The organism is Pantoea sp. USHLN298, assembly GCF_037149395.1.
GTDB lineage: Bacteria > Pseudomonadota > Gammaproteobacteria > Enterobacterales > Enterobacteriaceae > Pantoea > Pantoea astica.
In genome coordinates, this window is record NZ_JBBCRO010000002.1 from 459950 (window position 1) to 515115 (window position 55166).

Below are 55166 nucleotides of genomic sequence, written 5' to 3' on the forward strand. Positions count from 1 at the left end.
GCCTGAAGTCACGCGATCCGCGCCGGCATCCGGCCATTCTGTTCAACTACATGTCGCATGAGCAGGACTGGCACGAGTTCCGTGATGCGATTCGTATCACCCGTGAGATCATTAACCAGCCGGCGCTGGATAAATACCGCGGCCGTGAAATCAGTCCGGGGCTGGAGTGCCAGACTGACGAGCAGCTGGATGAGTTCGTGCGTAACCACGGCGAAACCGCTTATCACCCGTGCGGCACCTGTAAGATGGGTTACGACGAGATGTCCGTGGTCGATGGGGAAGGCAAAGTGCATGGCCTCGAAGGCTTACGCGTGGTCGATGCGTCGATCATGCCGTTGATCATCACCGGTAACCTCAACGCCACCACTATTATGATTGGCGAGAAGATTGCCGATATCATCCGTGGTCGCGATCCGCTGCCGCGTAGCACAGCCCGCTATTACGTTGCCGGCGATGCCCCGGTGCGTAAGGTACCGCAGCGTGCTGAGTAATCAGTGACGTTGTCACGCAATTCCGGCCGGGCACCTTGTTGCCCGGCTGTTTTTTACCTTCACCTCTGATTAACACATTCCTCCTGATCGCGATCACTTTTCATTGTGATAAACCTAAATCAACCCAAAACGAAGCATATCCTGCTATTGATTACCCATCAGGCAAAATGCTATAAATCTGGCGTGTTTATAACCGGAGGCCTGCTTCGTCCACTGATGAGAAGCAACAAAGTGGATGCGTCGTGAATATTATGAGCAGAATGTTCATTTCAATCCCTGTCACTTTTACCCCTTTCCTCTCTGGCTGGAACGCCGCCGATCGGCACTGGCGCAGCGCCCTGTAGTCCCCTTTCCACTTCGACTGAATTCTGCGTCTGCTGACACCGTTGTGATGGCAGGAATAGTTATCGTTGCTGGAGAAAAACCATGCGTGCATGGATCATATTATCACTCGCTATTGCTACTGAAATTATCGGCACCCTGTTTATGAAATGGTCCAGCCTGAGCGGCAGCCAGTCGGGCTACCTGATGATGCTGGGGATGATTGCCTGCTCCTATATCTTGCTGAGCTTCGCCATTAAACGCATTGCGTTAGGCGTGGCTTATGCGCTGTGGGAAGGGATTGGCATTATGCTGATTACCCTGTTCAGCGTGCAGCTGTTTGGCGAAACCCTGACCCTACTGAAACTCGGTGGCCTGGTGACGCTGGTGGCTGGCATTGTGCTGATCAAAACCGGCACCCTGGCCACGCCGGAGGTGAGTCATGGTCATCGCTGATCTGGTTCATCCCGCCTGGCTGGCGCTGGCGATCGTGCTGGAAATTGCCGCTAATATCTTTCTTAAATACTCCAATGGCTTTAAGAAACCGCTGATTGGTGCGCTCTCACTGGCGTCGGTTCTGCTGGCCTTTAGTGCGCTGGCACAAGCCGTCAAAGGCATCGAATTGTCGGTGGCCTATGCGGTCTGGGGTGGTTTTGGGATTATCGCCACTGTCGCGGCCGGTTGGGTCTTATTTGGCCAGCGTCTCAACAGAAAAGGCTGGGCCGGGTTAACCCTGCTGCTGGCCGGTATGATCCTGTTAAAGCTGGCCTGATGCCGCCTGACGAATGATTTGCGCGGGTTGACGCCAGGCCGTTAACCTGCCGCATTTTCTTGCCTGTTCCTCCTGAGGTGTACTGCTAAAACGCGCTCAGAATTTTCCCACTTTGTTGTCGCCCCGTTTACTTAATCACAGCCTTGAGGCTAAGTGAGCGCCCAAAGACGGATAAAACGGAAACCGAGGAATTTTTCATGTCTGCAACACGAGGATGGTCAACGGAGCTGGAGGGGTTACGCGGTATCGCCTCTCTTTGGGTACTGGTCGGCCATATCAGTCTGCTGGTGCATTGTCATATCACGCTGATTTCGTCACCGGGGATTGGGGTCGATCTGTTTATTTTGCTTTCCGGTTATCTGATGGCGAAAAACTACGTTGAGCGCCAGCAAAAAGAGCCGTGGCAGCAAGCTGAAACCATTAAAAAATTCTGGATCCGTCGTTTTTTCCGTATCGCCCCGCTCTATTACCTGTTGCTAATTATCGCCCTGATTTACGGTCCGTGGTTCGGTGAGATGCGCGATACCATTGCCCATTTCTACTCAGGCACCGCGACCGAGTCATCCCGTTATACCGATCAGTCACTGACCAATATTCTCACTCATTTCAGCTTCCTGTTTGGCCTGTTGCCTGAATATGGCTTCAATACCGTGCTGCCGGACTGGAGCATTGGTCTGGAGATGCAGTTCTATCTGCTGTTCCCGTTCATCATGCTGGTGACGCTGCGATTCGGCTATGCGGCTTCACTGATTGGTATTATGGCGCTGTGCTGCGCCGGACGTTATCTGCTGGCGGATTACTACGAAGCCTTTGAGATGCCGTCGATGATCCTGATTAAGCTCAACATGTTCCTGTCGGGAATGCTGCTGGCCGAAGCGATTCGCCGTAAATCCCTGCTTTACGTGGCCTATGCGCTACTGGGCCCGGTCGCCAGCGTGGCGATTGGTCTGGAAGCGATTAAGCTGCAGGTGATTATGGAAGCGCTGATGATTGTCGGGATGACCGCGATTCTGTGGCAGTACCGCGAAAACAGCGTGATGGCACGACTGATTATGCTGCCGCGTAAGCTGCTCAATAACCGCCTGAGCACCTGGCTGGGCGACGTGTCGTTTTCGGTTTACCTGCTGCATCTGCTGATTGTGATTCCACTGATCGCTCTGCTGCTTAACCATACCGACATCGAATTTAAAAGCGATCTGGTGCGCTTTCTGATCGTCTGCGTGACCGCTATTCCGGTCACCTATGCGCTGGCGTCGCTGCTGTATAAATATGTCGAGAAGCCAGGTATCCAGATCGGCAAACGGGTGCTGAAACCTAAACTGGCCAACCAGCCTGGCTGATCTCAGCGTTGTGCCCCTCTCTGCATTAAGCCCCGTCAGCGGGGCTTTTTTAATGGTCAGCAAAAGCCTTTGCCACACCCACTGCGCCCTCACAGCCTTGCGCTACACTTTTCCGGTACCCATGAGATCAACAGAGGAGAGACAATGAGCGTTCAGCATCTGCTACTTTCCAGCGACGGTGGTCATCTGATTATCGAAGCTGATGAACTCGAAACGGAGCTGGTGATCCCGCCGCATCTGCGAACCGCAACCGGCGATGAGGCTGATGGTGATACCGGTCATCGGGTAACCGTGACGCGGCACTACTGTAAAGGCCGCTACTACGCTGTCGCACTTGATCGCCACGCGGCCAGCAATGAGATCGATGACGTGATTGACCTGCTCCATCCCGCCCCGATTGAGTAGCCAGCATCGCTGGTCACGTGGTAAATGATTTAAAACAGAGAAGGAAGCTGATTATGCAGAATAAGAAGTGGTTCGTTTCTTATGTGATAAAGCCGAAAGGCGAAGATCACGTTACCGCCCATGCTTTCATCGAAGGCCATGATGTCGAAGAGGCGCTGGAAGCCTATATGTTTGAGATTAAGAAGAACATGTCGCTGCAAACCGCAGAGATTACCCTGCTCTCGGTCAGCCTGGTGTAAGGCAGCCTGACGCATTAACCTCGCTACGGCGGGGTTTTTTCTTATCGTTCAGCAGATGCACCGACCTGCACTTCTGCTTTACTGGCAGAATCAGCCCACAGTTGAAGCCTACCTGGTACTCTCTTCCTTTGCTGGCATCCAGTTGTGGCGGTGCTGGGGCGTAAAAAAGCCCGCCTAGCGCGGGCTACAGATTCGAACGTTCCGCTATCAGGCTGACTGACCGGTAAAATCGATCACCATCCTGCCGCGAATGGTTCCCTGAAGCATCTCATCGAAGATGGTATTGATTTCGCCGATTTTCCGTTTGGTGACTTTAGGCACCACCTTCCCTTCTGCAGCAAACTGGAAAGCCTCAGCCAGATCGTTACGGGTTCCGACCAGCGAGCCCACTACCTGAATGCCGTCCAGCACCAGTCGCGGAATATTCAGGCTCATCTCTTCAGGCGGCAGCCCGACCGCGACAACCCGACCACCGGCACGGACCGCGTCAACAGCCGAGTTAAACGCCGCTTTAGCAACGGCGGTCACCACTGCCGCATGTGCGCCACCGGTTTTTTCCTGAATAACTGCAGCCGCATCCTGCGTAGCGGAGTTGACTACCAGATCGGCACCCATCTGTTTCGCCAGTTCAAGCTGACCTTCGCTGATATCCACGGCGATAACCTTGGCGTTGAAGACATTCTTCGCGTATTGCAGTGCGAGGTTGCCCAGCCCGCCGAGCCCGTAAATAGCAATCCATTGACCGGGTTTCACTTCTGACACCTTCACCGCTTTATAGGTGGTGACGCCAGCGCAGGTCACGCTGCTGGCCGCATAAGGGTCGAGCCCTTCCGGTACTTTGACCGAATAATCCGCTACCACGATACACTCTTCAGCCATGCCGCCATCAACGGTATAACCGGCATTGACCACGTCGCGGCAGAGCGTTTCGTTACCCGAGTTACAATATTCGCAGTGTCCGCAGCCCTTAAAGAACCACGCCACGCTGGCGCGATCGCCAGGCTTGAGCGAGGTAACATCGGGCGCCACTTCCTCCACGATACCGATACCTTCATGCCCCAGCGTTACGCCCGTTTTGTCGCCAAAGTCACCGTTCTTCACATGCAGATCGGTATGGCAAACTCCGCAGCACTCCATCCGCAGCCGTGCTTCGCCATTCTTCAGCGGGCGCAGAGTTTTTTCTACAACATCAACCTGGTGCTCACTGTTAGCAATTGCAGCTTTCATAAACATACCTCCCTTTGATTGAGCTGTAAGGATAAGCCAAACGCGAGTGATAACAAGTTTATTGGCGGGCTGAGGATGGCGATGTAATGGTTTTGTACTGACTATCCGGCTGAGTCTGTTTGTGGCCAGTCATGACGTTGCAGATGACGCCAACCCGATCAATCAGAATGATACGCAGGTCGGGCCATGTATGTGCCTTGTTGAGCGCGGCTTGCTTAGTGAGTATCAGCTGATCGAAGAGGTTATAAAGTACGGTGAAGAAACCGTTGGCATCACAGATGATTAAGTTATGAGTGTTGGCGATCCAATGCCGATCGTCACCTATTCAACAGGTGACAAACTGCTCTGAGTAGCGTTTGGCTGCATGCCGGACTCTGGTCTGTCCGCCTAATTTGATGCCGGGTTGGTATTGCTCTCGTTCCAGAAGAAAATGCAGTCAGGTGACATTTTAATAGGCTCTCCGATCACGATAACGCCTGGTACTAACAGGCCTGACCATTCAACGCCGCCAATAAATACTCCCCTCTCAATTTTTGCCAAATGGCAAAATCGACCAATGGTATATCTAGTGAGCAGATAACCGCGACCAGCTTAATGGCTCAGCATTATGAATAGTGAGACAAAAAGTAGTAAAAAGTCCACCAGGGTGGACTTTAAATTCAGCCCATCAGGATTTTATAATACATCGTATTAAAAAATCAGCGACCTTATTACTTATCGTCACAGCCCCGATAAGGCTAGTGAGGTATAATGCATATCTGGAAATATCTCTCGGTATGTCAAAATACGTCGAATCCCACAGGCAAACACCATGCAGAAAAGACACATTAAAAACGATGCACAGGGCCATTACCGCAAAATCTATAAGCCAGGTGATTTTTTTTGCATGCTTTTCTAATTGCATACGCCACCTATTCCACCAGAGCAGTTTCCGGCCCCTGATTGAGATGCCCCTCCCCCAGTACCATTGTTTGAGCTACCAATACATGCGCTATACCCGTTTGACAGGTCACCGATGAATGCTCCCCCTGGCTCCCCTTTTATACCGCCCAACGCGCCTGAGCCAATTGATATCACACAGTCATCGGTACCTGCATAAATGTCATCATTTCCATTACTGCCAGCGGTGCGATTGCCACCACTCTGTTGGCTTTGTCGGGCGCCGGCACCAGCATAGGCAGGACCACAGGCCCCCCTTGCACCAGCAACAAAGGTTGACTGCATAATGTTTAAAATTTCCATATTTTAAATCTCCCAAAGAAGTATCAAGCTTAAAGGAAGCAGCGCTGCAGGTTGTTTATACCATTTAAGCAAACCGACCTCAAAATCAAACCCTGCTTTAATAAAATCCAATAAAGCCTCTGATAGCAAAGGAAATTAAATAATTTACAGGAAAAAATAAACTTCAAATGGTGACAAAAAGACCATCTTTATCCTATTACTTCTAAAATAATGAGACCTGACGCACACCTGATGATTAGGCATTTAATTAACCGCTTTATGTAACAAATTTTTCAACGCGATATTTGGCAACAACTTTTTAATTGTTACTTAGGATAGATAGGGCACTCAATCATCAAAATGGGATAACACCAATTAAGGCCTGTCGACGTAACCTGGCTTTTCAAATTACTTATCAGATTGATCTCTGCTGAACAGGGGATTCGCCCTAGCAACAGGATGATAAAATTTCTTGTATCTGCCTTCATTTAACCGTGATGGAAACCACAACCTGCTGGCTACGGTATCCTGAAGTACGGCTATCTAGTGAGCAAAAAACTCGCTAATGGTTGGAATTCCGAGGATCAAGCTAACTTTCGGGGAGACCGTTCTGAACAAAGTTAAGGCGGCTTTTGCGTGCGCGTTGATCTTTTTTTTAAATTCGCCTTAAACTGAGTTAAGTTATCAGGGAGGATAGGTGTGACGAACCCTTTCTGACTATAAATTCCTGTCTGCATCACAACTCCACGCAAATAACCCTGACCTCCTGAGATAAGCAATTAATTGTATTAATAATGGATTACCATGACACCTGTGAATTGATCAATTCAATAATCTGTAAAGGATTTTAACCCGATTGTATGTCAGACCCGATAAAGCTCATTCTGATAAAATCATAATACCTGGCATTGATCCTGCCGTCTCGTAAGCATCTGCATGATCAGCCCTGATGATTTTTTTACTCCGAAAGTCTGGCTGAAGGGTTCGTTAAAACGCGGAACAATGCCGATATCGGGCTAATCATTAATCCCCTCATCTTTTCTGGAATCAGTTAACTGCCGGTGCGACCGTTGAAAGTGAATGTGACAAATTATTCGCTAAACACAGCAGGACATCAGCCAGAAATGATGACTGAAAAGTATCTCCATTCCGGAGAGGAAAATCTGCGATGGTCTGAAAGGACAATATCGGATAGGGAATCTTGTGGATCTGATTTTTATCTTGATATTTAAACAAAAAAAGACCGAATACTATATTATCACTTAATTTTCAACAACTTGAAATTAAAAGTGGCGATGTAATGGCGGCAAAGATTAAGAGTGAATGAGATTACTACTTTTTTTACCGCCGACAGCCCTCATTTGACTAGTAGTGTGGATTTGTTTCACACATAAATGAATAATTTTGAGTTAAAAGCTTTGCATAATGTTGGGCAAGAAATTCTGGGTCAGTGTTATCGTTCTCATCGAATCCCATAGTCGAGTATGTTGTTATTCCAATAGAAGCACATAGTGCTATAAAAATTGCGATGGCGTTGCTGACATCATGTTCAGTACCATTATCGTCAATGTCCGAAAATTTAAGAGGTGACCATTTTTGAAAGTCTGATAGTGGATATATAAAATCCGGATCTCTGAAAATTAATGGTACGACACCACTATTAAGTTCTTCATAAAACTTAGGAAAATTAAGCACAGCTAACGTTTTCTTAACGCCACAGACTCTAGCATTAATAAAAAGTTTATTCTTAGTACGAGTAAGCTGCCCTAAATGGAAAACCTTGGTAAGAATTTGAGAAATCATCCCAACGCAGTATGACATGTCAACAATAAAGAACTCGTTTGCTCCAGCATTACTTATAAGATACTTTTCTAATCTTATATAATCATTTAATTTCTCCGAAGCAATATTAAGTTCTTCATCATGCCACCTCATCGTTGCAAGAGGGATACTTATATGATGTAGTCTTCTTTTCACATCGTAATCCCATAAAACCCCCAATTCAATCGAGGTTGTATTCATACGTTGAGCAATAAAAGAGCTATCTAATGGATATGCACTATTAAATATGCTTGAAGATCCACGATGGAATTCTTCTAAAGCAAGTTTTTTAAATTGTCTGAAATTAACCACATCGTAGTCATTAGGGTTGCTCTCATCCTCACAAATAAAAATTTCAACACGAGGAACATTTTTTGGCAGAGCGTCTTGAAGCAATTCTATTCTCTTTTTTATCTTGTATCTGTGGCTCTCCCCCTCGCGCCACATCCTTTCTAATAATCCCAGATCATTAAGATGAATAGGACTTGATGAGTCGCCGGTCCGACTGTAAATCACGCCACTACTATGTAGATATGGGCCTGAGCTCCCCTTTGGAATTTTTACCCATACTAAAAATTCATCATTAGTGTCTGGAATTGCGATTATCTTAGCTTCATAAAAAGGGCTGGGGGTGATATGTGCTTGAACAGATTGCCTTATGTTTAATATTAACGATTCAGCTTTGGCCAAAGCCATTCCATTAAAGGATTTTGCTTTTCGTGTTTTCTGATCTTCAATTACTCCAAATATTAATATTCCTCCATATGCATTAGCAAAAGAACTAATGCTTTTTGCTACTTTTGAATTTTCTGGAGCTATTGATTTAAACTCAACAAACCAACCTTCTTCAAGCTCATATAATTCTTTTAAATCCTCGCTAGTTATGTAATCAAGTGTTCTCTCAAATAATGGGGCATTTTCGTATAAATTATTCATATTATTTCCTTTATAAAGAATCTTTACCAAAATAAATCTGATTTACTAAACACTTAGTTTTTTCATATGCTCAACAGGGCTGCGGGAAAAATCACCACAGCCACAATTAGGATATTTATTTTAATTGAAGACGCACTTGCGGCCAGAAGGTGATCCAACAACTCGTGACATGCGCTCACAGATGATCACAACTTGTTTTCCCTTCTTGAGACCCATTGCCGTAGCCTTCTCTGAATCCTTCATATCCATACGAGCTGGCATGAATTGGTTATCAGTTTTAAGACTGATAACAATCGAATCAGTGAAGTCTTTGTCGATTGATTGAACAATACCAGTAACCGCAATGAGCTTGCCCTTGAGCTGCTCATCAACAGCTACTTCATTTTCATCATAATCATTAAACAACTTTCGTGCTGTAGTTTGATAAACGGGTTTTTGCGGTGGAGTTGCTTCCGCTGGAGAGGCGTTAGCAGCTGATGTAGATTGACTAGTTTGTGTAGAACTTGTTGAAGTATTGCCATCTTCCTTTTTACCCGCGAAGTATCCAATCACCATCAACCCAACAAAAATATAAAATATCCACTTTAAGAATTTTTTCATCTTTATATCCTTATATCTAAATATTATTTTCTAACGTTTTTACCACTACTCCAATTGGAGTTACTTCATCAACATTGCATTCAAAGCTCGACGTCTTGCCAACAATGTTAATCTTGTTCCCCGGAACTCTGGTAACATCATAAACATCAAAGTTACCATCAATATTAATAACCCATCTTCCATTGCTAATATTTTTCTGGCTTAAGTCAATTATCCAAGATTTCGATGCTGACTCGATTAGAAATGGTTCTAGTATCTCTTTAGACAGAAATGAATTATCGAAATAATAGAATCCATTATCTGCGAGTTTACCTGCAGTCAATTTACCTTTTGCAATTTTTATAACTTGGGAAAAGTCAGACGCAGGATCAATGCTATTGAGCGATGGTTTATCTTTGCCCGTCGCCAGCCATTCTAACGACACTCCAGTATCAAGAGCACAAGTTACAACTACATCGCCAGGGAAATAATTACGACGTACCCACGTACTTACTGTGCCGGATGAAATGTTCAAATGCTCGCAGAGTTGTTTTTGCATTGTGAAGCCATATGCATCGAGGATGCGTCTCAGCACTGGCTTACCACCACTTGCCATAATCTCTTGGTAAAGAGCACTACCAGAGATTCTTTCACCCAAAATACTCGAACTTGCATTTGCAAGTTTACCAGAGACTAACCACTGCAAATCAACACCTGTGTCTAATGCACATTTGATGATTGCATTACCTGGCACGCTGTCTCGTTGTGTCCAACCACTGATGTTGTTTGCTGGAATATCCAGTGCTGCTGCTAAGTCTTTCTGAGTGTTGACGCCGTAAGATGACATCAATCTTTCGAGAATCTGAGCACTTCCGCCCTTCTCTTCAATCATAAAAAAACACCGATTAGTGATAAATAATCATTTACCAAATCGTTTTTACGATCTAAAGTGCATTCACACCACATGAAACACCGTAGAACAAAACGATTACGAGGAGATATTGCGTTATGCATACTGAAAATGCAAATAGTCAGAACGCATTTGACTTAGTGCAATCTCAAGATTTTATTGCCAATGTCGCTGCGATTTTAATGCCAGCGATCAGCGAAGCGGTAAACGATGCCGTAAACAAAGCCGTCACGCTCGCCACATCCCCAACAATGTCCAAGCAGGACTTTGCTACAGCCAACCGCATTAGCCTGTCTGTGCTGGAGAAATGGATTGCCAACGGGGTTGTGCTGCTCGCCCCTACCCCATCTTTCACCTATACGCAGAACCGCACCAATCGTAAGACAGGCGAAGTGGTAGAAACCACCATGACTAAACATGGCAATCCGCTTATCAATGTTGCTGCATGGCGTGAAAAGAATCGCCAGCAGGCAATCAAATGCCGCTACATCAAACCATAACTTGATTTTGCAAGTTAAGAAGGATCTGAGCATGTTTGATTTCAAGGTTTCTACCCATACCCATTACGACGATGCCTGTCGCAAATTCGCATTAGCTCACAACATGGAAGAAGTCGCTAAGCAGTCCGGCATGCGTGCGCAGACGTTGCGTAATAAGCTGAATCCAGACCAGCCACATCAGCTTACCGTCTTAGAGGTTTTAGCCCTTACCGATGTCACTGAGGATGCAACTTTGGTTGATGGCCTGCTGGCGCAAATCCAGTGCCTCCCCTGTGTGCCGGTAAACGAAGTCGCTGATGAGAATTTTCCCCTGTATGTCATGAAAGCTACTGCAGAAGTGGGCCAATTAGCAGCAGGCGCAACCTCTAAAGACCCTATGACAGCCAACTGTAAACGCGGCCTGCTGCAAAATGTTAATAGCGGTATTCGCTGCTTAACGCTGGCGGCAATGGCGGTACAGGCGCGTATTCAGGCTAACCCAGCATTGTCCTCAACTGTCGATGCTATCAGCGGCATCGGTGCATCATTTGGTATGAGTTGAGGGGGAATCATGATCTCATTGGCAGCAAAACTTACACGCCAAAGCCCATCCATGTCATACGGACATGGCTGGATAATGGGAGAAAACGGTAAGCGCTGGAATCCGGTAGCGCCGTCATCTTCAGAAGTAAAAGCACAGGCATTACCTAAGAGAGGCAAATCATGGCTATCGAAGGCGATTCCATGCTGGTCGAACTGACAGCCGGTCAACGCGTTGCCGCACTGAATCATGTTGCTCTGCTTCGGGCTCAACTGATGGGAGGAAATTGTGAAAAAGATTTAGCCCGTTTTATTGCTGACATGCGCAACGTGACCGACAGCAATTATCAGGATAACAAACGTGTGTTAAGCGCCATTTTTTTCCTGGCGCACATAGGTAAAGACCGGCACTCAGCCGATTTTACTGATCTCACTACTGATGAAAGAAACGCACTGATTCGCGCAATGAACCACCTGAAAGCCGTTGTGAGTTTGTTCCCCAAACGAATGACTATTTCGAACTAAATAACCCAAAGCAATTAATTGGCGTAAACCCGCCTGGATTCGCTTTGCCTGAATAAAGGAAATCACATGCTGAATAAATCATCTGGCACCAGTAAATCTGCTTCATATATTGAACTCGATATGATGCTGAATGATGCGCGTCGCGAGGAACGCCGCGGTCGTGCTGACCTCATGATATCCCGCCTTAACATCCTGGCCTCGAAAATTCGACGGGAAGAATTAACCTGGGTCGAAGCAGCCGAGCTGCTTAATCAGGAAGCGGAAAAAATCCAGGCACAGATTGAGGAGGCGCACTAATGGCTGACTCAATGGACATCGTACAGCAGCGCACTGACGAAATGCTGGCTCGCAACATTGCGTTAATCACTAATCGCCATGTCGGTGTATCTGCATTTTTCTGTGAAGACTGCAACGCTCCTATCCCAGAAAAACGTCGCCGCGCCATTTATGGAGTTACACGCTGCGTTAACTGCCAGGACATCGAAGAAAGATTCGGCAATTCACGCAAAGGCGGTGCGGCATGAGCAATTCTAAATCTCACGTTCAGCATAAATCGGATGCAGCCCATTACGGCATCCCGGTGTCATTTCGCTATCAACCGTTGCGATCCATGCAGGACTCACAGATCCGGCAACAAGTGAGCAAAGAAATTTCCCGAAGTGATCAGGGACTAAGAACAAGTCTGTCGGCATTGGCAGAAATCGCGGGTCGCCCGCGCAGAAAAACTCAACAGTCTTGCGAGTCGCTTGAAGCGAAATATGAATATCTGACTGTAGAGATTCCCAATCGTCCCACTCATCGAATTCGTGTCTACGGTTGCTCATTAGCTGTTGGCGCACGTTATTCAATGCGCGCTGAACTGAGCCTTTCCATTCTCCGTGAGGTAGCCACTCTGCTCCAAAACTCCATACGAAAAGACGAACAAGATCGTCTCGACTGGATTTTGAGCCAAGCCAGCGCTCTGGTCGGTAGTTTTGTGTCTGACTCAAAAACGCGTCGCAAGCAGCATACATGTCGTGCGCTGATAAAAGTCTTACAGCGCGTAGAGGCGCTCTCACGCCATCCAGAAAATGAATATTCTCGGCGTAATAAGGGCGTTGAATAGATGATTCCGGTTCCATTGGATGCCTCCCTTTTCAATATTAGCGACGAAACTAATACCATTTCTGATATGCCGCAAGCATACGCTTACCCGTGGAATGCTCCACGGGAAGCTATTGCCAGCCCATACCCTACCTATGAGGAAACGCACAGCCGCAGTCAGATGATTGCGGCTTTAGTGCGTGCGCAGGAACTACTCGAAAAGCAGCCGACTCTGATACAGCTCGACGTAAAACTCCGTGTCAGTGATCTGGAAAAAACGCAGGGAACAGCTCGCGCCAATGCGTACTTAACAAAAACATTTGTTGAGCGCACATTGCCACGCGCTGAAACCGTTAATACTCAATATCGCCTAGGTGATATGAGTCACGGCACGTTTAACATGCTGGCCAGAAACGTCACGAATGCGGCTGGCTCGGCCAGTGCAGGCGGTCAGCTGTGGGAGCTGATGCGCCGCTTCAACCGACTGCCTGACATGGCGCGCGCCGACGTTGATCTACTGGCCGGAGATGTGGCTAATTTCATTCTCGCCGAGCTGGTACAGGCACATGCGCAGGCCAGCGATGAGTCAGATTACAAATACACGCACCGCGTTTACATGACCGCCGCCACCATCACCCGTGAGCTGAGTCAGATGCCGCCATTATGGGATAAAGTCACGTCACGACTGTTCGACCCGGAGGAAGTTACCCCGGCGATCATGCGTATGCAGACGGAAAAATGGTGGAAAGGCCGACTTCGTCGCGTGGCTGCATCATGGCGTGAACATCTTCAAATTGCCCTGGCTAACGTCAGCAAGAAGCATACCCCCTACGCCAGCAGCATGACCGTTTCAGAGTGGCGCGAGCAGAAGCGACGCACCCGTGAATTTCTGAAGGGAATGGAGCTGGAAGACGAGGAAGGCAACCGCATCAGCCTGATCGAGAAATACGACGGCAGTGTGGCCAACCCGGCGATCCGCCGCTGCGAGCTGATGACCCGCATTAGGGGCTTCGAAAACATCTGCAATGAAATGGGCTTTATAGGCGAGTTCTACACGCTGACAGCCCCGTCACGCTATCACGCCACAATCAAAACCGGGCATCGTAACCGCAAATGGAACGGTGCCAGCCCGGCCGACACGCAGCGTTATCTCTGCAGTGTCTGGCAGAAAATCCGCGCCAAGCTGCACCGCGAAGAAATTCGCATCTTCGGGATCCGCGTTGCTGAGCCTCATCATGATGCAACACCGCACTGGCACATGCTCATGTTTATGCGCCCGGAACAGGCTGAACGTGTGCGCGAGATTATGCGCGACTACGCCTGGCAGGAAGACTGCAGCGAGCTGACAACCGACAAGGCCCGTAAGGCCCGCTTTCACGCCGAGGCTATCGACCCGGAGAAAGGCAGCGCGACGGGTTACGTTGCTAAATACATTTCAAAGAATATCGATGGCTATGCGCTGGACGGCGAGACGGACGACGAAAGCGGCAAAGACCTTAAGGAAACCGCCTCGGCCGTTTCCGCATGGGCGGCACGCTGGCATATCCGGCAATTCCAGTTTGTGGGCGGCGCGCCGGTCACGGTTTACCGCGAACTGCGCCGCATGGCTGACAGCGAAACCGCGCACGGCCTGAGCGTTGAGTTTGCCGCCGCGCATGACGCAGCTGATGCAGGAGACTGGGCCGGATACGTTAACGCGCAAGGAGGCCCGTTCGTGCGCCGCGACGAGCTGGCTGTGCGCACCTGGTATCAGGCAAGCGAAGACTTTAATGAATACGGTGAGGAAACCGTGCGCATCAAGGGCGTTTACGCAACTGAAGTTGGCGACGATACGCCAATTTTAACCCGTCTGATGCAATGGAAGATTGTCCCGAAACGTGCCGTTGATTTGGGTTTTGAATTTCAGGACGCGCCCGCGTCCTCTCGGAGTTCTGTCAATAACTGTACGGAGCCAAAAAGTTCTGAAGCTCCTATCGATTTCACAACCCCCCCTACTCGCGCCGAGCGCAGGAAGATTCTTAAACGATTAAGAGAAAAGTCACTGCTGCAACATTTGGAGCCGGACAAATATCATCCTGAACTGAGTAATGGCACAGAACGGGAGGCTTTGAAAAAGAGTTTCTTTGAGATCTCAAGGTTAACACTGTCCGACGGTGAAGCTGTGCGCATGATGAAAGGCCACATCATCAAGGTTGGCGAGCTTTCTTACTGGAGCGGGACAAGTGGTTACCTCTTTCATAGCCGCCGCAAAAATCCCAATCCATTAAAGCGCTTTAATGCACTCGCGAGAAAAAGAGGCATACATCTGCCTGATTAATAAAACGGCAGTCGGACTAATCTGAGCCGTACGATTCTTTACGATTTGAAGTCACCATGATACTGTTTATACATACAGTATATGTTGACTAGAAGGAGTTAATTATTTGATGAACATAGATAATATAAGTGAAACGGTTGCACGCATTCAGTTCATTGCCGACGTATCACTGATCGCACACTGCAAAGAAGATGAATTAAAAATGGCACTGTCGATGATCAGCGATATGGCTGGTACAATCGATACATCTGTTTTCGAAGCCGCAATATACTGCCAGGCAGAATGATTAAGACCTTCTTCCCTCCCCTTCACTAGCCACCATTTAGGTGGCTTTTTGCTGCTGCATAAAAGTGCATATGCTTGCATGAATTCGCATGATCCAAATTGGATCGCTAAGCATGTGTGAGGCCAGCACTGGCGCGTTTAGCAGAGGTACATGCACTTGCATGAAAAGCGATGCATAAAGCGGGCAGGCGTGGCGGGGATAGCATTGCGCGCGAAGGGTGCAAACATGTATGCGGAGGCTGCGTCTGCTGCATGAAAGCTGGCGCACGTCATCGCAGCGGATGTGAGTGTGCGAAACGGGTAAACCCATCAAAAATCATCTGAGTACGTTCCGGGGGCTATTCGATTGTAGTATTTTTTCCAATACAAATAGGTGCTAAATTACTTAAACACGACATGATCTATAGCTACATCATATACCTGCGAGGTTGTTAAAATGTTCACTTATTTTTTTTGGGGTAAGGTTCTGCCGGAGCGTGCACGACTCGATTTAAATCTTAATAAGACGTTCAAGGCGCTGGATATAGAACTCGAAGGCGAAGTTATTATTAGCATTATTCTCAATCAAGTCTTAGTTACAGTAAAGGTTATAAAAGAAGAAAATATCTTCCTTCTTAAAAGAATTGTTAATTCCCTGTTGGATGCTGAAATGTCCAAACTGGCTTTTATTCGAGGATTCAGTTACTCAGCAATTATTGACAGGTGTCTAAAAGAAGATGGTGCGGAGGATTGGGTGTATGGGATTGATTACCCCTTAGAAAAAGGTGTACACACCGTAGGGGCTATTAATGAAATGCTTAATTGGATGCAGCCTCTTTCGGTTGGTGTCGAAGGGATTTTGATAGAGCGATGCCTCAACGATTTCAAATCTGCGTTGACACATCTTGATGACGCACCTTTTTATTGCTATAGAGCGATTGAAACTCTAAGAAATCATTGCGCTGACATCAATGGAATCAGTAAGAGTTCTGAAAGTCGAGCTGCGCAATGGCAAACCATCAGAGACGCGATAGGTATAACAAAAGAAGAAATTGGGTATTTTACACAGTGGGCTACTCAACTAAGGCATGGGCATATGGCTTACATGTCTGGTGAAGATGAATCTAACGTGCTGAACAAAACACATAGCATCCTTCATTCCTACTTTAAATATCTTCGTGAGAAAAAGGGGCACTAGCCCCATGCTTGTTAAGTTTCTAATGAGTACTTTTTGAAATTAATCACATCGTCATTTAGCCAATAATTAATTTCCCTCATACGCTCTTGAAGCGGCGTCAGTTCATTACGCACAAACACCTGCGCCGCCTTCACCGCATCACCGAATCCGCCAGAGTTATCCGGGATAATCCCCATCATCTGCGGTGGTACCCGGTGTGCGCTCAGCAGGTCGTCACGGCTGGCCTTTTTGATGTTAAAGAAATCGTCTTTTGTCGCCACCTCGCTGAGCGGCAGGATCTTGATGCCGTCGGCTTTGCCGTTCGGGGCGTACATGAACAGGTTACGGAAGTTGCCGATCCCTTTGGTGTCGCGCATCGCCTGGCGCATGCGGTCAACGTCGCTGCTGCTCTGCGCCGCGTCGGTCATGTAAAGAATGTACCCAGCGTGCGCACCGTTCTGGTAGTACTTGCGGCGGAACAGCGTCGCCGCCTCATTCAGCCAGGCAGAGTTAAGCGCGCTCAGATATTCCGGCAGGCCGTAAAGCTCCTGATTAATATCCGGCTCCATCAGGTGAAACACGCTGCCCTTTTTAAACTGGTGCGGCTCTTTCCAGTCATGCACGAACCAGTAAACGTCATCCTCAACACCCCGGCGCGTAAATTTGGCCGGTGAAGCCTCCAGGCGCAGCGGCTTACCCAGCGCGTTGTCGCGTCGTTCCGGGTAGGCGTTGCCAAAAACGAGGTAGTCCAGGGCAAGTTTGCTGAACTCCTGCTGGCTTAACATCGGGTGCGGAATAAAGGTGGATGCCAGAATGTTGCGTTTCACGTAAATCGGCGAGCTGTGGTGAACGGCCGAGCGCAGGCTTTTTGCCAGCCCGTGCAGGCTCACCGGCGGCTCATACCAGCGCCCGTTACCCACGCACTCCGCGTAATCCAGAATGTCGCGCTTATCCATCACCGGCGTCGGGTCACCGAAAGAAAATACCTCAGTCTGCTGCGGCGCTGCCGCCTGCGCGTCCTGCCCGGTTCTGGCGGTGAATGCCTTGCGGCCCTTGCGTTTGCTCATCAGTAAAATTCCAGAATTGAAGGGTTAGCGCCGCCGCTGGCAGCGGTCAGCGGTTCGTTGAGAAGTGCGTGCATGATCGCCCAGGCGACGTCGGCATGGCTGGCATCCTCGCTGCGGCTGGCCTCGTAGGTCGAGCGGTTGCCGCTGGCGGTCATGGTTTTGCGGATCGCCATAAAGGACTGCGTGATATCCGTCGCACCGGCGTCGTACTCAAGACGCCCGCTGCCGATGGTGTCCTTTGCTTTCAGGACCATTGCGGTTTTCACCTCGGGCGAATACTTGATTTCACGCGCCGCCGGGTAGAACTGGCGTACCAGCTGAAAGACGCCCTGGCCGATGCCGGTGGCATCCACGCCGATATAGTCCACGGTATATTTCCGCGTCAGGTCCTCAATGGATTTGGCCTGTGCGGCAAAGTCCATGCCCCGCCACTGATGGCGCTCCAGTACGCGAAACTTGCCGCCCGCGGCCATCGGCGGAGCGATCACCGCGCAGCCTGCGCTGTCACCGGTGTGCGACGGGTCATAGCCGATCCAGACCGGCCGGTAAGCAAACGGGCGCAGCGCATACGGGTTGAAGTCGTCCCACTCTTCCAGACTGTCAACCATGCAGCCCTGCAGCTCGGCGAACGGAAACACGCTGGCCTCGTCATCGACAAACTCACACATCAGCAGGTTCTGGTATTCGGACGGGCTGTATTCGAGCTGCAGCTGATCGATATCGAACAGGTTACAGCCGCCGGTCAGCGCATCCTCAACCGTGACAATCTGGCGCCACTGGCCGTCACCGCACAGCGCACCTTTTGCGAGGTGAGAATGTGACAGGTCAATCTCGATCCGGTCATCCCGGCTGCGCCGTCCCTTATTGAACAGCTCGCCGGACCAGAACGGATACGCGCTGTGCGACAGGCTCGACGGCGTGGAAAAGTACGTCGTACGCCACTTCTTATGCAGCGACATGCCGCTGGCCACCTTTCGCAGCTCCTGAAATTTCGGTATCCAGAAATATTCATCCAGGTAAAGGTTACCGGTGTAGCTCTGCGCGGTGCGCACGTTGGTGCCGAGAAAAATCAGGCGGGCGCCGTTCGGCAGCACAATCGGATCGCCTTTCAGGTCAACGTCAGCCTGGCGGGCAAAGTCGATGATGTAATTTTTAAATACGTGCGCCTGCGCCTTGCTGGCGCTTAAGAAAATCTGGTTGCGCCCGGTGGTCAGCGCATCGATCAGCGCCTCGCGGGCAAAATAGAACGTGGCGCCAATCTGGCGCGACTTCAGGATGTTGCGGATGCGGTGAGTCAGCCCGGCCCTGTGCCAGTTGAGCTGGTACTCAAAGCAGTTATCCATAAACACTCCGGTCAGCTTCGCAATCTGCTCCTCACTGAACTCGTTTTTAATGACCGGCTGGCGCTCACCCTTGTTGCGGTTGCGCACGTTGGGGTTTAAATCAGCCTCATTGCCGGTGCCGCGATAACGTTCGACGCGGGCGAGGCGCTCAATCTGGCGGCCGAGCGCGTCTATCTCTTTGTAATCACCATTCCCTTTTACCTCTTTCATAATCAGCTGAATCAACCGCGCTTCCATGCTGGCCTCAACGCGACTGATGGGCGCGATATCGTCCCACGCGTCACGCAGTTTCCAGCTCTGCACGGTCGGCGTTTTCTGGCCCAGCGTTTCCGCAATCTGGCGCACGGAGTATCCCTGCCAGTAAAGCAGTGCGGCCTGGCGGCGGGGATCGCTGATGGTTGTCGTCGGTGTCATGTTCATGCCGTCAAGGCTACCGGTGCCGGAAATGGCCCGCCTGCTGTCCGTGTTTGCTCATCGCTCAGCAGGCTGGCATTCATTGAGGGTTTGCGCCACGGCGGGGAAACTGGCCCCGACCTGAACCAACCCACTGACCGGAGCCTGATCAATGGCAACTAAAGCAAAGCGTTTTCGCATCGCAGTTGAAGGCGCGACAACCGACGGCCGCGTGATTTCCCGCGACTGGATTTCGCAGATGGCGAAAAACTATGACCCGGCCATGTACGGCGCCCGCGTCAACATGGAGCACATCAAGGGCTATACCCCTGACAGCCCGTTTCGCCGCTACGGTGACGTCACCGCGCTGACGGCTGAGGAAATCACCGACGGCCCGCTTAAGGGCAAGCTGGCGCTGTACGGCGAAATCGACCCGACGCCGGAGCTGGTCGAGCTGACCAAGGCGCGCCAGAAAATCTACACCTCTGTTGAAATCAACACGAAGTTTGCCGACACCGGCGAAGCCTACCTGATTGGCATCGCCGTTACCGACGACCCGGCAAGCCTCGGTACGGAGATCCTGAGCTTCAGCGCCACCGCCAAAGCCAACCCGCTGGCGTCCCGCAAACAGGATAAAGACAACCTGTTTACCGCTGCCGAAGAAACCCTGATCGAGTTTTACGACGAAGCCGACGCAGGCCCATCGCTGCTGGCCCGCGTGAAAGAGCTGTTTACCCGTAAAGAGAAAACCGACGACGAGCGTTTCAGCGACGTCAGCGCGGCGGTCACCGCGATTGCCGAGCAGGTGCAGCAGAACGGTGACGCGCAGACGCAAAGCCTGTCGGCACTTGAGAAAACGCTGACCGGACGGCTCGACGCGGTTGAACAGCAGGCCGGAGAGTACCGCACTGAGCTGGCCGAACTGCAGGCGCAGCTTGCGAAAACCGACGGCGGCTTTACCCGTCGCCCGGCCTCAACCGGCGGCAATGAAAAAGCCAGCGTGCAGACCGACTGCTGATAACGCGCGATCTGACCACAACAAAATCTGAACCGAACAGGAGCGCCAATGCGCAAGAACACCCGCTTTAAATTCAATGCTTATATGTCCCGCGTCGCCGAACTGAACGGCGTTGAAACCGAAGACATGAATAAGAAATTCAGCGTCGAGCCGTCCGTGGCGCAAAAGCTGATGACCCGGGTGCAGGAGTCGTCCGCATTCCTGACCCGCATCAACATCGTGCCGGTACCGGAAATGAAGGGCGAAAAAATCGGCGTCGGCGTATCCGGCTCCATTGCCAGCACAACCGACACGGCGGGCGGCGATGAGCGCGAAACGGCAGACTTCGCCGCGCTCGACAGCCAGGGCTATGAGTGCGTGCAGGTCAACTTTGACTTTCATATCCGCTACAACACCCTCGACCTGTGGGCGCGCTATGACGATTTCCAGACCCGCCTGCGTGATGCCATCGTGCAGCGTCAGGCGCTGGACCGCATCATGATTGGCTTCAACGGCGTGGAGCGTGCCAAAACCTCAAACCGTGCCAAAAACCCGATGCTGCAGGACGTCGCCGTGGGCTGGCTGCAGAAGTACCGCAACGAAGCGCCCAAGCGCGTGATGAGCAAAATCACCGGCGAAGATGGCACGGTGATCTCAGAAAAAATCCGCGTCGGTAAAGGCGGCGACTACGCCAACCTCGACGCGCTGGTGATGGATGCCACCAATACCCTGATCGAGCCGTGGTATCAGGAAGACCCGGAGCTGGTTGTTATCGTGGGCCGTCAGCTGCTGGCCGACAAATATTTCCCGATTGTGAACCAGACGCAGGCGAACACCGAGCAGCTGGCCGCTGACGTGATCATCAGCCAGAAACGCATCGGCGGTCTGCCAGCCGTGCGCGTGCCGTACTTCCCGGCCGACGCCATGTTTATCACCCGCACCGATAACCTGTCGATCTACTGGCAGGAAGGCACTCAGCGCCGCCACATCGAAGAGGTGCCGAAGCGTGACCGCATCGAAAACTACGAATCCGCCAACGAAGATTACGTGGTCGAGGATTACGCGGCGGGCTGCGTTATCGAAAACATCGTGATGGGTGATTTCAGCGAACCGGCTGCGGCCAAAGACGCGGAAACCCCGGAAACCACGGAGGCGTAACGCATGTTGAGTCCTGCCCAGCGTCACCGCATGCGCCAGCAGGCCATTGAAGCCTCGCAGGTGCCTGACAGCCCGCACCGCCACGCCAACGCCTATGAGCAGATGATTATCAAGCTCAATGAAGACAAGCGTCGGCTGAAAAAGGTGCGCTCAAACGAGCGCAAGGCGGAGCTTAAGCGCCAGATGCTGCCGGAGTATCTGCCGTGGGTGGCGGGCGTGCTGGAAAAAGGCAAAGGCGCACAGGATGCCGTGCTGATGACCGTCATGATCTGGCGGCTTGACGCAGGCGACGTGACCGGCGCGCTGGAGATTGCACGCTATGCGCTGGCGCATGGTCTGGTGCCGCCGGACCGCTTCAAACGTGACAGCACGCCCTATCTGCTGGCCGAGGAAGTGGCAAGCGCGGCGATGCGGGCATGGACGGTAAAGGAGCCGGTTGATACCGGTCCGCTGCTGGAAACCCTTGCGCTGACGGAATCCGAAGACATGCCCGATCAGGTGCGCGCCAAGCTGCACAAAATCACCGGGTATGTGCTTCGCGATGCGGGCAGGACTCAGGAGGCGATGACCCATTTAGTGCGTGCGCTGCAGCTCCATGAGGGCTGCGGCGTGAAGAAAGACATTGAGCGGCTGGCGACTGAAATGAAAAAGCAGGCACAGGCCCGCCGCTGACCGAACGCGACCCCGCGCACGGGCGGCAGGACGGCAACGCACTTTCAGTGTCTGCGCCGTCCTCCACCGCCCACCTATTCAGAGGCCAACTATGACAACGGTAGTGATACCCGCACCGCGACCGGCAGAGACTGCCGAGCCGCCGGTAAAGAACACGTTTTTCTGGCCTGATATCGACCTGCAGCTGCTTCGCGAAACGCTGCGGTATGAGGGAACGGTTACCGCACAGCGCCTGCGCCTCGCGGTGAAAACGGCAATCTCAGAAGTTAATGCCGAGCTGTACGACTGGCGCGCCGCACAGATGGATGCCGGATTTAAGACGCTGGCTGACGTGCCGGCCGAAAGCCTGGATGGCGAAAGCGAAAAGGTGACGCACTACCTGGCCGCCGTGGGATCTATTACTGCCGCCACCATTGCCGAGCGTTACCGCAGCTATGACGCCAGCGGCACGAAAAAGGCCACCGAGATTGAGGCGACGGCCGACGAGTACTGGCGCGACGCCCGTTTCAGTATCAGCCGCATCGGCGAGCGCCACGGCTGCATTGTGAGCCTGCTCTGATGAAGGTTTACGCGCAGCAGGGCGACACCGTTGATGAGATCTGTTTTCGCTACTACGGGCGAACGCAGCAGGTCACCGAGTGGGTTTACGAGGCCAATACCGGCCTCGCCGATGCGGGACCGGTGCTGCCGCACGGTTACCCCGTCGAGCTGCCCGACCTGCCGGAATCTTCAACAGGTGAAACCGTTAACCTGTGGGACTAAAAATGGAAAAAATCAGCTCCGTGATCAACTACCTGATCGGCGTCATTCTGATGTGGTTCGGCCGTCACACGCCGCAGGATATCGCCTTTATGGTCGGATCGGGCGTGGCCGTGGTTACCGTCGTGATTAACGTGGCGACGTTCTTTATCAACTGGCACTACCGCCGCAAAACCTATGAGCTGCAGCAGCGTTTACAGGGGGTGAGCCTTGAGCCAGACCGCTAAGCGCTGTGCCGTGGCGGCCGTGCTGGCGCTCGCCGCGCTGCTGCCACAGTTCAAAACCCTGAAAACCTCCGAGGCCGGGCTTGCACTCATTGCTAATGCCGAGGGGTGCCGCACCTCGCCCTATCAGTGCAGTGCGGGCGTCTGGACCAACGGCATCGGCCACACCGAAGGTGTGACGCCGCACAGCCAGGTCAGCGAGCGGCAGGCCGCAGTTAACCTGGTGTATGACGTGATGCGCGTTGAGCGCGGGATCGATGCCTGCATGCGCAGCGACATGCCGCAGCCGGTTTACGATGCGGCCGTGTCGTTTGCTTTTAACGTGGGCGTTAACGCTGCCTGCAAATCCACATTTACCCGATACATCAACATGCAGCACTGGCGACATGCCTGCAATGAGCTGAAACGCTGGGTGTTTGTTAAGGGGGTAAAAAATCGTGGGCTGGAGAACCGGCGCGCCATCGAGACGGCTTACTGCCTGCGGGGCGTGTCATGATGCGCCTGTTTGCGGTTCTGCTCGCCGTGGTGCTGCTGGCGCTGGGCTTCACCGGCTGGCGCTGGTCAGTTGCCAGTGAGGAGTTAGCCCAGGCGCAGCGCATCATCGGCACGCTGTCTGCAGGTATCGAAAGCCGCGACAGGGCCATAAGCCGCCTTAATGACGAATCCCGCGAAGGGCAGAAACGTGAGGCCGCGCTGAGACTGATGCAGAGCCGCGCCAGTACTGCCGCGCTTACCCGTGAAATGCAAATACAGAGGGAAACCGATGCGAATCCAGCACTGCGCGACTGGTCTGCTGCTGCTCTGCCTGCTGATGTTATCCGGCTGTACGCCCGTCCCGCCTTCGCCACCGCCCGAGATTATCTGGATTGGATGTCCGCGCGTGACAAGCTGCCCGGTGCCGGGCAACAGCCTGCAGACAGCGGGCGATCTGGCGGCCGATAACCGTCAGTTAGAGGCGGCGCTCGCGTCATGCGGGCTGCAGGTCGAAATCATTAAAGAGTGCCAGGAGCAACACGATGTTAAAGCCGAAACAACTGCGCGAGGCCCTGACGGCAAGCGTGCCGCTGCTGCAGCGCAACCCTGACAGCCTGAATATGTTTATTGACGGCGGGCGCATCGCCTCAACGCTCGCCAGCTCGCTGTCGTTTGAATATCAGTATCAGCTGAACATCGTCATCACCGATTACGCCGATGATATCGATCTGATTATGGTGCCGGTGCTGGCCTGGCTGCGCGAGAACCAGCCCGACATTATGGCGACCGAGGAAAAGCGCCGCACCGGTTTTACCTTTAAGGCCGATGTGATCGGCGACTCTCTGTGCGACGTGAGTATTGACCTGCAGCTGACCGAGCGCGTGCTGGTGAAGCAGGAGAACGGCGCGCTGCATGTGACGCATCTGCCCGAGCCACCATTGCCGGAAAACGTTGAGCGCCCGCTGCAGCTGTATGTTCACGGTGAGCTGGTCAGTGAGTGGCCGCGATGAGCGAGTTTGATGCGCTTGAAAAGCGGCTCGGTGCATTGATAGGTAATCTGTCTGCACCGGCACGCAGGGCGCTGGCGTCAACGGTGGCGAAGCGGCTGCGCGCCAGCCAGCAGCAGAATATCAGACGCCAGCAGGCACCGGATGGCACCCCGTTTGCGCCGCGCAAAACGCAGGCGCGCAAAAAGAAAGGCCGGGTTAAGCGCGAGATGTTTGCGAAGCTGCGTACCGCGAAATACATGAAGGCGCAGGCCACACTCGATGAGGCCGTGGTGCAGTTTACCGGACGGGTGCAGCGCATGGCCCGCGTACATCACTACGGATTGCGCGACCGGCCATCGCGTAACGGTAAAGAGGTTCAGTATGAAAAGCGCCCATTGCTAGGAATCACGGAATCTGACATAAAGTTTATTGAAGATCTGATTATTGATAACTTGTAATGGGAGAGCCTATATCAATGGAGATGCATTTCCGAGAGTTAAGGAAGAAAATTAGAGAAAGCCAGCGTAGTGTAATGGATGCCTTTATTGCGGACCATAAAATCAACATTTGTTTCTTTTGTGGGACAGATAAATACCTCACGAGAGAGCATATGATGCCACAATGGGTTTTTGAGAAGAAACCTGAGAAGTTTTTTAGTGCCACTATCAATGAAATGCCTCAGCCTTATATAAAGTCAACAATCCCCGCCTGCGCCCGCTGCAATAACGTTCTACTAAGTTCCGTAGAAGAAACAATAATCAATATCCTACAAAGCAAGCTGCCGGGTGATTATGATTTCTCTGAAAGGGATATGATCATATGGTGGCTTGAACTTATTGGTTTTAAATTGCAGGTTTTAGATTTAAGGCAAAAATTTATTAAGGCTAAAAATGGCCCTTACGTGCCTTTCCTTGCTGAAATACCGCTGGGGATAATGCGGAGAGGTGGGGAGGAGTCGCCTTATAAAATACTTCTTAGCGTAAGGGCTGCGAGAAGAAGACTATTCAAGAAAACAAAAATACAGGAGGAGAATTCGTTAGTTGTTTTTGAAACTTCTAATCCTGATATGCATTTCTTCCATAAGAGCGGAGAATTTATATTTCTTGAGCTACCAAGATTCAAATCTGCTTTTTTTTACTTCTTCAATAAACAGTTCGACACTATTGATGAAGCTAGTAAATTAGCCCATGCATTAATAGAAAAGGTTTATTGATCTCTGTTTGCTGATGACTGAGCAAACGCACATCCGTTGTCGTATTTTCCTTTCAAAGTGACACTAATGCCATGAACGAACAAATGGCAGAAATCCTGCGCCTGCTTCGCAACCTGATCCGTATCGGCACCGTCTCTGAGATCAATCTTGACGATGCGCTTTGCCGTGTGGATACGGGGCAAAACACAACCGGCTGGCTGCACTGGCTGACCGCCCGTGCTGGTAAAACCCGCGCCTGGAATGCACCTTCCGTCGGCGAGCAGGTGCTGATTCTGTGCCTCGGCGGTGAGCTGGATACCGGCTTTGTGCTGCCGGGCATTTTCTCTGACGCCAGCCCTGCCCCCTCAGCCTCTGCCGATGCACTGCACTGGTCATTCCCCGACGGCGCTGTGATCGAGTACGAGCCGGAAACTGGCGCCCTGATCGCGACCGGCATACAGACGGCCACCATTAAAGCGGCCGTTAAAATCCTGTTTGATTCGCCGGAGGTGGAATGCACTGCACATCTAAAAGCCAAAACATTTGATTTTTCAGAGGGCGGGAAGATGACCGGCGACGTCGAACATAGTGGAGGAAAATTGGCGTCAAACGGCGTCATTGTTGACGACCACGACCACGGCGGCGTACAGCGCGGTGGCAGCAGAACGGACGGCCCCAAATGACAACGGCAAAATTTACCGGCATGAACCGTGAAACCGGCGGCGCAGTCGCTGACCTCGATCACATCCGTCAGTCAGTGCGCGACATTCTGCTGACGCCGCTCGGCTCCAGGGTGATGCGCCGCAATTATGGCTCATTGCTGTCGGCACTGATTGACCAGCCGCAGAACGAGGCGCTGTGCCTGCAGATTATGTCGGCCTGCTACATGGCGATCCTGCAATGGGAGCCACGCGTAACGCTGACCGGCATCAGCTACGAACCTGCGTACAACGGCGGCATGGTGGTCGAGCTGACCGGCTCCCGCGCTGATACCGCGCAGGATTTTACCTTAACCGTCCCTGTGAGCTGAGAACATGGCAACCATTGACCTGAGCCAGCTGCCCGCGCCCGACGTGGTGGAAGTGCTGGACTATGAAACCCTGCTCGCCGAGCGCAAGGCGACACTCATTTCCCTTTACCCTGCCGACCAGCAGGACGCCATCGCCCGCACGCTGACACTTGAATCGGAGCCGATCGTCAAGCTGCTGCAGGAAAACGCCTATCGCGAGGTCATTCTGCGTCAGCGCATCAACGAGGCGGCGAAGGCCGTTATGGTGGCGTATTCCGTGGATGATGACCTTGACCAGCTCGGCGCCAACAATGGTGTTTCACGGCTGACGATCACCCCGGCGGATGATACGACCATCCCGCCCACGGCGGCAGTGATGGAAAGTAACGACGATTACCGCGCCCGTATTGCGGCCGCTTTCGAAGGGCTGAGCGTGGCCGGGCCAAGCGGTGCCTATGAGTATCACGCCCGTAGCGCCGACGGCCGCGTGGCCGATGCGTCTGCCATCAGCCCGTCGCCCGCAGTGGTAACCATCACCGTGCTGTCGCGAGAAGGTAATGGCGCCGCCCCCGCTGACCTGCTGGCCGTGGTAGACAGCGCTCTGAATGATGAGGACGTGCGCCCCGTGGCTGACCGCGTGACCGTGCAGTCGGCAGAAATCATTGAGTATGAGATTGAGGCGCAGCTGTACCTCTATCCGGGACCGGAGGCCGAGCCGATCCGCGCTGCATCAGAGGCGAAGCTCACCGCGTTTATCAGCGCGCAGGCGCGCCTCGGAAGGGATATCCGCAAATCCGCGCTGTATGCCGCGCTCCATGTTGAAGGGGTGCAGCGCGTCGAACTCAAGATGCCCGCTGCTGACGTGGTGCTGGATAAAACCCAAGCCGCGTACTGCACCGGCTACAGCATTGTGGTCGGGGGTTCAGATGAGTGATCGTCTGCTGCCCGCTGGCTCATCGGTGCTGGAGGTTGCCGCCGCCGAAGCCTGCGCAAAAATCGAAACTATCCCGGTGCCGCTGCGCAGGCTGTGGAATCCGTGGGATTGCCCGGTCGAGCTTCTGCCCTATCTGGCGTGGGCGTGGTCGGTTGACCGCTGGGATACCGCGTGGCCGGAGAGCACAAAGCGCGCCGTCGTGGCCGCGTCGGAGTACGTGCATAAACACAAAGGCACCATCGGCTCTATCCGGCGCGTGGTGGAGCCGCTCGGTTACCTGATACGGATCATTGAGTGGTGGAAAACCGGCGAGACGCCAGGCACGTTCCGGCTTGACGTCGGCGTACTCGATACCGGCATTACGGAGGAAATGTATAACGAACTGGAGCGGCTGATAGCGGATGCAAAGCCGGTCAGCCGACACCTCCTCGGGCTGTCAATTAACCTCGATGCCAGCGGCACTATCCCGGTTGCCGCCGCCTGCTACAGCGGTGATGAGCTGACCGTTTATCCCTACACCCCTGAACTTATCAGCGTCGGCGGGTCGGTCTATTCCGGCGCGGCGGTGCATCTTATTGACCTGACGGAAGTGAGAGCGTGAGAGCATGACGACAAAATATTTTGCCCTGCTGACCAATCAGGGCGCGGCTAAGCTGGCGAACGCCGCCGCGCTCGGCACGAAAGTAGATATTGCCTTAATGGCCGTGGGTGATGGCGACGGCACGCTGCCAACGCCAGACGCGGCACAGACAAAGCTCATCGGTGAAAAGCGCCGTGCGCCACTGAACGCGCTTGCGGTTGACGCGGCCAACAGCAGCCAGATTATTGCTGAGCAGATTATCCCGGAAAGCGAGGGCGGATTCTGGATACGTGAGATTGGCCTGTTTGACGCCGACGGTGTGCTGATTGCCGTTGCAAACTGCGCGGAAACCTATAAGCCGCAGCTGCAGGAGGGCAGCGGCCGCACGCAGACCGTGCGCATGATCCTGATTGTGAACAGTACCAGCGCGGTGACGCTGAAAGTCGACCCGTCCGTGGTGCTGGCGACGCGCAAGTATGTTGATGATGCCGTGATCGAGGTGAAGGCTTACGCAGACAGCGTAATGAAAAAGCATACCGATGCTGATAACCCGCACAGCCAGTACCTGCAGATCGCAAATGCCCTTGCAGAAATCAAAGACGCCGGTCTGATTGCTGACGTTCTCAAAAACCTCGGTTTAGGCGACGCAGCAAAAAAGGCAGTCGGGAACGGAGCCGGGCAACTGCCTGATATGAGTTTCTTTTCAATCGTGGGAAGCGGAAACGGATACTGCAAATTTCCGCACGGGCTGATCTTACAGTGGGGTTTTGGCAGCTTTGCGCAGCAGGCAACCACGACAGTTACGCTGCCTGTCGCGTTTCCAGCAGGGGGATTTACGGTTGTTGCTAATAAGGGAACTTCGATCCCGCTTAAAGGCGAGTACTGCGTAGGGACGCAGTTTAAGGATAAGTCATCGTTTCTTCTTTCAAATACCGGTCCGGATGCCACTACTCCGCAAGGCATTTGGTGGCTGGCAATAGGGCACTAAATGAAAAAATACTCACCTTCAAATAATGCGTTTTACGATACCGCTATCAATAAAGCGATCCCCGATGATGCGGTGAATATTACTGAAACAGAGTGGGCCGGTTTGCTTGCCGGGCAGGCAAAAGGGAAGCTGATTGCCTGCGGTGCTGATTTCCGTCCGTGCCTGACTGAGCAGCCGCTGCCGACAGCAGATGAACTTATCAGCCAGGCAGAATACAAGCGCAGCAAGTTAAGGGCTGAGGCCGATACGGCCATACTGCCCTTACAGGATGCGAACGATTTGGGGATAGTGACGGATGATGAGGCCAGCCAGCTTATCGCCTGGAAGAAATACCGCGTCATGCTGATGCGGGTGAATACGGAAGATGTTGAAAATATCCTTTGGCCTGAACAACCAGCATGATAACAAACTAAATAGTTCATTCAGTTCTTCAGCGTTTTTAGCTTAACTATCTGTCTTTATTTTATAAAGGAGTAAAGTTTTTTTACCGCTTACGCTTGCGATTTAATCGTGCATTAATAAAAATCTTAAATGTTGTGTCATAGCCGGGCGCACCTACCGTTCGGGGTAATTAGAAAACTCGCAGGAGTGCTTGATTTCGCTGGCATAGCGTAGAGAATAAAAAAATGAATGCTTACGAGCGTTCAGGCGCTTCACCTCATTTTGTACCTGTCCTTTCATTGGGGGGCGGGTATTTTTTTTGAGAGACATTCAGACATATTACCAATTCCGTATAGCTAAGATACATATCAGGACCTTCTTAATGCCAGTTTTTCAGTTATATCTGGCCGAACTTCAGTCCTGTACTGACGGCGCAGGCTGACCTTAAGCAGGAAGAGTATTGCCCGGAACCGGACAGACTCAGGCCCGTGACGCATGACGAATTTCCAAAGGGGTACCACCATATAATTTCCTTACCTGCCTGCACTATCCCCGGATAGTGAGTCCGGGGATATGATTTGCTTATCTTTAAGCGGCCCTAACATGATAACTTGTTTTTTAATAGGGCTGTTATTCGATCAGTCATAACCCTGATTCAATGACTTAAGCCTCCTTTCCACGCCGGCTCACTTTTCCTCCTTTACGTCCAGCCTCAACTGCTCTTTCCGGATCGTTTCTGAAATTACCGCCGCTGATCTGACCGCCCTTGCGACCTGCTTCTGAGGCCCGCTGCGGATTTTCTGCAAAATTACCTGCTCCACCACGACGTACAGTCATTATCAATACCCCATATTTTTGGGTAACATTAAAAGAGATTTAAACATCGTGCAGGTTTGGATAAAAATCCAGAAAAAACAACAATATAATTTATCATGAAAATTCACCTTATTGCTTACCGTTTCGCTTTTTATGATATTTAATCCTTTCAGTATCAATATGCGCAGACTTAAATTTGTACACAAGAGCCGAATTATGTATAGGTTTTTGCTGACATAGTTTTAAGAGTAATCTTAAAGGTCGGTAGGTTAGAAACAGAAGTTAAAGGTGAGTCATAAAGAGAAGACGATTTTAAGGGGCTATTTCATTTAGATAAAGCTCACTCTAATTAAAAATGGCATTGATGACGATTACGGTAATTGATTGCCAAAATTACCTCCTAAATTAATAACCATTTTTTACCATGTAGTTATGAATTTTACTTCTGCAAGTCGAGCCCTGAATAGAAAACATTTTAGATTTATCATGCCATAATAAAGGCCAATATCAACTGTAATAAATTGCTCTCTGTAACTGGAATGACATAAGGGGTGGCAAGTCAGCTTACCGCCGGAATAGATACCACGTCATACTGATGCGGATTAACACGGAATATGTTGCAAAAACCATATGGCCTGAACAACCCCCTTATAGTAAAGCCCGCAACGTTGCGGGCTTTTTTGTTACTGCGGTTTCAGCGGCCAGGTGATGGCGGGTGCCTCCTGAACATTCACCGCCTGAACGCCCTGCACGTACTTCATCCATTCTATAAGTGAAGCCTTATCTGAAGCGGTGATCATGTCGAGGCGCAATTGCGTCTGCCATGCCTGCGTGATGCTGTTCGCTTCGCTAATCAATGCGGCTTGCCGTTCTTTTGCCGCTTTAATACTTGCCGCTTTTTCTTTCGCCGGATCAGTCACCCATTTTTGGCCGTCCCACTTATCCCAGGCTGTTGCCGGTTTGAGCGGCGTTGTATCTGCCGGATAGTCACCTGGTGCATCAATCAGCACTGCTTCGCCATCAGTGACTGAATAAACTGTTTCCCCACGATGATCAGCAACGGCCAGCCAGCTGCCATCACGATATAGCGCGACGTGACCGGCCTCAGTAGCGGGCGGTGCGGTGATACAGGCGTTAGCGGGCAGGCCGACGCCCTGTGCAAAAAACTCATCGCTGGAGCCGGTAAACTCGCCGCTTACTGCATTGAAATTGTATACCGTCAATATGCCAGCCGATTTAGCGAGGCCATTTTTATCAAGTGTTACCTTAGCCATTAAGCAGCCCTCACAATATAGTTGTACGCCACGTTTCGCGGTCGGGTTTCTGTGCCCCCGTTCGTGGTGGTGGCGTATTTTGAATTAACCGCCCCGTTGTATCCCGATGAAGACGGGTCAGTAACGGAGTTGTCCGTAGCCAGCAGTCGATCACCTTGCTTGTCATTGGGCGTAAACACGCTGCTGTTATAGGCATCAAATGCAGGCACGTTATGCGCATGACTGGCATACATATGCCCCTGTGCGCTGAGTATGGCGCGCCCGCTGTCAATTCCCCGGCCGTCATCCCAGCCACGTATAAACTCGCCGCGAAGATCAGCCAGCTTTAGCTCCGGATAGGCCAGCGCCAGTTTCGGGTATAACGTGCCGCTGAAACTTGCCCCGTTACTTTTCAGAAAGACCATGCCAGACATTGAGGCAAACAGTTCATTAGGCATTTTCACGTGCGGCCAGGGGAACGGCGAACCGATAACGGGCGTGCCTTCGCCTAAACCGAGGTTTACGGGAAGCAATCACCTGGCCCTCTACCGGCACGCGCTGGCACACTTGCGGTCATTTGCGGAGAACTCAGCGTGCTGATTGGCTATATCAGGGTGTCAACAAATGACCAGAACACGGATCTACAGCGGATTGCACTGCAGAGCGCAGAATGTGAGCTGATTTTTGAGGATAGAATAAGCGGTAAGACCAGCGACCGGCCGGGGCTGAAAAAGGCGCTGCGCTGCCTGCAGCCCGGCGACACGCTGGTCGTGTGGAAGCTCGACCGGCTCGGCAGAAGCATGCGGCATCTGGTTATGCTGACCGGGGAGCTACGCGAGCGCGGCGTTAACTTTCGCAGCCTGACAGACAGCATTGATACCAGCACGCCAATGGGGCGATTTTTCTTTCACGTCATGGGCGCCCTGGCGGAAATGGAGCGCGAGCTGATCGTGGAGCGCACCCGAGCCGGGCTGGCGGCTGCACGGGAAAAAGGCCGCGTCGGAGGCAGGCGCCGCGTAATGACGCCTGACGTTATCGGGCGAGCTGAAAGAATGCTGGCGAACGGCGCCACGCTGCAGCAGATTGCGCTGGTGCTTGAAGTTTCTGTTAAAACCCTTTACCGGTATATCCCTGCGGAACGTCAGCGGCGAATCGTTAATTCTGTCTGCTGACAGACCAGCAAACCCCCATCAGATGCACGACTCAACCTGAGCTGACACCCTGAGCACACCCTCAAAACGGAGTGCATCAGATGTCTGATTATCATCACGGTGTCCGTGTCGTCGAAATCAACGACGGCACGCGCACCATTTCCACCGTCTCAACAGCAATCGTCGGCATGGTCTGTACCGCTGAGGATGCCGACGCGGCGGCGTTTCCGCTCAATACCCCGGTACTGCTGACCAACGTCCTGTCTGCTATCGGTAAGGCCGGTAAAAAAGGCACCCTGGCAGCAGCGCTGCAGGCCATCGCCGACCAGGCTAAACCCGTCACCGTGGTTGTTCGCGTGGCCGAAGGTGAAACAGAGGCCGAAACGATTTCCAACGTTATCGGCAAAACCGATGAGAACGGGCAGTACACCGGCATGAAAGCGCTGCTGGCCGCGCAGACGCAGCTCGACGTCAAGCCGCGCATCCTCGGCGTGCCGGGCCTCGACTCGCTGGAGGTGGCGACCGCTCTTGCGGGCATCGCGCAGCAGCTGCGCGCCTTCGCCTACGTCTCAGCATGGAACTGTAAAACCATCAGCGAGGCCATGAAGTATCGCGACAATTTCAGCCAGCGCGAGCTGATGGTGATCTGGCCCGACTTTATCGCCTGGAACACCAACGCCAACGCCTCAGAAACTGCCTACGCGACGGCGCGTGCGCTGGGCCTGCGCGCCAAAATTGACAACGACACCGGCTGGCACAAAACCCTGTCAAACGTCGGCGTCAACGGCGTGACCGGCATTTCGGCAGGCGTCTTCTGGGACCTGCAGCAGACCGGCACCGATGCCGACCTGCTTAACGAGGCGTGCGTGACGACCCTCATCCGTAAAGACGGTTTCCGCTTCTGGGGTAACCGCACCTGCAGCGACGATCCGCTTTTCCAGTTTGAGAACTACACCCGCACCGCGCAGGTGCTGGCCGACACGATGGCCGAGGCGCACATGTGGGCCAACGACAAGCCGCTGACGCCGGTGCTGGTGCGCGACATTATCGCGGGCATCAATGCCAAATTCCGCGAGCTGGTCAACGCCGGTTACCTGCTGGGCGCGTCCTGCTGGTATGACGATACAGCGAACGATAAAGACACCCTGAAGGCGGGCAAGCTCTTTATCGACTACGACTACACGCCGGTGCCGCCGCTGGAAGACCTGACGCTGCGCCAGCGCATCACCGACAAATATCTGGCGAACTTCGCCGCATCCGTAAACAGCTGAGGAGCCGGATAAATGGCACTGCCACGAAAACTTAAAGGGCTGAACCTTTTCAATGATGCAAACAGCTATCAGGGCGTGGTGACGGCCGTCACCCTGCCGAAACTGTCGCGCAAGCTCGATGCCTATCGCGGGGGCGGCATGAACGGCGCCGCGTTTATTGATAACGGTCTGGAAGATGACGCGCTGGATATGGAATGGACCATCGGCGGCATGGATGAACTGGTGCTTTCTCAGTGGGGCGCGTCTGACGTGCCGCTGCGTTTTACCGGATCTTACCAGCGCGACGACACCGGCGAGGAAATTGCCGTCGAGATCGAGGTACGCGGTAAGCACCAGTCGTTTGATTTCGGGGAGGCTAAACAGGGTGAAGACACTGAAACCAAAATCAACAGTAAAAACAGCTATCTCAAGCTGACGTTCAACGGCAAAGAGCTGATCGAAATCGACACCATCAACATGGTTGAAAAGGTGAACGGCGTTGATCGCCTGGAGCAGCGCCGCAAAAACCTCGGCCTGGTGTAACCCTGACGCCAGCGCCCGGCGCTGGCTTTACCTGACTACAGTGAACAGAGAATAATCATGGAAAAGAAAGAGAATGTTGTTGAGCTTGAAACCCCGCTGCAGCGCGGTGAAACCGAAATCAAAAGCGTGGAACTGATTAAGCCGACGGCAGGCAGCCTGCGCGGCGTGCGCCTGGCTGACCTGTGCGCATCAGACGTTGACTCGGTGCTGACCGTTCTGCCCCGCATCACCCTTCCGGCGCTGACGAAAGCCGACTGCAATGCGCTCGATCCGGTTGACCTGATTGCCCTCAGCGGCAAGGTGATCGGTTTTTTGTCTGCGAAGTCGGACGAGTAGACTGGCCGCGCGGCCTGACGGTTAATGACCTGATGGCCGATATTGCCGCTATCTTCCACTGGCCCCCCTCTGAAATGTACGACATGCCGCTGGCCGAGCTTATCGGCTGGCGGCATCAGGCCCTGATCCGCAGTGGAGTTAACCCCGATGAGCAATAACCTCAAGATTCAGGTGCTGCTGAAAGCGGTTGACCAGGCGAGCCGCCCGTTTGCCGCCGTCCAGAAAGAAACCCGCAGGCTGTCAGGCGATATCCGCGAAACGCAGAACAGCATCAAAGAGCTGGACGCACAGGCGGCGAAAATTGACGGCTTTCGCAAGGTCAGCGGGCAGCTGGCCGTCACGCAGCAGAAGCTGAAAGACGCCAAAGCAGAGGCGGCAGCGCTGGCCGTGCAGTTTAAAAATACCGAGCGCCCGACCACGCAGCAGGCCCGTGCACTGGAAAAGGCGCGGCAGGCGGCGTCTGAGCTTCAGACGAAAACCAACAGCCTGCGCCTGTCGGTGCAGCAGCAGCGCGAGGCGCTTAACGCGGCGGGCATTTCCACCAAAAGCCTGAGCAGCGAGCAGCAGCGCCTGAAATCCGCCTCGGCGCAGGCAACGGTCAGCCTGAGCCGCCAGAAAATGGAGTTGCAGCGCCTGAGTCAGCAGCAGGAGCGGCTGAACCAGACCAGCGAACGCTACCGGAAAGGGCAGGAGCTGTCAGGCAAAGTGCGCAATATGGGGGCGGCCGGTATCGGTGCCGCCACGGTCGGCGGCGTGGCGGCGACGTCACTGCTGATGCCGGGCTTTGAGTTTGCGCAGAAGAACTCCGAGCTGCAGGCCGTGCTCGGCGTGGCAAAGGACTCGCAGGAAATGAAAGCCCTGCGTGCGCAGTCGCGACAGCTCGGTGACACAACTGCCGCTTCTGCTGATGATGCGGCAGGCGCGCAGATTATTATCGCCAAAGGCGGCGGCGATGCCGCTGTCGTTCAGGCCGTTACGCCGGTCACGCTTGACATGGCGCTGGCAAACAAGCGCACGATGGAGGAGAACGCCGGGCTGCTGATGGGGATGAAATCAGCCTTCCGGCTTTCAAACGATAAGGTCGCACACATCGGCGATGTGCTGTCGATGACCATGAATAAAACGGCCGCTGACTTTGACGGGCTGAGCGACGCGCTGACCTACGTTGCCCCGGTGGCGGAAAATGCAGGCGTCAGCATCGAGCAGGCGGCAGCAATGGTCGGCGCCCTGCACGATGCCAAAATCACCGGTTCGATGGCCGGTACGGGAAGCCGCGCCGTGCTGAGCAGGCTGCAGGCACCGACCGGCGAATCATTCAAGGCTATTAAAGAGCTGGGTATCAAAACGGCAGACGGCAAAGGAAATACCCGCCCGATCTTCACCATCCTGAAAGAAATGCAGGCGAGTTTTGATCGCAACAGGCTGGGAACGGGTCAGCGCGCCGAGTATATGAAAACCATCTTCGGCGAGGAAGCCAGCTCATCGGCTGCTGTGCTCATGACTGCCGCATCAACCGGTAAGCTCGACCAGCTAACCGCCACGTTTAAAACCTCTGACGGCAAAACGGCCGAGCTGGTCCAGGTCATGCAGGATAATCTCGGCGGCGACCTGAAAGAACTGCAGTCTGCCTATGAGGCTATCGGGACCGACCTGTTTGATCAGAATGACGGCAGCCTGCGCTCGCTCACCCAGGATACAGCAGCGCTGCTGCTGCAGGTAGATAACTGGATTAAGGCCAACCCTGTGCTGGCAGGCGGTATCGCTAAGGCTGCAATGGGCGGGCTGATGCTCGCCGGTGCGCTGGGCGCCATCGGGCTGGTTGCGTGGCCGGTAATTGCGGGTGTTAACGCCATCATTGCAGGTGCCGGGCTGCTCGGGACGGCATTCAGCATCGCGGGCGGCGCCATCACGACGGCGCTGGGCGCTATCACGCTGCCGGTTCTGGCCGTCGCCGCCGTCGTTGCAGCTGGTGCGCTGCTGATCCGTAAGTACTGGGAGCCGATAAGCGCCTTTGTTGCCGGTGTTGCCGAAGGCTTTGCGGCCGCGATGGGACCGATCAGTAATTCATTCGGTTCGCTAAAGCCGGTATTCGACTGGTTCAGCGGCAAGATAAAAGAGCTTTGGGACTGGTTCGGCAAACTGCTGGAGCCAGTGAAATCAACACAGGCCGAACTTGCCGCCGCCGGAGATATGGGTAAGCGGTTCGGCAACATGCTGGCCGAGGCGCTGAAAATCCCGAGCCATGCGCTCGATCAGCTGATGGGCGGTATTGATTGGGTGCTGGATAAGCTCGGCATTATCGACACCAAATCTGACGGGCTGGCCGACAAAATGCCTTCACCTGACCCGATTGCCACCGGCACCGCCGGGGTGCAGACCGGCGGCCTGCAGTACAACCTCGCGCTGGGCGGCGCGCCATACCGGCCCGTCACCGCACCGGCGGCGGGCGGAGGTTTTGCCGACCATAGCCAGAATAGCTACCAGTACGATATTCACATGCACCCGGGCATGACAAAAGACGACGCGCTGGCGCTGATGGCGCAGCATCAGGCCCGCGAGCAGCGAAACCAGCAGGCAAAGCAACGCAGCAAAATGGGATGGGAGGATTAAACGATGATGATGATCTACGGCATGATGCCATTCATGCGCCGCACCCTGCCTTACGGCGAACTCCAGCACAGCGTCGATTATCGCTGGCCGACTAACAGCCGAGTCGGGCAACGGCCATCGGCGCAGTTTATCGGTCCCGGCGATGAAAAAATCACGCTGTCAGGGGAGCTGCGCCCGGAAATTACGGGCGGTGCCGTATCCCTGCTGACGGTGAAGCTGCTGGCTGACGAGGGAATGGCGTGGCCGCTGATTGGCGGCAACGGTACGATATTCGGTATGTACGTTGTCGAAAACTACGCGGCGACGCACAGTGAGTTTTTCAGCGACGGCACCGCCAGCAGGATTCAGTTTACGCTGAGCCTCAAGCGGGTCGATGAGTCGCTGACCTCGATGTTTGGCGATCTGAAAAAGCAGGCCGACGGGCTGATCAGCGGCGCCGGTAATCTGCCAGGGCAGGTTACGTCAGCTATACAGGGTGCCAGAACGGCAGCCGGCAGCCTGATTTCTTCAGCCGGAGGGCTGTTAGCATGACCGGTATCAGCAGCCTGTCGGTGCAGGCCGGGGCGCGGATGGCGCCAGACTTTCAGCTGACGGTAAATTCAAAAGATGTGACGGCCAACATCCGCGACCGGCTGATCTCCATGACGCTTACCGATAACCGCGGCTTTGAGGCCGATCAGCTTGATATCGAGCTGGATGACGCCGACGGTCAGTTGGCAATGCCGGTGCGCGGTGCCGTGATAAAGCTGTCCCTCGGCTGGAAAGGTCAGGCGCTTATCGGCAAAGGTGAGTTTACCGTTGATGAAGTTGAGCACCACGGCGCGCCGGATACGATGACCATCCGGGCGCGAAGTGCGGATTTTCGCGGTTCGCTCAATTCCCGCCGCGAGGTGTCCTATCACGACACCACCCTGGGCGATATCGTTTCGCAGGTGGCCGGACGCAATAACCTTAAGCCGCAGCTGGCCGAGGGGTTTGCCGGGATCGCCGTAGCGCATATTGACCAGACGCAGGAAACTGATGCCAAATTCCTGACGCGCCTCGCCTCGCTGTATGGCGCAGTGGCGGCAATTAAAGCCGGGCGGCTGCTGTTCATCAGGCCGGGGAACGGCGTCACCCTCAGCGGCAGGCCGATCCCTCAGCTCACCCTTACGAGGCAGGATGGTGACCGGCACAGCTTCAGCATTGCCGACCGTGGCGCCTATACCGGCGTTTCTGCAAGCTGGCTGCATACCAAAGACCCGAAGCCGAAAAAGATAAAGCTGCAGCGCAAGCCGAAAATAAAGCACCTGCGCGCACTGGAGCACCCGGCGGCCAAAAAGAAAAAGGCGACTGCGGCCAAGGTACCTGAAGCCAGGGAGGGGAATTATCTGGCGGGGAGTGAAGATAACGTTTTTACGCTGACTACGGTTTACGCCAGCAAGGCGGCGGCGATGCGGGCTGCTAAGGCAAAGTGGGAAAAACTGCAGCGCGGTGTCGCGGAATTTTCCGTCACGCTTGCGATGGGCCGCGCAGACCTGTACCCGGAAACGCCGGTGCGGGTAAGCGGTTTTAAGGCAGTAATCGATGCGCAGCCGTGGATTATCAGCAAGGTGACGCATAACGTGAGCAGCAGCGGATATACAACGACGCTTGAGTTGGAAGTGCTGCTTTCAGATATTGAATATCAGTCAGAAACAGAGGGTGAAACGGAAACTGCTTAATTAGGGTGTAATTTGCAAAACACGATTTGCATATTCAAACTAAGTGGCTTCTACCCTACCCCTCTTAAGGATCATGATTATGATGCACTGCCCGTTATGCCAGACAGCTGCCCATGCAAAAAGCAGTCGCTATGTTTCGAAAGAAACAAAAGAACGTTATCACCAGTGCCAGAATATTAATTGCAGCTGCACGTTCAAAACGCATGAGACCGTTACTGGAATGATTGTCTCACCTGGGCAAATCAATAAGGTGCCTCTCTATACCAGCCATCAACAACAACCTTCCCTGCTGCATTAATTTAGCCCGCTCAGCGGGCTTTTTCATGTTTGAAAAGCCATAATCAAACATTGAATACTGTTTTTATATACAGTATTTTATCCCCCTTTTCTCAAGGGGGTTGCATGGCAATAAGGAAATTAAATACAGGTAAGTGGCTCTGCGAGTGCTATCTCAATGGAAGGGATGGTAAACGAGTGAGACGACAGTTCAGGACCCGAGCTGAAGCCATTGCCTTTGAGCAATACACTCAGGACGAAATGAAGGCTAAACCCTGGCTGGCTGAGAAAGAGGATAACCGCAAGCTTAGCGAACTTATCGAGCTATGGTACAAATTACACGGTTGCTCGCTAAGTGACAGAAAAGGCCGACTCGGCAAACTTAATATTATTTGCAATGGCATGGGGAACCCCGTTGCTGCCTCTATCACTTCGAAGGATTGGGCACATTATCGGGATCGGCGTTTACAGGGCCTCATACAGAACGGATACAAAACCAGTGATAAATCGTTAAAGGTCTCACCGGGTACCATTAACTGTGAACATGCATTCCTTCGCGCTCTTTTCAATGAACTGGAACGGCTTGGCGAAATCAGCTACCCCAACCCACTTAAAAATATCCGCGAGTTTGATCAGCCAGAGAAAGAAATGGCATGGTTGACTGAAGCCCAGATACAAAAGCTGTTTGCTGCCTGCAAAGTTCACGATAACTCTGATCTAACGCTGATTATCAAAATCTGCCTTTCAACCGGATGCCGTTGGAGTGAAGCCGCGAATCTTAAAGCCTCACAATTGTCTCCAAACAAAATCACCTTCATCAACACCAAAGGCAAAAAAAACCGCTCGGTACCCATCGACAATGCCTTGTATAACGAGTTAAAAGACAAAGAGGGCCGTTTCTTTTCAGAGTGCTATCGCCAGTTTTATCGGGTCATTCGCCTGGCCGGCATTGAACTACCAGAAGGCCAGATGAGCCATGTACTGCGCCATAGCTTTGCCAGTCACTTCATGATGGCCGGGGGAAATATCATCGTGCTGCAACGTATTCTCGGGCATTCCGACATTAGGGTGACGATGCGTTATGCCCACTTCGCACCCGATCATCTTGAGGATGCAATTCGTTGCAATCCGCTGGCATTGATGGCGAAGAAAAATGGCGACAAAGTGGCGGCACAGGTTCCAGCAGAATAGAACAGAGGGCAACAGGATGAGGCCTAACTGATTGATTTTGATATAATCTATTGATTGTAAACACCAGGCAAAAAAAGACCGAATACGATTCCTATATTCGGTCCAGGGAAATGGCTCTCAAGGAGCCGTGCGCTAAAAGTTGGCATTCATGAAGGCGGTTTCGCCTTACACGTTAAGATTAGATCAGCGCACAGGATTTGCCAGTCAGCGCGAGGCTGGAGGCCGGAATCTGGAACAGTTTGTGATCGCAACGGCAGAAAACAGTGAAATTCGGGTACAGCGTGGCACTGTACCCGGCGGGTTTATTTACCGCACAACGCCTGGGTGCGCTCAACAATCGGCTGCAGGCTCATCATATGGCCTGGATTCGCTTTATCTTCACTCTGAATCACGCTGATCGGTTGTGCTTTCACCTGTTTGTTTTTAAACAGCTGCTCTGCTTTGTCATTCAGCGGATACTGCATCAGGGTGCTGGGGTTAATGGCAAACAGCGAACCGTCTTTTTCACAGGTCAGCATCACCTCTTCACGGTTAAACGGCCATTTGTCTTTACCGATTTCAAAACGGCTGACGGTAATGATCTGCGCCGCCAGCGCCTGGCCGCATAGGGATAACAACAGGACTGCGGGAATCACTTTCTTCAGCAACATAACTTACCTTTACGCATCTCTTAAATAATATTCAGGCTGGCGACAGCGTGGCAAAAACGCTGACCAGCCCAACCACTCCACACGCCAGCAGCAGTTCCAGCTGGGTCATGCGGATAAATTTTTGCTGCGTCCCACTGCCCGCCAGACGAAAGCGTGGCACCAGCCAGTAACGATTGATCAGCGCCACCAGCACCATTAACGCCACCAGCAACACCTTGCACAGCAGTAATATCACATAAGGTGAATCGGGCCACGTCAGCGGCCAGCCGAGGATCATCAGACTGTTGATCGCGCCAGTGAGCAGCGTTAACGCGACGGCCAGATGACCATAACGGGAAAAACGCATCATGGTACGGATAGCATCCGTGCGGCGCTCAATCTGCCGCGCTTCGCGCATCAATAACAGCAGCGGTAACAAACCACCGGCCCAGAACGCCGCCGCAATCAGATGCAAAGCCTGATTGAACGGGTGTAACAGGCCGGGCCAGCCTTCATGCATCGCTGCATGTCCGGTGAAGGCCAGAGAAGCCAGTTGCAGCACGCCCGTCAGCAGTAACGTCTGCGCTCGCAGTCGCCCGTTCAGCCACAGCCCTGCGACGGCTAAAACGCTGAACAGCATCTCCCATTGCCACACAACGCCAAAGCGGGTACCCAGCACCGCCAGCCAGATGGCACCCTCGGCCAGGTTGGCGCTGTCGCCGCTCATCAAGACGTTCTGGCAGGCCAGCATCGCCAGTGCGCTCAGCAGCGCCAGCCACGCGCTCAACTGCAACAAGGGGTTTAAGCCAATCGCCAGCCGTGGACGGTAGCGTGCCGGTGCCAGTAGCGCAGAGTAACCTGCACTCGCGGTCAGCAGCATCAGAGCGGCAAAATGCAGCCCGCGCAGGCTTACCCACAGGGTCTCCACCACGATTATTTCACGCTGAAGCGGTAGCTTCCTGAGGTTTTATGCCCATCAACCGACAGCACATGCCAGTTAACCTGATAGTCACCGGCTTTAAGCGGCTGCGGCAGATCAATAATCAGATGACTGGCCTGTTTCGCCGCGACACGCGCTTTGCCGGTCGCTACCGGCTGTTGTGCCGCATCCAGCAAGGTCACGCCGCTGAATGCCGCCTCAATATCTTCGCTAAAATTCAGCGTCAGCGCATCCGCTGAAGAGGTCACCTGCGCGTTAGCCGCCGGATTTGATGACTGAAGATGAGCATGGGCCAGCGCAAACTGACTGAAACTCAGGCCAGCGACAACCGCCAGCGCAGCGATCATGCGGGAAACCGCTTTTTTCTGCATAAGATCATCCTTTTAACAACCGTTGACGCGACAAACGTGGCGAAAGGATACGCTGCTCGTTTTATGGTGTCGAGGCCAGCGATGCGATCCTTAACCCTTGATTCAGGCCGGGGAAAACATTACTTTTGCCCCACATCATCAGGAGAACACTATGAGTCATAACCTTGCCCGGCTGTCCCGGGAAGAGAAAGACAAAATCAATGTCGATTTGGCGGCAGCGGGTGTGGCGTTCAAAGAGCGCTATAACATGCCGGTGGTCGCAGAGATGGTCGCTCAGGAACAGCCCGAGGCGCTACGCGACTGGTTTCGTCAGCGTCTGATGCACTATCGCCAGGCGTCACTCAGCCTGTCGCGCCTGCCTTATGAACCGAAGATGAAATAATGATGTTACGCGTAATTGATACCGAAACCTGCGGCCTGCAGGGCGGCGTGGTGGAAGTGGCGTCGGTGGATGTGATCAACGGCCAGATTGTTAACCCGATGAGCGATCTGATCCTGCCTGACCGCCCTATCAGCCGGCAGGCAATGGCGGTGCATCGCATTACCGAAGCGATGGTGGCCGACAAGCCGACCATTGAGCAGGCGATTTCCCGCTACCACGGCAGCGCCTTCTACGTGGCGCATAACGCCAGCTTCGATCGTCGCATGTTGCCAGAGATGTACGGTGAGTGGATCTGCACCATGCAGCTGGCGCGTCAGCTGTGGCCGGGCATCAAATATGGCAATCAGGCGCTGCGGCACTCGCTGAAGCTGGACGTCACGCCGCCCGCCGACCTGCATGCGCACCGCGCGCTCTATGACTGTTATGTCACCGCCGCGCTGTTAATACGCATTATGGAGACCTCAGGCTGGAGCGCATCCGAGATGATTGTGCGCTCGCAACCGGCGGCGCAGCGCGACGATGTTCTGCCGTTCGGCAAATATCGTGGTCAGGCGATTGCGGTGATCGCCCGTAAAGATCCGGGCTACCTGAAATGGATGCTGGATAACGTGGCCGATCTGCGCCCGCCATTACGGCAGGCGCTGCGGAAATGCCTCAGCGAGGCTCAGTAGTCTCCGGCCGGGGGTAGCGTCCTCTGCGCCAGTCCGAGGATAAAGGCGTACTCCATCGCCACCCCTTCGTAGGCTTTATAGCGACCGGACTTGCCGCCATGACCGGCATCCATGTCGGTACAGAGCAGCAACAGGTTATTGTCGGTTTTCATTGATCTGAGCTTCGCCACCCATTTTGCCGGTTCCCAGTACTGTACCTGCGAATCGTGCAGGCCGGTCGTCACCAGCAAATGGGGATAGGCTTTGGCTTCGATATTGTCGTAAGGGCTGTACTGGCGGATGTAGTGATAGTATTCCGCCTGATTGGGATTGCCCCACTCATCATATTCGCCGGTTGTCAGTGGGATCGACTCATCGAGCATGGTGGTCACCACATCCACAAACGGCACCTGCGCCACCACGCCATGGAAACGCTGCGGTGCCATATTGATCACCGCGCCCATCAGCAGGCCACCGGCGCTGCCACCCATCGCGTAGAGCCGTTCGGGATGCCCGATGCCACGCGCCACCAGCGCATGGGTTACGTCGATAAAATCGGTAAAGCTATTCATCTTATTCAGCAGGCGGCCCGCATCGTACCATTGCTGGCCTAACTCGCCGCCGCCGCGAACCTGAACCAGCGCATAGACAAAGCCACGATCCAGCAGGCTCAGACGGCTGACGCTGAAATCGGCATCCATACTGCTGCCATACGCACCGTAGCCGTAGACCAGCATCGGGTTCTGGCCCGGCTGATAGTATTTACGGTTATAGACCAGCGAAACCGGCACTTCGGTGCCATCGCTGACTTTGATCCAGTGATGCTCGCTTTTGTAGTCGTCCGCGTCGAACCCTTTTACCGCCGTCTGTTTCAGAATGCGGCGTTCACCGGTATCCATATCCAGCTCAAACAGCGTGGTTGGGGTGGTCATTGACGAGTAGCCGTAGCGCAGTTTACTGGTGCGGGGCGTCGGGTTATAGGCCAGCCAGGTAACATAGGTCGGATCGTCAAACGCGATGCCGCTGTTTTCGCCGCTGGCCCAGTTAATCTGGCGCAGGCTGGTCAGGCCGCGCTGGCGCTCCTCAACCACCAGCCAGTCACGGAATAGCTGGAAATCTTCCATCACCACATGATCCCGCGCCGGGATCAACGTCTCCCAGCGGGACTCAGGCAGATATCGGGTGCGGTAAAGTCCGAAGTTCTTGCCGTCGCGATTCGAGCGGATAAAGAACTGGTGATCGTAATGGTCGAGGCTGTACTCATGATCGCGGCGGCGCGGCAGGAACACATGCGGTAGCGCATCCGGGAAGTTAGCGTCGATCAGCTGAATTTCACTGGTGGTCGTGCTGTACAGCGCGATCAGGATGAACTGTTTTGAGGTGGTTTTATGCACGCTGAGGTGAAACGTATCATCCTTCTCCTCATACACCAGCTGATCGTCGCACTGCGGCGTTCCCAGCTCATGCCGCCAGACCTGATAAGAAAGCAGCGTCTGTGGATGCTTCTGCACATAGTAGACGGTGCGGGAATCGTTGCCCCAGGCAAAGCTGGAGGAGGCGTTGCTCAGCACTTCCGGATACCAGCTGCCGCTGTGCAGATTGCGGAAGCGAATGCCATATTGCCGCCGCGACAGAAAATCTTCTGCCATCGCCATCACCTGGTTATCCGGGCTGATGTGCAGCGCGCCCATGGTGTAAAACTCACTGTGCGAGGCGCGCTGATTGGCATCGAGCAGCAAGGTCCATTCATCAGACTCCGCGCTGTCGGCGGGTTGCCGATAGTAAGCCGGATATTCATTGCCGCTCTGATAGCGACTCTGATAACGATACCCGTTCTTTACATAGGGCACCGAATGGTCTTCCGGCGGCAGACGATCGATGATCTCTTTGAGTACCCGCTCCTGAAGCGGTTGCTGAGAGGCCATGATTTTACGGCCATAATTATTTTCAGCCCGCAGGTAATCGAGAACTTCGTTATCTTCACGTTTGTCGTCGCGTAGCCAGTAGTAGTTATCGACGCGCGTTTCACCATGCAGCGTCATCTCATGCGGTATTTTCTTTGCGATGGGTGCTTTCATGACATCCGTCTCCGTGAAAGTAATGATCTGTAAGCGTGGCACCAAAGGCGCAGGAAGCCAAGCTTCAACTGGTACGGAAACAGCAAGCTGGCCACCGGAGGTGGCCAGTGGGGGATTAACTGGCGGGTAAGCGGGCCTTCTCTGCCACGATATCCTGCTGAATACCGTCACGGACATCCTGCGGGATTTTAAGCGCATCGCCCAGCGCCGACAGGTAACTGCGTTCCATAAAATGATCGACGTCGATCGCCGCGCAGCTCAGGAAGTAAAGCTCCAGCGCCTCCTCTTCGTTCTTTACGTCGGCGGCCAGCCACTGCGGATCGAGTGGGCGGTTCATCGCTTTCTGAATCAGCTGTTCCGCCTCCTGACCGTAACCAGACTGATGAATATTCTGCTCAATCGCTGCCCGTTCCTGATCGTCGATATGACCATCACTTTTGGCGGCGAATACCAGCGCTGTGACCAGACGTTCGGCGCGCAGGTCAATGGGCGTCTGCGCTGCGCCAAAGTCAGGTTCATTCTGGTGCGCTTCGCTGACCCGCTGCTTATATTTGTTCCACAGCACCGCGCCTGCGGCAGCACCGCCGCCAATGATCAGCGCTTTGCCGCCATATTTGGTTAACAGTTTGCGTGACGATTTACTGGAAATCAGCATACCCGCCAGGCCGCCCAACGCGCCCGGTGCCAGCATATCGCTTAAACCACCGCCAGACTTGCTGTCGCCGCCCTTCTTCGCCAGTACCGACTGAATTTGTTGCAACCAGTTGTTCATCATCCACTCCTGTTTAAGATGGTAGTCCGTCATCCTGACGAAAAAGATGTCAGGAAACGTCAGAGCGGGAAAAGTAAGGCAAACGGCGGAGCGTTCGGTAAGAAAGATGAGTACGCAATCGTTTTCGTTTATACTGCGCGCGCATTTTGTGACTGCTTAGGTGAATTTATGACGACTCTCGGAACTGCGCTGCGCCCTGCGGCCACGCGTGTGATGCTATTAGGTTCAGGTGAACTGGGTAAAGAGGTGGCGCTGGAGTGTCAGCGTCTGGGTGTGGAAGTGATTGCCGTTGATCGCTACGCCGATGCCCCGGCGATGCAGGTGGCGCATCGCAGCTATGTGATCAACATGCTGGATGGCGAGGCGCTGGCCGCGCTGATCGCGCAGGAAAAACCTGACTTCGTGGTGCCGGAAATTGAAGCCATCGCCACCGACACCCTGGTGGCACTGGAGCAGCAGGGACAGCGCGTGGTGCCGACTGCCCGGGCGGCAAAGCTGACCATGAATCGTGAAGGTATTCGTCGTCTGGCTGCCGAAGAGCTGTCACTGCCGACCTCCCGTTACTGCTTCGCCGACAGCAAAGCGCGTTTCGACCAGGCTGCCGCGGAGATTGGCTTTCCCTGCATCGTGAAACCGGTGATGAGCTCCTCCGGCAAGGGCCAGAGCTTTATCCGTGATGCCAGCCAGCTGGACAGCGCATGGGAATACGCGCAGCAAGGCGGCCGTGCCGGTGCCGGTCGGGTGATCGTCGAAGGCGTCGTGACCTTTGATTTTGAAATAACCCTGCTGACCATCAGTGCGGTGGACGGCATTCATTTCTGCGCACCCATTGGTCATCGTCAGGAAGATGGCGATTACCGTGAATCCTGGCAGCCGCAGCAGATGAGCGATCTGGCGCTGCAGCGGGCGCAGGCGATTGCAGCGCAGGTGGTTGAGGCGCTGGGCGGATATGGACTGTTTGGCGTTGAGCTGTTTGTCTGCGGTGATGAGGTGATCTTCAGCGAAGTGTCGCCACGTCCACATGACACCGGCATGGTGACGCTGATTTCACAGGATCTGTCAGAATTTGCGCTGCACGTCCGGGCCTTCCTCGGTCTGCCAATTGGCGGCATTCGCCAGTATGGTCCGGCTGCGTCGGCGGTGATCCTGCCGCAGCTGACCAGCCAGAATGTGCAGTTCGTGAATGTCGGGGCGGCGCTGGGTGCCGGTCTGCAACTGCGTCTGTTCGGCAAGCCAGAGATCAGCGGACAGCGCCGGCTGGGCGTGGCGCTGGCCAGCGGTGACACCACCACTCAGGCGATTGCGCGTGCGGTCGCCAGCGCGGCAGCGGTGAAGGTCGAGGGATAATATCAAGGCGGTGAGCCTCGGCTCACCGCCAGAACTTACTTCGCCCCTTCTACCGCTTCACGCGCCAGTCGGGTAATCCGATCCCAGTCGCCCGCTTCCAGCGCATCGTTAGGCACCAGCCACGAACCGCCAATGCACAGCACGCTTTTCAGCGCCAGATAGTCACGGTAGTTGGCCGGAGAGATACCGCCGGTCGGGCAGAAACGCACCTGCGGGAAAGGCCCGCCAATCGCCTGCAGCGCTTTCACACCGCCGTTGGCTTCCGCCGGGAAGAATTTGAACTCACGCAGGCCGTAGTCCATGCCGGTCATCAGTTCTGAAACGGTGCTGATGCCAGGAATCAACGGAACCGGGCCTTCAACGGCAGCTTTCAGTAACGACTCCGTGACGCCAGGGCTGATGATAAATTGCGCGCCCGCCTCGGTCACTTCCTGCAGTTGCTGAGGATTAATCACTGTACCCGCACCGACAATCGCTTCCGGCACTTCTTTGATCATCGCACGCAGCGCATCCATCGCCACCGGCGTACGCAGCGTTACTTCCAGCACCCGGACACCGCCCGCGACCAGCGCTTTCGCCATCGGGACCGCGTGTTCCAGCTTGTTTACCACGATCACCGGCACGACCGGTCCGGTGGTCAGAATCTGTTCAGCACTTGTTTTCCAGTTCTTCATCACTTCCCCTTGCTTGATAAAACCGGGATTAGCGGCCCGGTCATGGAGCCTCGGCTCCTGCCCTGTCAATTGCGCCACTACCATACATGATCCGGTTCCTGAGCGTCCATCGCCCGACGCGATTTTTGAAACGCCAGTTCACTTTTCTGCCTTTGCGTCGGACAAAAAAAAGGCCCGCACAGTGCGGGCCTCAGAGGTTCCGTTATTCAAATTCGTTCCACGAACGGCCATCGCGGGTGATCATCGCCACCGAGGCAACCGGGCCCCAGGTGCCGGCCTGATACGGTTTGGAAGAATCACCATCCGCCGCCCAGGCTTCAATGATGGAATCGACATAGGTCCAGGCCGCTTCCACTTCGTCACGGCGGACAAACAGCGCCTGAATGCCGCGCATACTTTCCAGCAGCAGGCGTTCATAGGCATCCGCCAGATGTGACTGGTTGAAGGTTTCGGAGTAGCTCAGATCCAGCTTAGTGGTCTGCAGCTTGTGCTTGTGATCGAGGCCTGGCACTTTGTTCAGGATCTCAATATCCACCCCTTCATCCGGCTGCAGACGAATGGTCAGCTTGTTCTGCGGCAGCTCTGAATAAGAATCTTTAAACAGGTTCATCTCAGGGTTTTTAAAGTAGACCACCACTTCGGAACATTTGGTCGGTAACCGTTTACCGGTGCGCAGATAAAACGGCACGCCTGCCCAGCGCCAGTTGTCGATATCCACCCGGATGGCGACGAAGGTTTCGGTGGCGCTGGATTTATTGGCACCCTCTTCTTCAAGGTAGCCCGGCACTTTTTTACCCTGCACGAAGCCCGCGGTGTACTGACCACGTACCGTTTTCTCACGCACGTTGGTCTGATCGATGCGACGCAGCGAACGCAGCACCTTCACTTTTTCATCACGGATGCTGTCAGCGCTGAGATCGGAAGGCGGCGACATGGCGATCATGGTCAGAATCTGCAACAGGTGGTTCTGGATCATGTCCCGCATCTGGCCCGCTTTGTCGAAGTAACCCCAGCGGCCTTCAATCCCGACCTCTTCCGCCACGGTGATCTGTACGTGGTCGATGGTGCGGTTGTCCCAGTTATTGACGAAAATCGAGTTGGCAAAGCGCAGTGCCAGCAGATTCAGTACCGTCTCTTTGCCCAGATAGTGGTCAATACGGAACACCTGGCTCTCATCGAAATATTCACCGACGCTATCGTTGATTTCCTGTGAGGTTTCCAGTGAGGTGCCGAGCGGCTTCTCCATGACGACACGCGCCGGTTTGGCATTCAGCTTCGCGGTGCCCAGACCCTGACAGATGGCGCCGAAAGTGCTCGGTGGCATGGCAAAATAGTTGATGGTGGTGCGTTTTTTCTGATCCAGCATCTTGCCCAGTTTCGGGAAGTGCGTGGTGTCATTCACATCGAGGTTGCAGAAGTCGAGACGGCCGCTGAGCTTATCCCACAGCGCTTCGTCAATCTTCTCCTTCATGAAGGTTTCCAGCGCTTCACGTACCACTTTGGTGTATTCCGCTTTGTCCCACTCGGCGCGGCCTACGCCAATGATGCGGGTCTCTTCGTGAATCTGACCCGCTTTTTCTAACTGATACAGTGAAGGCAACAGTTTACGGCGTGCAAGATCGCCTTTGGCACCGAAAATCACCAGATCGCATGCCTGGGCTGTTTGTGTAACCGCCATTTTCCTCTCCTCGTTGCAGGATAATCCGATGGTGATGCATCCTCTGCCACCGGGTCCAGGTTGTTATTTTCTTTCAGCACAATGTACTTTTTTCCCCGCGCCAGGTAAACCGACGCGCCGGGTCAACCGCATTAACTCTGTACCGGATAGTGTCAGCGCGTGTGATGACGCGTGCGCATTTCTGCTTTTTTCTGTGTCTGATGTTGTCAGGCAAAATCCGGCACCGCTCAAAGTATGCCAAAAAAAAGCGCGTCCGGCTTATCCGCCCTTGCGCCCGACCCGCGCTAACGCGATATAGTCTCTGTTAATGGCTGCCAGCGACAGCAATAATTGAAATCGATAAAAGTGATAATGGTCATCCACTTATGAATATGCTGGAAAAGATTGAGGCGCAGCAGGCTGCGTTGAGTAAAGCGGAACAGAAAGTGGCCGGGCAGATTCTGGCAGCGCCGCAGGCTGCGATGCACTCCAGCATTGCCACGCTGGCGCGCGCAGCGGGCGTCAGCGAACCCACGGTCAACCGTTTTTGCCATCGGTTAGGCGCGCGCGGTTTTCCGGACTTCAAACTGCAGCTGGCGCAAAGCCTGGTGAAAGGCAGCAGCTGGGTCAGCCGTGGCGTAGAGCAGCATGACGATGTGGAAAACTACAGCCATAAAATTTTTGATTCGGCGCTGGCTGGCCTGCAACAGGTCCGCAACCAGCTGGACGCCGCGCGTCTGCAGCAGGCAGTCACGCTGCTGACCGGGGCGGATAAACTCGCTTTTTTTGGTCTGGGCGCTTCAGCGGTGGTGGCGCATGACGCCTTCACAAAATTTCTGCGCTTTGATTTGCCGGTCTTCTGGTCGGACGATATTGTGATCCAGCGCATGAGTTGTATAAATAGTCGAGCCGGTGACGTTTTTGTTCTCATTTCACATACTGGCCGCACAAAAAATATGGTAGAACTGGCTCGCCTGGCCCGTGTAAACGGTTCCACCGTTATTGCCATCACCTCTCCCGACTCGCCCCTTGCCGACGAAGCCGCGCTGGCTTTAGTGCTTGATGTACCGGAAGATACTGATGTCTATCTACCGATGGTGTCGCGCCTGGCGCAGTTGACCGTGATCGATGTGTTGGCGACCGGTTTCACTCTGGAACGCGGAACGCCTTTCCGGGAAAACCTCAAGCGCGTTAAACAGGCGCTGAAAGCGTCGCGTTACGAAAAGCACGCCATTCGGGAACAAGATACACAACAAAATAATTAACATCACATTTACAATGTGAGTCGTATCACAACCCATCGATCATATAGAATAGCTAACCATGCCGCGTCCGGAGATCAGGACCGGCTTATTTGTTAACGGAGTCCTTCATGTCAAGACGTCTCAGAAGAACCAAGATCGTAACAACCCTCGGCCCGGCTACCGATCGTGATAATAACCTCGAAAAAATCATCGCGGCTGGCGCTAACGTTGTTCGACTCAACTTCTCCCACGGCACGCCAGAAGATCACCAGCTACGTGCAGATAAAGTGCGCGAGATTGCGGCAAAACTGGGTCGCCATGTCGCGATCCTCGGTGACCTGCAGGGTCCAAAAATTCGCGTTTCTACCTTTAAAGAAGGCAAAGTTTTCCTCAACATCGGCGATCGTTTCCTGCTGGATGCCAGCCTGGGTAAAGGCGAAGGCGACAAAGAGCGCGTTGGTATCGACTATAAAGGTCTGCCAGCCGACGTCGTGCCTGGCGACATCCTGCTGCTGGATGATGGTCGCGTGCAGCTCAAAGTGCTGGAAGTGCAGGAGATGAAAGTGTTCACCGAAGTGACCGTCGGTGGCCCGCTGTCGAACAATAAAGGGATTAACAAGCTCGGCGGCGGCCTGTCGGCTGAAGCGCTGACTGAAAAAGACAAAGCAGACATCATCACCGCGGCGAAAATCAAGGTCGACTATCTGGCGGTCTCGTTCCCACGCTGTGGCGAAGACATGAACTATGCGCGTCGTCTGGCCCGTGAAGCGGGTTGCGATGCCAAACTGGTGGCGAAAGTAGAACGTGCCGAAGCGGTGGCCAGTCAGGAAGCGATGGATGACATTATTCTCGCCTCTGATGTGGTGATGGTCGCGCGTGGCGATCTCGGCGTGGAAATTGGCGATCCGGAACTGGTCGGGATTCAGAAAGCCTTAATCCGTCGCGCCCGCCAGCTCAACCGTACCATCATCACCGCCACTCAGATGATGGAGTCGATGATTACCAACCCAATGCCGACCCGTGCAGAAGTCATGGACGTGGCCAACGCCGTGCTGGACGGAACCGATGCCGTGATGCTGTCGGCTGAAACCGCCGCCGGTCAGTATCCGGCAGAAACCGTCTCGGCGATGGCTAAAGTCTGCCTTGGCGCAGAGAAGATCCCCAGCGTTAACGTCTCGAAGCACCGTCTGGATGTGCAGTTCGACAACGTAGAAGAAGCGATTGCGATGTCGTCGATGTATGCCGCTAACCACCTGCAGGGTGTAACCGCCATCATCACTATGACGGAATCGGGCCGTACGCCGCTGATGACCTCCCGTATCACCTCCGGCCTGCCGATTTTCGCCATGTCACGTCATGAGCGCACCCTGAACCTGACCGCGCTCTATCGCGGTGTGACGCCGGTGTTCTTTGACAGCAACAACGACGGTGTGGCGGCCGCGCACGATGCGGTTAACCTGCTGCGTGATAAAGGCTTCCTGGTCTCAGGCGACCTGGTGATTGTTACTCAGGGCGACGTCATGGGCGCCACCGGCACCACCAATACCACTCGCGTGCTGCGCGTGGATTAATTGACACCGGGTTGAGATTGCCAGTGTAGAATAAAAGACGCGACTGCCTGCCAGTCGCGTTTTCTTTTCTGACAAGGAGGCCAGATGGCCCGTTTTCACCCCATCAGCCAGCTCACCGGCCGGGTATTGTTATTTCCTCTGGCATTAGTGTTATTCGAATTTGCTACCTACATTGCCCATGACATGATCCAGCCGGGTATGCTGATCGTCACGGCAGAATTTAACGTCGGCCCGGAATGGGTCTCTACCTCGCTGACCGCCTACCTGATTGGCGGCGTGGTGCTGCAATGGCTGCTGGGCCCGCTCTCCGATAAGTTTGGCCGCCGTCCGGTCATGCTGTTCGGTATCCTGTTTTTTGCTGCCGCCTGTCTGCTGACTAACTGGGTCAGCTCTATCGAAGAGTTTGTCAGCCTGCGCTTTGTGCAGGGGATCAGCCTGTGCTTTATCGGTGCGGTCGGCTATGCCGCAATTCAGGAGGCGTTTGATGAAGCGCTGGCGGTACGAATGATGGCGCTGATGGCCAACGTCGCGCTGCTGGCCCCGCTGGCCGGTCCGCTGGCGGGCGCCGCCTGGCTCACCGTCGGCAGCTGGCGCAGCATGTTCTGGCTGTTCGCTGCCTGTAGCCTGCTGGCCTTTGTGGTGCTGTGGCGAGTGATGCCGGAAACCGCCGGCGATCGCACTCATTCGATTGCGCTGCCGAATCTGGCGCGCAACTACGGTCGTCTGATGAAAGATCGGCTGGTGATGACGGGATCGTTCGCTATCGGCCTGGTATTTATCCCGATCCTCACCTGGGTGGCGCTGTCGCCGGTGATCCTGATGCATGACGAAGGGCTGTCGCGTATGCAGTATGCGTTGCTGCAGCTACCGGTCTTCCTGGCGATGATCGCCGGTAACCTGACGCTGAGTAAGCTGGCTGGACGGGTGCCGATTGAGCAGCCGGTGAAGTTTGCCGCCTGGCCGATCCTTATCGGGCTGAGCCTGGCGCTGGTGGCGAGCCTGATGAACAGTCACGGCTATCTGCTGATTACCGCCGGGCTCAGCCTGTACGCCTTTGGCGCGGGCATGGTCAACGCCGGACTCTATCGCCTGACGCTTTACGCCAGCGATGAAGGCAAAGGCAGCGTGGCGGCGATGCTGGGAATGATCAGCATTCTGACGCTGGCTATCGGCATTGAACTGGCGAAAAGTGGCTACTTCAGTGGCGGCACGCTGTGGTTCTGTCTGATTAACTTTATCAGCGGTGTGCTGTGGTTTGGTCTGGTGATTGTATTTATGCGGGAACGCAAACGGCGCAGTAAGCTGGAAGCACTGTAAGAAAAAGGCCGCTTGCGCGGCCTTTTTGCTATTTGCGCGGGTAGAGTTCTTTGCGCGAATAGGGTTCGATATCGTCGCCTTTGCGCGTTTTCAGCAGCTTCAGTATCCAGGTATACTGTTCCGGATGCGGGCGCACGAAAATTTCGACTTCTTCATTCATCCGGCGCGCCAGCTGATGGTCATCCGCTTCCAGCAGATCGTCCATCGGTGGCCGCACATAGATTTCCAGCTTATGCGTGTCGCTGTTATAGACCGGGAACAGCGGTACCACGCGGGCGCGGCACAGCTTCATCAAACGGCCCAGTGCCGGCAGCGTCGCTTTATAGGTGGCGAAAAAGTCCACGAACTCGCTGTGCTCCGGGCCATGATCCTGATCGGGCAGATAGTAGCCAAAGTAGCCCTGACGGATGGAACTGATAAAGGGTTTGATACCGTCATTGCGGGCATGTAACCGGCCGCCATAACGGCGACGCGCGGTGTTCCAGGCATAGTCGAGCAGCGGATCGCTTTGGTTATGGAACATCGCAGCCATTTTCTGCCCTTCCGATGCCAGCAGCATCGCGGGGATATCTACTGCCCAGCCGTGTGGCACCAGAAA

66 protein-coding genes and 1 pseudogene (2 of these 67 running past the window's edge) are annotated in these 55166 nt (G+C 53.8%); 50 read left to right on the forward strand and 17 right to left on the reverse strand.

Translation table 11 applies throughout. The annotated features are described in order from the left end of the window. From betA to WFK59_RS06810, 6 genes are all read left to right on the forward strand, one after another. Positions 1-491: the final stretch of a choline dehydrogenase gene (gene betA / locus WFK59_RS06785; protein ID WP_262287672.1), read on the forward strand. It extends 1192 nt beyond the left edge of the window; the window shows 491 of its 1683 coding nt (coding positions 1193-1683); its start codon lies off the left edge, out of view; it ends in the stop codon at positions 489-491. A 426-nt stretch (positions 492-917) separates the two neighbouring features. Next, on the forward strand, positions 918-1268 hold the full coding sequence (gene mdtJ, locus WFK59_RS06790) for a multidrug/spermidine efflux SMR transporter subunit MdtJ (protein ID WP_233987955.1): 351 nt from the start codon (positions 918-920) through the stop codon (positions 1266-1268). After that, positions 1255-1584 carry a multidrug/spermidine efflux SMR transporter subunit MdtI gene (mdtI, locus tag WFK59_RS06795; protein WP_233987954.1) on the forward strand — a complete coding sequence of 110 codons (330 nt, stop codon included), beginning with the start codon at positions 1255-1257 and terminating at the stop codon, positions 1582-1584. The genes mdtJ and mdtI overlap by 14 nt, the downstream gene beginning before the upstream one ends. A gap of 197 nt (positions 1585-1781) precedes the next feature. Continuing rightward, positions 1782-2924 (forward strand): acyltransferase family protein, encoded by a 1143-nt coding sequence (locus WFK59_RS06800; RefSeq protein ID WP_336755362.1) that lies wholly within the window; start codon positions 1782-1784, stop codon positions 2922-2924. A gap of 144 nt (positions 2925-3068) precedes the next feature. Next, entirely contained in the window at positions 3069-3329 is a 261-nt protein-coding gene (locus tag WFK59_RS06805; RefSeq protein WP_233987952.1) for a hypothetical protein, read from the forward strand. A 53-nt stretch (positions 3330-3382) separates the two neighbouring features. Then, positions 3383-3568 (forward strand): hypothetical protein, encoded by a 186-nt coding sequence (locus WFK59_RS06810; protein WP_336755363.1) that lies wholly within the window; start codon positions 3383-3385, stop codon positions 3566-3568. A gap of 207 nt (positions 3569-3775) precedes the next feature. Here the strand turns inward: WFK59_RS06810 and adhP are convergent, their stop codons facing one another. From adhP to WFK59_RS06830, 4 genes are all read right to left on the reverse strand, one after another. Continuing rightward, entirely contained in the window at positions 3776-4795 is a 1020-nt protein-coding gene (gene adhP / locus WFK59_RS06815) for an alcohol dehydrogenase AdhP (protein ID WP_233987950.1), read from the reverse strand. 2586 nt (positions 4796-7381) lie between these two features. Continuing rightward, entirely contained in the window at positions 7382-8773 is a 1392-nt protein-coding gene (locus WFK59_RS06820) for an AlbA family DNA-binding domain-containing protein (RefSeq protein WP_336755364.1), read from the reverse strand. A gap of 120 nt (positions 8774-8893) precedes the next feature. Next, complete coding sequence (locus WFK59_RS06825; RefSeq protein ID WP_336755367.1) at positions 8894-9373, reverse strand: OB-fold protein; 480 nt, start codon at positions 9371-9373, stop codon at positions 8894-8896. A gap of 16 nt (positions 9374-9389) precedes the next feature. Then, positions 9390-10244, reverse strand: a complete 855-nt coding sequence (locus WFK59_RS06830) for a phage repressor protein CI (RefSeq protein ID WP_336755369.1) — start codon at positions 10242-10244, stop codon at positions 9390-9392. A 116-nt stretch (positions 10245-10360) separates the two neighbouring features. Between WFK59_RS06830 and WFK59_RS06835 the strand changes: the two genes are divergently transcribed. The 10 genes from WFK59_RS06835 to WFK59_RS06880 all read left to right on the forward strand — a co-directional run bounded on the left by WFK59_RS06835 (position 10361) and on the right by WFK59_RS06880 (position 16668). Further along, positions 10361-10762 (forward strand): hypothetical protein, encoded by a 402-nt coding sequence (locus WFK59_RS06835; protein WP_013509427.1) that lies wholly within the window; start codon positions 10361-10363, stop codon positions 10760-10762. Positions 10763-10793: 31 nt separating this feature from the next. Next, positions 10794-11303, forward strand: a complete 510-nt coding sequence (locus WFK59_RS06840; protein ID WP_336755539.1) for a phage regulatory CII family protein — start codon at positions 10794-10796, stop codon at positions 11301-11303. Between the two features lie 9 nt (positions 11304-11312). Then, on the forward strand, positions 11313-11501 hold the full coding sequence (locus WFK59_RS06845; protein WP_336755371.1) for a phage filamentation protein Fil family protein: 189 nt from the start codon (positions 11313-11315) through the stop codon (positions 11499-11501). Continuing rightward, positions 11465-11806, forward strand: coding sequence for a DUF5347 family protein (locus tag WFK59_RS06850; RefSeq protein ID WP_336755373.1), 342 nt, complete (start codon positions 11465-11467; stop codon positions 11804-11806). The genes WFK59_RS06845 and WFK59_RS06850 overlap by 37 nt, the downstream gene beginning before the upstream one ends. Before the next feature lie 66 nt (positions 11807-11872). Beyond that, positions 11873-12103 (forward strand): DUF2732 family protein, encoded by a 231-nt coding sequence (locus WFK59_RS06855; protein ID WP_336755374.1) that lies wholly within the window; start codon positions 11873-11875, stop codon positions 12101-12103. After that, positions 12103-12330 carry a TraR/DksA family transcriptional regulator gene (locus WFK59_RS06860; protein WP_336755375.1) on the forward strand — a complete coding sequence of 76 codons (228 nt, stop codon included), beginning with the start codon at positions 12103-12105 and terminating at the stop codon, positions 12328-12330. Before WFK59_RS06855 ends, WFK59_RS06860 begins: the two co-directional genes overlap by 1 nt. Next, on the forward strand, positions 12327-12911 hold the full coding sequence (locus tag WFK59_RS06865) for a hypothetical protein (protein WP_336755376.1): 585 nt from the start codon (positions 12327-12329) through the stop codon (positions 12909-12911). Before WFK59_RS06860 ends, WFK59_RS06865 begins: the two co-directional genes overlap by 4 nt. Before the next feature lie 66 nt (positions 12912-12977). After that, entirely contained in the window at positions 12978-15206 is a 2229-nt protein-coding gene (locus WFK59_RS06870; RefSeq protein WP_336755540.1) for a replication endonuclease, read from the forward strand. A gap of 109 nt (positions 15207-15315) precedes the next feature. Further along, the gene (locus tag WFK59_RS06875) at positions 15316-15492 is read left to right on the forward strand and encodes a hypothetical protein (protein ID WP_336755377.1); all 177 of its coding nucleotides are present in this window, start codon (positions 15316-15318) and stop codon (positions 15490-15492) included. 435 nt (positions 15493-15927) lie between these two features. After that, positions 15928-16668: a hypothetical protein gene (locus WFK59_RS06880; protein ID WP_336755378.1), complete on the forward strand. Its 741-nt coding sequence runs from the start codon at positions 15928-15930 to the stop codon at positions 16666-16668. Positions 16669-16679: 11 nt separating this feature from the next. On the opposite strand, the gene WFK59_RS06885 is transcribed toward WFK59_RS06880, so the two are convergent. Both WFK59_RS06885 and WFK59_RS06890 read right to left on the reverse strand, forming a co-directional pair. Next, positions 16680-17714 carry a phage portal protein gene (locus WFK59_RS06885; RefSeq protein ID WP_336755379.1) on the reverse strand — a complete coding sequence of 345 codons (1035 nt, stop codon included), beginning with the start codon at positions 17712-17714 and terminating at the stop codon, positions 16680-16682. Beyond that, a complete protein-coding gene (locus WFK59_RS06890) occupies positions 17714-19477 on the reverse strand; it encodes a terminase ATPase subunit family protein (RefSeq protein ID WP_336755381.1) in 1764 nt (587 codons plus the stop codon). The genes WFK59_RS06885 and WFK59_RS06890 overlap by 1 nt, the downstream gene beginning before the upstream one ends. 145 nt (positions 19478-19622) lie before the next feature. On the opposite strand from WFK59_RS06890, the gene WFK59_RS06895 reads away from it, so the two are divergent. From WFK59_RS06895 to WFK59_RS06980, 18 genes and pseudogenes are all read left to right on the forward strand, one after another. Beyond that, positions 19623-20468 (forward strand): GPO family capsid scaffolding protein, encoded by an 846-nt coding sequence (locus tag WFK59_RS06895; RefSeq protein WP_336755383.1) that lies wholly within the window; start codon positions 19623-19625, stop codon positions 20466-20468. 48 nt (positions 20469-20516) lie between these two features. Beyond that, entirely contained in the window at positions 20517-21605 is a 1089-nt protein-coding gene (locus WFK59_RS06900; protein ID WP_336755385.1) for a phage major capsid protein, P2 family, read from the forward strand. A 3-nt stretch (positions 21606-21608) separates the two neighbouring features. Beyond that, positions 21609-22277: a phage terminase small subunit gene (locus tag WFK59_RS06905; protein ID WP_313188929.1), complete on the forward strand. Its 669-nt coding sequence runs from the start codon at positions 21609-21611 to the stop codon at positions 22275-22277. Between the two features lie 91 nt (positions 22278-22368). Further along, positions 22369-22836 carry a head completion/stabilization protein gene (locus WFK59_RS06910; RefSeq protein WP_336755387.1) on the forward strand — a complete coding sequence of 156 codons (468 nt, stop codon included), beginning with the start codon at positions 22369-22371 and terminating at the stop codon, positions 22834-22836. After that, on the forward strand, positions 22836-23039 hold the full coding sequence (locus tag WFK59_RS06915) for a tail protein X (RefSeq protein WP_313188928.1): 204 nt from the start codon (positions 22836-22838) through the stop codon (positions 23037-23039). The genes WFK59_RS06910 and WFK59_RS06915 overlap by 1 nt, the downstream gene beginning before the upstream one ends. A gap of 2 nt (positions 23040-23041) precedes the next feature. Then, a complete protein-coding gene (locus tag WFK59_RS06920; RefSeq protein ID WP_256148991.1) occupies positions 23042-23263 on the forward strand; it encodes an HP1 family phage holin in 222 nt (73 codons plus the stop codon). Beyond that, a complete protein-coding gene (locus WFK59_RS06925; RefSeq protein WP_336755390.1) occupies positions 23247-23756 on the forward strand; it encodes a lysozyme in 510 nt (169 codons plus the stop codon). The genes WFK59_RS06920 and WFK59_RS06925 overlap by 17 nt, the downstream gene beginning before the upstream one ends. Then, positions 23756-24103 (forward strand): annotated as a pseudogene (locus WFK59_RS06930) (Rz-like lysis system protein LysB); the annotation flags it as partial. The gene WFK59_RS06925 and the pseudogene WFK59_RS06930, both read left to right, overlap by 1 nt. After that, entirely contained in the window at positions 24024-24344 is a 321-nt protein-coding gene (gene lysC / locus WFK59_RS06935; RefSeq protein WP_256148987.1) for an Rz1-like lysis system protein LysC, read from the forward strand. The pseudogene WFK59_RS06930 and the gene lysC, both read left to right, overlap by 80 nt. After that, positions 24277-24744: a phage tail protein gene (locus tag WFK59_RS06940; RefSeq protein WP_336755392.1), complete on the forward strand. Its 468-nt coding sequence runs from the start codon at positions 24277-24279 to the stop codon at positions 24742-24744. The genes lysC and WFK59_RS06940 overlap by 68 nt, the downstream gene beginning before the upstream one ends. Continuing rightward, on the forward strand, positions 24741-25181 hold the full coding sequence (locus WFK59_RS06945) for a phage virion morphogenesis protein (protein ID WP_336755394.1): 441 nt from the start codon (positions 24741-24743) through the stop codon (positions 25179-25181). The genes WFK59_RS06940 and WFK59_RS06945 overlap by 4 nt, the downstream gene beginning before the upstream one ends. Then, positions 25181-25936: a hypothetical protein gene (locus tag WFK59_RS06950; RefSeq protein ID WP_336755396.1), complete on the forward strand. Its 756-nt coding sequence runs from the start codon at positions 25181-25183 to the stop codon at positions 25934-25936. Before WFK59_RS06945 ends, WFK59_RS06950 begins: the two co-directional genes overlap by 1 nt. A gap of 71 nt (positions 25937-26007) precedes the next feature. Then, positions 26008-26598: a phage baseplate assembly protein V gene (locus tag WFK59_RS06955; protein ID WP_336755397.1), complete on the forward strand. Its 591-nt coding sequence runs from the start codon at positions 26008-26010 to the stop codon at positions 26596-26598. After that, entirely contained in the window at positions 26595-26945 is a 351-nt protein-coding gene (locus WFK59_RS06960; protein WP_336755399.1) for a GPW/gp25 family protein, read from the forward strand. Before WFK59_RS06955 ends, WFK59_RS06960 begins: the two co-directional genes overlap by 4 nt. A 4-nt stretch (positions 26946-26949) precedes the next feature. After that, a complete protein-coding gene (locus WFK59_RS06965) occupies positions 26950-27858 on the forward strand; it encodes a baseplate assembly protein (RefSeq protein ID WP_336755401.1) in 909 nt (302 codons plus the stop codon). Further along, entirely contained in the window at positions 27851-28459 is a 609-nt protein-coding gene (locus tag WFK59_RS06970) for a phage tail protein I (RefSeq protein ID WP_336755403.1), read from the forward strand. The genes WFK59_RS06965 and WFK59_RS06970 overlap by 8 nt, the downstream gene beginning before the upstream one ends. Positions 28460-28463: 4 nt before the next feature. Further along, positions 28464-29426, forward strand: a complete 963-nt coding sequence (locus WFK59_RS06975; RefSeq protein ID WP_336755405.1) for a phage tail protein — start codon at positions 28464-28466, stop codon at positions 29424-29426. Next, a complete protein-coding gene (locus WFK59_RS06980) occupies positions 29427-29828 on the forward strand; it encodes a tail fiber assembly protein (RefSeq protein ID WP_256148969.1) in 402 nt (133 codons plus the stop codon). A 642-nt stretch (positions 29829-30470) separates the two neighbouring features. Here the strand turns inward: WFK59_RS06980 and WFK59_RS06985 are convergent. The 3 genes from WFK59_RS06985 to WFK59_RS06995 form a co-directional block, all read right to left on the reverse strand. Continuing rightward, positions 30471-30644 (reverse strand): general stress protein, encoded by a 174-nt coding sequence (locus WFK59_RS06985; protein WP_159224064.1) that lies wholly within the window; start codon positions 30642-30644, stop codon positions 30471-30473. A 662-nt stretch (positions 30645-31306) separates the two neighbouring features. Then, positions 31307-31897 (reverse strand): tail fiber assembly protein, encoded by a 591-nt coding sequence (locus WFK59_RS06990; protein WP_336755409.1) that lies wholly within the window; start codon positions 31895-31897, stop codon positions 31307-31309. Next, positions 31897-32334: a phage tail protein gene (locus WFK59_RS06995; protein ID WP_336755411.1), complete on the reverse strand. Its 438-nt coding sequence runs from the start codon at positions 32332-32334 to the stop codon at positions 31897-31899. The genes WFK59_RS06990 and WFK59_RS06995 overlap by 1 nt, the downstream gene beginning before the upstream one ends. A 135-nt stretch (positions 32335-32469) precedes the next feature. Between WFK59_RS06995 and WFK59_RS07000 the strand changes: the two genes are divergently transcribed. The 10 genes from WFK59_RS07000 (at position 32470) to WFK59_RS07045 (ending at position 40936) form a co-directional block, all read left to right on the forward strand. After that, entirely contained in the window at positions 32470-33048 is a 579-nt protein-coding gene (locus WFK59_RS07000) for a recombinase family protein (RefSeq protein ID WP_336755413.1), read from the forward strand. A gap of 80 nt (positions 33049-33128) precedes the next feature. Continuing rightward, the gene (locus WFK59_RS07005) at positions 33129-34298 is read left to right on the forward strand and encodes a phage tail sheath protein (protein WP_159224061.1); all 1170 of its coding nucleotides are present in this window, start codon (positions 33129-33131) and stop codon (positions 34296-34298) included. A 12-nt stretch (positions 34299-34310) separates the two neighbouring features. After that, positions 34311-34820, forward strand: coding sequence for a phage major tail tube protein (locus tag WFK59_RS07010; protein WP_336755416.1), 510 nt, complete (start codon positions 34311-34313; stop codon positions 34818-34820). A 57-nt stretch (positions 34821-34877) separates the two neighbouring features. Then, positions 34878-35156, forward strand: coding sequence for a phage tail assembly protein (locus tag WFK59_RS07015; protein ID WP_159224059.1), 279 nt, complete (start codon positions 34878-34880; stop codon positions 35154-35156). Positions 35157-35188: 32 nt separating this feature from the next. Beyond that, entirely contained in the window at positions 35189-35314 is a 126-nt protein-coding gene (locus WFK59_RS07020; RefSeq protein ID WP_159224058.1) for a GpE family phage tail protein, read from the forward strand. After that, positions 35304-37766 carry a phage tail tape measure protein gene (locus WFK59_RS07025; protein ID WP_336755419.1) on the forward strand — a complete coding sequence of 821 codons (2463 nt, stop codon included), beginning with the start codon at positions 35304-35306 and terminating at the stop codon, positions 37764-37766. Before WFK59_RS07020 ends, WFK59_RS07025 begins: the two co-directional genes overlap by 11 nt. A 3-nt stretch (positions 37767-37769) precedes the next feature. After that, positions 37770-38297: a phage tail protein gene (locus tag WFK59_RS07030; protein ID WP_256148955.1), complete on the forward strand. Its 528-nt coding sequence runs from the start codon at positions 37770-37772 to the stop codon at positions 38295-38297. Further along, entirely contained in the window at positions 38294-39469 is a 1176-nt protein-coding gene (locus tag WFK59_RS07035) for a phage late control D family protein (protein ID WP_336755422.1), read from the forward strand. Before WFK59_RS07030 ends, WFK59_RS07035 begins: the two co-directional genes overlap by 4 nt. Before the next feature lie 79 nt (positions 39470-39548). Continuing rightward, on the forward strand, positions 39549-39767 hold the full coding sequence (locus WFK59_RS07040; RefSeq protein ID WP_336755424.1) for an ogr/Delta-like zinc finger family protein: 219 nt from the start codon (positions 39549-39551) through the stop codon (positions 39765-39767). Between the two features lie 104 nt (positions 39768-39871). Beyond that, positions 39872-40936 carry a phage integrase gene (locus WFK59_RS07045; RefSeq protein ID WP_159223679.1) on the forward strand — a complete coding sequence of 355 codons (1065 nt, stop codon included), beginning with the start codon at positions 39872-39874 and terminating at the stop codon, positions 40934-40936. Positions 40937-41238: 302 nt separating this feature from the next. Here the strand turns inward: WFK59_RS07045 and WFK59_RS07050 are convergent, their stop codons facing one another. The 3 genes from WFK59_RS07050 to copC are packed head-to-tail and all read right to left on the reverse strand — an operon-like array spanning position 41239 to position 42876. Beyond that, positions 41239-41586, reverse strand: a complete 348-nt coding sequence (locus WFK59_RS07050; protein WP_233987949.1) for a YebY family protein — start codon at positions 41584-41586, stop codon at positions 41239-41241. 31 nt (positions 41587-41617) lie between these two features. Further along, on the reverse strand, positions 41618-42493 hold the full coding sequence (gene copD, locus WFK59_RS07055; RefSeq protein ID WP_336755541.1) for a copper homeostasis membrane protein CopD: 876 nt from the start codon (positions 42491-42493) through the stop codon (positions 41618-41620). Between the two features lie 5 nt (positions 42494-42498). Beyond that, on the reverse strand, positions 42499-42876 hold the full coding sequence (gene copC, locus WFK59_RS07060) for a copper homeostasis periplasmic binding protein CopC (protein WP_233987948.1): 378 nt from the start codon (positions 42874-42876) through the stop codon (positions 42499-42501). A gap of 151 nt (positions 42877-43027) precedes the next feature. Between copC and WFK59_RS07065 the strand changes: the two genes are divergently transcribed. Together WFK59_RS07065 and exoX are read left to right on the forward strand one after the other, a co-directional pair. Further along, positions 43028-43258 carry a DNA polymerase III subunit theta gene (locus WFK59_RS07065; RefSeq protein WP_094119981.1) on the forward strand — a complete coding sequence of 77 codons (231 nt, stop codon included), beginning with the start codon at positions 43028-43030 and terminating at the stop codon, positions 43256-43258. Between the two features lie 2 nt (positions 43259-43260). Continuing rightward, a complete protein-coding gene (gene exoX / locus WFK59_RS07070) occupies positions 43261-43929 on the forward strand; it encodes an exodeoxyribonuclease X (protein ID WP_336755542.1) in 669 nt (222 codons plus the stop codon). Here the strand turns inward: exoX and WFK59_RS07075 are convergent. Continuing rightward, entirely contained in the window at positions 43923-45986 is a 2064-nt protein-coding gene (locus tag WFK59_RS07075; RefSeq protein WP_336755428.1) for a prolyl oligopeptidase family serine peptidase, read from the reverse strand. The two genes, exoX and WFK59_RS07075, sit on opposite strands and share 7 nt — an antisense overlap. 115 nt (positions 45987-46101) lie before the next feature. Beyond that, entirely contained in the window at positions 46102-46758 is a 657-nt protein-coding gene (locus tag WFK59_RS07080; protein ID WP_094119983.1) for a tellurite resistance TerB family protein, read from the reverse strand. 168 nt (positions 46759-46926) lie between these two features. Between WFK59_RS07080 and purT the strand changes: the two genes are divergently transcribed. Continuing rightward, positions 46927-48105 (forward strand): formate-dependent phosphoribosylglycinamide formyltransferase, encoded by a 1179-nt coding sequence (gene purT, locus WFK59_RS07085; RefSeq protein WP_233987946.1) that lies wholly within the window; start codon positions 46927-46929, stop codon positions 48103-48105. A 35-nt stretch (positions 48106-48140) separates the two neighbouring features. Here the strand turns inward: purT and WFK59_RS07090 are convergent, their stop codons facing one another. Further along, positions 48141-48779, reverse strand: a complete 639-nt coding sequence (locus WFK59_RS07090; RefSeq protein ID WP_094119984.1) for a bifunctional 4-hydroxy-2-oxoglutarate aldolase/2-dehydro-3-deoxy-phosphogluconate aldolase — start codon at positions 48777-48779, stop codon at positions 48141-48143. A 202-nt stretch (positions 48780-48981) separates the two neighbouring features. Next, positions 48982-50457, reverse strand: a complete 1476-nt coding sequence (zwf, locus tag WFK59_RS07095) for a glucose-6-phosphate dehydrogenase (protein ID WP_031377491.1) — start codon at positions 50455-50457, stop codon at positions 48982-48984. Positions 50458-50822: 365 nt separating this feature from the next. Here zwf and WFK59_RS07100 point away from each other — a divergent pair, with 365 nt between their 5' ends. From WFK59_RS07100 to WFK59_RS07110, 3 genes are all read left to right on the forward strand, one after another. Next, the gene (locus WFK59_RS07100; protein WP_336755433.1) at positions 50823-51701 is read left to right on the forward strand and encodes a MurR/RpiR family transcriptional regulator; all 879 of its coding nucleotides are present in this window, start codon (positions 50823-50825) and stop codon (positions 51699-51701) included. Positions 51702-51808: 107 nt separating this feature from the next. Then, a complete protein-coding gene (gene pyk / locus WFK59_RS07105; protein ID WP_233987944.1) occupies positions 51809-53251 on the forward strand; it encodes a pyruvate kinase in 1443 nt (480 codons plus the stop codon). Positions 53252-53335: 84 nt separating this feature from the next. After that, on the forward strand, positions 53336-54568 hold the full coding sequence (locus WFK59_RS07110; RefSeq protein WP_233987943.1) for an MFS transporter: 1233 nt from the start codon (positions 53336-53338) through the stop codon (positions 54566-54568). Between the two features lie 28 nt (positions 54569-54596). Here WFK59_RS07110 and lpxM read toward each other — a convergent pair whose 3' ends face one another. Continuing rightward, a protein-coding gene (gene lpxM / locus WFK59_RS07115; protein WP_336755435.1) for a lauroyl-Kdo(2)-lipid IV(A) myristoyltransferase crosses the window boundary here: on the reverse strand, positions 54597-55166 show its 3' portion. Its footprint extends 405 nt past the window's final position; the window shows 570 of its 975 coding nt (coding positions 406-975); the start codon falls outside the window, past its right edge — the gene reads right to left on this strand; the stop codon is at positions 54597-54599.

Bases quoted from the DNA above. Each gene is read 5' to 3' on its own strand.
- mdtJ (WP_233987955.1), top strand. From the start codon at position 918: ATGCGTGCATGGATCATATTATCACTCGCTATTGCTACTGAAATTATC.
- mdtI (WP_233987954.1), top strand. From the start codon at position 1,255: ATGGTCATCGCTGATCTGGTTCATCCCGCCTGGCTGGCGCTGGCGATC.
- WFK59_RS06800 (WP_336755362.1), top strand. From the start codon at position 1,782: ATGTCTGCAACACGAGGATGGTCAACGGAGCTGGAGGGGTTACGCGGT.
- WFK59_RS06805 (WP_233987952.1), top strand. From the start codon at position 3,069: ATGAGCGTTCAGCATCTGCTACTTTCCAGCGACGGTGGTCATCTGATT.
- WFK59_RS06810 (WP_336755363.1), top strand. From the start codon at position 3,383: ATGCAGAATAAGAAGTGGTTCGTTTCTTATGTGATAAAGCCGAAAGGC.
- adhP (WP_233987950.1), bottom strand. From the start codon at position 4,795: ATGAAAGCTGCAATTGCTAACAGTGAGCACCAGGTTGATGTTGTAGAA.
- WFK59_RS06820 (WP_336755364.1), bottom strand. From the start codon at position 8,773: ATGAATAATTTATACGAAAATGCCCCATTATTTGAGAGAACACTTGAT.
- WFK59_RS06825 (WP_336755367.1), bottom strand. From the start codon at position 9,373: ATGAAAAAATTCTTAAAGTGGATATTTTATATTTTTGTTGGGTTGATG.
- WFK59_RS06830 (WP_336755369.1), bottom strand. From the start codon at position 10,244: ATGATTGAAGAGAAGGGCGGAAGTGCTCAGATTCTCGAAAGATTGATG.
- WFK59_RS06835 (WP_013509427.1), top strand. From the start codon at position 10,361: ATGCATACTGAAAATGCAAATAGTCAGAACGCATTTGACTTAGTGCAA.
- WFK59_RS06840 (WP_336755539.1), top strand. From the start codon at position 10,794: ATGTTTGATTTCAAGGTTTCTACCCATACCCATTACGACGATGCCTGT.
- WFK59_RS06845 (WP_336755371.1), top strand. From the start codon at position 11,313: ATGATCTCATTGGCAGCAAAACTTACACGCCAAAGCCCATCCATGTCA.
- WFK59_RS06850 (WP_336755373.1), top strand. From the start codon at position 11,465: ATGGCTATCGAAGGCGATTCCATGCTGGTCGAACTGACAGCCGGTCAA.
- WFK59_RS06855 (WP_336755374.1), top strand. From the start codon at position 11,873: ATGCTGAATAAATCATCTGGCACCAGTAAATCTGCTTCATATATTGAA.
- WFK59_RS06860 (WP_336755375.1), top strand. From the start codon at position 12,103: ATGGCTGACTCAATGGACATCGTACAGCAGCGCACTGACGAAATGCTG.
- WFK59_RS06865 (WP_336755376.1), top strand. From the start codon at position 12,327: ATGAGCAATTCTAAATCTCACGTTCAGCATAAATCGGATGCAGCCCAT.
- WFK59_RS06870 (WP_336755540.1), top strand. From the start codon at position 12,978: ATGCCGCAAGCATACGCTTACCCGTGGAATGCTCCACGGGAAGCTATT.
- WFK59_RS06875 (WP_336755377.1), top strand. From the start codon at position 15,316: ATGAACATAGATAATATAAGTGAAACGGTTGCACGCATTCAGTTCATT.
- WFK59_RS06880 (WP_336755378.1), top strand. From the start codon at position 15,928: ATGTTCACTTATTTTTTTTGGGGTAAGGTTCTGCCGGAGCGTGCACGA.
- WFK59_RS06885 (WP_336755379.1), bottom strand. From the start codon at position 17,714: ATGAGCAAACGCAAGGGCCGCAAGGCATTCACCGCCAGAACCGGGCAG.
- WFK59_RS06890 (WP_336755381.1), bottom strand. From the start codon at position 19,477: ATGAACATGACACCGACGACAACCATCAGCGATCCCCGCCGCCAGGCC.
- WFK59_RS06895 (WP_336755383.1), top strand. From the start codon at position 19,623: ATGGCAACTAAAGCAAAGCGTTTTCGCATCGCAGTTGAAGGCGCGACA.
- WFK59_RS06900 (WP_336755385.1), top strand. From the start codon at position 20,517: ATGCGCAAGAACACCCGCTTTAAATTCAATGCTTATATGTCCCGCGTC.
- WFK59_RS06905 (WP_313188929.1), top strand. From the start codon at position 21,609: ATGTTGAGTCCTGCCCAGCGTCACCGCATGCGCCAGCAGGCCATTGAA.
- WFK59_RS06910 (WP_336755387.1), top strand. From the start codon at position 22,369: ATGACAACGGTAGTGATACCCGCACCGCGACCGGCAGAGACTGCCGAG.
- WFK59_RS06915 (WP_313188928.1), top strand. From the start codon at position 22,836: ATGAAGGTTTACGCGCAGCAGGGCGACACCGTTGATGAGATCTGTTTT.
- WFK59_RS06920 (WP_256148991.1), top strand. From the start codon at position 23,042: ATGGAAAAAATCAGCTCCGTGATCAACTACCTGATCGGCGTCATTCTG.
- lysC (WP_256148987.1), top strand. From the start codon at position 24,024: ATGCGAATCCAGCACTGCGCGACTGGTCTGCTGCTGCTCTGCCTGCTG.
- WFK59_RS06940 (WP_336755392.1), top strand. From the start codon at position 24,277: ATGTTAAAGCCGAAACAACTGCGCGAGGCCCTGACGGCAAGCGTGCCG.
- WFK59_RS06945 (WP_336755394.1), top strand. From the start codon at position 24,741: ATGAGCGAGTTTGATGCGCTTGAAAAGCGGCTCGGTGCATTGATAGGT.
- WFK59_RS06950 (WP_336755396.1), top strand. From the start codon at position 25,181: ATGGGAGAGCCTATATCAATGGAGATGCATTTCCGAGAGTTAAGGAAG.
- WFK59_RS06955 (WP_336755397.1), top strand. From the start codon at position 26,008: ATGAACGAACAAATGGCAGAAATCCTGCGCCTGCTTCGCAACCTGATC.
- WFK59_RS06960 (WP_336755399.1), top strand. From the start codon at position 26,595: ATGACAACGGCAAAATTTACCGGCATGAACCGTGAAACCGGCGGCGCA.
- WFK59_RS06965 (WP_336755401.1), top strand. From the start codon at position 26,950: ATGGCAACCATTGACCTGAGCCAGCTGCCCGCGCCCGACGTGGTGGAA.
- WFK59_RS06970 (WP_336755403.1), top strand. From the start codon at position 27,851: ATGAGTGATCGTCTGCTGCCCGCTGGCTCATCGGTGCTGGAGGTTGCC.
- WFK59_RS06975 (WP_336755405.1), top strand. From the start codon at position 28,464: ATGACGACAAAATATTTTGCCCTGCTGACCAATCAGGGCGCGGCTAAG.
- WFK59_RS06980 (WP_256148969.1), top strand. From the start codon at position 29,427: ATGAAAAAATACTCACCTTCAAATAATGCGTTTTACGATACCGCTATC.
- WFK59_RS06985 (WP_159224064.1), bottom strand. From the start codon at position 30,644: ATGACTGTACGTCGTGGTGGAGCAGGTAATTTTGCAGAAAATCCGCAG.
- WFK59_RS06990 (WP_336755409.1), bottom strand. From the start codon at position 31,897: ATGGCTAAGGTAACACTTGATAAAAATGGCCTCGCTAAATCGGCTGGC.
- WFK59_RS06995 (WP_336755411.1), bottom strand. From the start codon at position 32,334: ATGCCTAATGAACTGTTTGCCTCAATGTCTGGCATGGTCTTTCTGAAA.
- WFK59_RS07005 (WP_159224061.1), top strand. From the start codon at position 33,129: ATGTCTGATTATCATCACGGTGTCCGTGTCGTCGAAATCAACGACGGC.
- WFK59_RS07010 (WP_336755416.1), top strand. From the start codon at position 34,311: ATGGCACTGCCACGAAAACTTAAAGGGCTGAACCTTTTCAATGATGCA.
- WFK59_RS07015 (WP_159224059.1), top strand. From the start codon at position 34,878: ATGGAAAAGAAAGAGAATGTTGTTGAGCTTGAAACCCCGCTGCAGCGC.
- WFK59_RS07020 (WP_159224058.1), top strand. From the start codon at position 35,189: ATGGCCGATATTGCCGCTATCTTCCACTGGCCCCCCTCTGAAATGTAC.
- WFK59_RS07025 (WP_336755419.1), top strand. From the start codon at position 35,304: ATGAGCAATAACCTCAAGATTCAGGTGCTGCTGAAAGCGGTTGACCAG.
- WFK59_RS07030 (WP_256148955.1), top strand. From the start codon at position 37,770: ATGATGATGATCTACGGCATGATGCCATTCATGCGCCGCACCCTGCCT.
- WFK59_RS07035 (WP_336755422.1), top strand. From the start codon at position 38,294: ATGACCGGTATCAGCAGCCTGTCGGTGCAGGCCGGGGCGCGGATGGCG.
- WFK59_RS07040 (WP_336755424.1), top strand. From the start codon at position 39,549: ATGATGCACTGCCCGTTATGCCAGACAGCTGCCCATGCAAAAAGCAGT.
- WFK59_RS07045 (WP_159223679.1), top strand. From the start codon at position 39,872: ATGGCAATAAGGAAATTAAATACAGGTAAGTGGCTCTGCGAGTGCTAT.
- WFK59_RS07050 (WP_233987949.1), bottom strand. From the start codon at position 41,586: ATGTTGCTGAAGAAAGTGATTCCCGCAGTCCTGTTGTTATCCCTATGC.
- copC (WP_233987948.1), bottom strand. From the start codon at position 42,876: ATGCAGAAAAAAGCGGTTTCCCGCATGATCGCTGCGCTGGCGGTTGTC.
- WFK59_RS07065 (WP_094119981.1), top strand. From the start codon at position 43,028: ATGAGTCATAACCTTGCCCGGCTGTCCCGGGAAGAGAAAGACAAAATC.
- exoX (WP_336755542.1), top strand. From the start codon at position 43,261: ATGTTACGCGTAATTGATACCGAAACCTGCGGCCTGCAGGGCGGCGTG.
- WFK59_RS07075 (WP_336755428.1), bottom strand. From the start codon at position 45,986: ATGAAAGCACCCATCGCAAAGAAAATACCGCATGAGATGACGCTGCAT.
- WFK59_RS07080 (WP_094119983.1), bottom strand. From the start codon at position 46,758: ATGAACAACTGGTTGCAACAAATTCAGTCGGTACTGGCGAAGAAGGGC.
- purT (WP_233987946.1), top strand. From the start codon at position 46,927: ATGACGACTCTCGGAACTGCGCTGCGCCCTGCGGCCACGCGTGTGATG.
- WFK59_RS07090 (WP_094119984.1), bottom strand. From the start codon at position 48,779: ATGAAGAACTGGAAAACAAGTGCTGAACAGATTCTGACCACCGGACCG.
- zwf (WP_031377491.1), bottom strand. From the start codon at position 50,457: ATGGCGGTTACACAAACAGCCCAGGCATGCGATCTGGTGATTTTCGGT.
- WFK59_RS07100 (WP_336755433.1), top strand. From the start codon at position 50,823: ATGAATATGCTGGAAAAGATTGAGGCGCAGCAGGCTGCGTTGAGTAAA.
- pyk (WP_233987944.1), top strand. From the start codon at position 51,809: ATGTCAAGACGTCTCAGAAGAACCAAGATCGTAACAACCCTCGGCCCG.
- WFK59_RS07110 (WP_233987943.1), top strand. From the start codon at position 53,336: ATGGCCCGTTTTCACCCCATCAGCCAGCTCACCGGCCGGGTATTGTTA.